This window comes from Streptomyces sp. NPDC001443 (genome assembly GCF_053597355.1).
Map to the genome: position 1 here is coordinate 1 of NZ_JBSFIA010000047.1, position 54508 is coordinate 54508.

Here is a 54508-nt window from a genome sequence, read left to right on the forward strand (position 1 = left end):
CTACGAATACGCAGGCATCGACACAGCGGCGGATGGCTGACGCACGCTCCGCCTCCACCGGGGCACCCCAACAGCTTGACCAAAGAGATAGGGGCCCCCGAGCGCGACGCAAAAGTCCTGAGGCAGTTCGCCTACCGCGTCAGTTTCTGCGACCACTCGCAGCTCGCCGCGCTGGAGGCATTCGTCCGCTCGCTGCCCCGCGCCGCCGCTCCACAGCCCTTCGTGCAGCCGCCGTGGCCAGGCCTTCGTCCCGCCGAGACGAGGTTCGCCACCGTGCTCGGCGAGCTGATCCGCAACCGCGGCTTCGGAATCCGTGAACTGCCCTTCACGGAACTGTCCCTCAGTACGCTGTACAAGATGGCGCGGCGCTGGGACCCGAGTCCGCACCGTCGGCACCAGCCATGTGCCTCAGCGGGTCCGCTGGGCTGGACCCTGCCCGATCTCTTCGCAGTCGCCGATGAGCCGTACTCGGAGGAACTCCGCCCGATCCTGCGCTGTCACCACCTGGGGCGGGTCTTCACGGCGGCCGTCCCCTTGACCACAGCCCAGCTGATCGAGAGCGCGCAGGAAGCGGACCGACTGAGCATGCGTGAGAACCACGGCGCATGGCAGCCCGTCCCGCAGGGCTCTGCCGCGGAGTGCCCAGACCTCTCCTGACAGCGCCGACATCGCAACAGTCCGGCCAGGTATGAGAGTTGACTCTCAGGCATTGTGAGAGAACACTCTCAGACCATGGGGCTTGATAATCGTCTGGGCGATATTGCGATCACCGATCCGAAGGCCATGCGGGCGCTGGCGCATCCCGTCCGGCTTGCGATCCTCGAACACCTGCAGCGGCACGGGCCTGCGACGGCGACGCAGCTGTCACCCGATGTCGGGGCCACCCCGTCCGTGACCAGCTGGCATCTGCGCCACCTGGCGGGCTTCGGACTGGTCCACGACGCCGAGCCCGGCACCGATCGCAGGGAACGCAGGTGGCAGGCCGCGGCACGGGGGTTCCGGTTCGAGGTGCCGGAGGACGAGGAGGGCCGGTCCGCAGCACGGGTACTGTCCCAGGAGATGTTCGTGCGCTCCGCCGACCTGCCGCACCGGTGGATGACGGAGACCGAACCTCGACTCGAGCCGGTATGGCTCAGGTTGGCGGGTCTGGCCAACACCCGCGTCGTGGTGTCCGCCGAGGAACTCGCGGTGATCGAGGACGCGATCGAAGGCGTCCTCGCCCCCTACGTGACACGCGATCCGGCACAGCGGCCGAGCGGTGCCCGTGGCGTCCGTCTGCTGCGCTACATGCTCCCGGAGGGCGCCGACGGCGAGCAGCCGGGCGACAGCGCATGAACTCCCTGCCGACATCACTGTGGCGAGACCGGCGGTTCGTCCGCTTCTGGACCGGGCAGTCGGTGTCGCAGTTCGGAGACCGCGTCTCCGAACTCGCGCTGCCCCTGATCGCCGTCACGGCACTGCACGCCTCGGCCAACCAGGTCGCGTGGCTGACCGCCCTCGTCTGGGCCCCGAATCTCCTCGCCGTCGTGCTGGGCGCCTGGGTCGACCACCAGGCCCAAAAGCGCCGCCTGATGATTGGCGCCGATCTGGCGCGGGCGTGCGTGCTGCTCACCCTGCCCGCCGCATACCTCGCAGACGCCGTGACGCTCGGCCAGTTGTACGCGGTGGCACTGCTGACCGGTGCCGCGGCGGTGCTGTTCAACACCGCCTATCCGCCTTTCTTCGCCCACCTCGTGCCGCGCTCGTCCTACATCGATGCGAACAGCAAGCTCAGCGCCAGTCGGTCCGCCTCCTACATCGCGGGCCCCGCCATCGGCGGTGCACTCGTCCAGGCCCTGTCCGCGCCCGTCGCCGTGATCGCCGACGCACTGTCCTTCCTGGCCTCCGCCGCCCTGCTCGGACCGATCCGGGTCGACGAACCAGTCATCGCTCCCGGAAAGGCGGACCAGTCCTCACTCCTGCGCCGTTCTCGAGAGGGGCTGGCCTTCGTGGTTCGTCACCCGGTCCTGCGGGCGAGCCTCGGCTGCGCGACGACCGTCAACTTCTTCACGTTCGTCGCGGGCACCGGTCTGATCGTGCTGTTCGCCGACCGGGTCCTCGCCCTGTCCGCGGGGACCATCGGGCTGGCGCTCGGCGTCGGGGCGTCCGGCGCACTTCTGGGCGCGGTGACGGCCCCGAGGATCTCGCAATGGATGGGCGTGGGACGAAGTATCGCGGTCGGCGCAGTCCTGTTCCCGGCCTCCACCGCCATCGCCGCCACGGCGAACGGCCCGACTTGGGCCCGCGCGGGGGCCCTGGGCGCCACGGAGTTCTTCGCCGGACTCGGTGTGATGCTGTTCGACGTCAACCTCAACTCCCTGCAGACCGCCGTGATTCCGGACGGCATGCGCAGTCGCGTGGCCGGCGCCTTCAGCACCGTCAACTACGGCGTCCGCCCCATCGGCGCCGTCGCCGGAGGCGCGCTGGCCACCTGCATGGGACTCAGGGCAACCCTGATCACCGCCGCCGCCGGAGGATCCCTGTCACTGCTCTGGCTGCTCCCCTCCCCCATACCGGGCATTCGCTCCCTGGCTGCCGACGCCCGACTCACCGTCGACGACGGCGCCGAGACGGACAGCCGACCGGCGCCTCGATGAGACATCAGTGACACGTCAGGGCCGGCCGCGCAGCATATTCGCGGTGTGGGCGATGTTCTCCAGACGCTGGCCCCCGTCCCGGACCTGCTTGCGGAAGGCGGTCGCGTCGCTCTCGACGCTGTCCCTGGTGGGCAGGCACAACAGGCTGAAGAACCAGACCAGCCCCGACTGGTCCTTCTGGCTCAGTGTGCCCCACTCACCCCGGATCCCGCCGCAGGCTTCGGCGAGCGCGTTCACGCAGAAGGCCAGAGCGAGGTTCTGGTCACCGCCCCACTGGTCGCGCAGCCACTGCTGGAAGTTGGTCTGGACTGCCGCCACGACATCGGGGCCGGCCTGGCCGGCGAGGATCCTGGCGACCAGTGCACCCTGCTCGTTCGCTCGATTGCCGAACACGGCTGACTCCCCGTTCTCTCGGTCCTGTTGGTGCACGGAACTAGCGGGTTTCCTGTAGTTGTCGGCGTGCGTCAGCGGACCGAGGCCGTGGGCCAGTCGGTCCTCGAGTCCGGTCAGGGCCTTGCGCGCCGCCCAGTTCCGCTCGTCACGCGCGGCCTCCCGGTACCAGTGCAGCGCCTCCGGCCAGTTGCCCAGGCGGTCCTCGTACGCGAGCCCGAGGAAGTAGGCGCCGTGGGAACTGCCGAGCCGGGCCGCCCGGGTGTACCAGTGCATGGCGCCGTCGATGTCCGGAGCGGTGCCCTCGCCGGGGAGCGTGGCCCCGAGGCGCTCCTGCGTCCGCCCTTCGAGGATCATGCCCAGTCGCGTCATCGCCTCCGGATGTCCGGCCTCGGCGGCAGCCCGGTACATCGACTCGAGGCGCGGCAGGCCCGCCGCCTCGGCGTCCCAGTCGAGTTCGAGGGCGAGGGCGGCCTGAAACAGCTCCTCCACGTCCTGGCGGGTCGGGCCGGTCCCGGCGGTCTGTTCGCCGGATGTGTCGTCCTGGCGACCAGGAGAAGGCCGGCCGGCCGGCCCCCGGGCGATGACGAACCGCCCGGCGTGGTGGCGGACGGACTGGGTGGGCCGGGGCTTGCCGTCGCGGACCAGGGCCGCCGAGGCGGTCGCGAAGGCGGCTTCGAGGGAGACTCCGTGCGGGTGGGCGACGGCGCCTGTCTCGATCGCGTCGACCAGGTAGCGGGTGAAGTGGGTCTGCGGTCGGCCGCTCGTCGAGTCCGGTTCGTACCAGGCGGTGCGATAGGCGTCGGTCGCGGTCAGCGTGATGGCCCCGGAGCAGTGGGTCAGCTCGGTGATGGCGGGCGCGGACAGCGTGTGTCTGGGCAGGGTGGCCTGGCCCGAGAAGCAGCAGTCGAGGATGACCACCTTGGTGGCGGCCTCGGACTCCTCCAGGGCTTCCCGGACGTCGGAGAACCGCAGCCCGGTGGTCTTCTGGGCGGACCCGCTCAACGGGGATTCGGCGAGCGCCAGACAGAGTTCGTCCCCGTAGAGCCGGCCGTGGCCCACGAAGTAGATCAGGGCCAGGTCCTTGGCGTCCTCGAACCACCGCATGAGATCGTCGGGGAGGTTGTTGCGCCGCCGCGGATTGCGGACGACCTGGAGCCGGTCGGCCGTACCGCCCGAGGGCCGTGGCCAGCCGCAGAGCGGACCCTGGAGCAGATCGGTCATCCGGTCGAGACTGTTCCTGGTGGCCGAGGCCACGGGAGGCAGGTGCTCGTAGTCCCACACGCCGATGAGAACCGCCCGTGAGCGTGCGTAGTCGTACAACGGCTCAGGGACTGTCACGGAGCAGCCGTTCCACGAGCTCCAGTGCCCGGTCGGTGTTCTCCGACTCGACCTCGACCTGCCTGCCGTCGACGGTGATCCGCATCCTGAGGTTCGAGCGGCGCGAACGCAGGAAGTCGGGCAGGGTCTTCACGGCCGCGGCCAGCACACTGCTGCCGGCGAGCACGGCCAGCACGTCGGCGGTGCCGAGCTCGCCGGGGGCCGGCGCCGCGGGTCTGACCCGCACGCTGATCCCGTCCTGCGCGCGCAGCCAGTCGCGAAGTCCCCGGAGCTGGGTCGGATCGGAGAGCGTCAGTTCGAGCGTGCGAGGTGTGTCGCCTGTCGTCGCACTGTGCATGTGTCGCCTCCGCGCTCGGGAATCCGGACGTCGGTGCTTCCCGCAGCGTAGCGGTTCCGTCCACACAAAGGAACACGGGTGTCTGTTAGAAGTGCGAGGAGCTCGGCAGGGTCGGTCAGGGACGCCGGCCGAGCAGACCGGCGTCCCACAGCCGGCGCACGTACTCGTTCAACTCGACCGCAGCCGCGTCGAGTTGGCCTTGGTCACCGTCGGCCACCGCCGAGGTCGCCAGGGCGGTGGTGGCAGCGAGGACCATCCGGCACAGGAGCCGGCCCTCCTTGTCCTCGACCCCGAGGGTCTGCGCGACCAGGTCCACCACGGTGTCGTACAGGGGCGCGCGTACGGGAAGCACGCCCGGACCGGCCGCGAACGCCTCCACCAGACAGAGCCGGGCCGTGGGCCAGTCGGCGGCCAGGGTGCGGAGGTAGGCGTCGACCAGCCGCCCGAAACGGTGCGGCGGGCCGTCGTCCGCACCCGCGGAGGGTTCGCTCCCGGCAGCGGCAAGGCGCTCGAGCACCTGCGCCAGCAGGCTCTCCCCGGCCGCCTGGTAGGCCGCGGCGAAACAGTCGGCCTTGGAGTCGAAGTACCGGTAGAACGTCTGCCGGGACACCCCCGCCCGCCTGATGACGTCCTCGACGGTGGCGGCGGCGTACCCCCGCTCGGTCAGTACCTGCGCCAACGCCGCGTACACGCGGTCCCGTTGCAGCGACTCCACCTCGTCGACCGGCAGGGCGCTCCTGCCCCGGGGAAGCTTGCGCCGCGGTGTCGTCGTCATGGGCGCAGGTTAGCCCGCCGGACACAACCCCCTACTGCGAGGCAGGGCCGTCGTAGTCGTCGGGAGGCGGGCTGTGGCGTTCGGCGAGCGGGCCGACGCCGAGATCCTCGCGCATGAGCTTCCGCATCTTGGCGGCCGCCCTGCCGCGTGCCTCCCAACGGGCGCGATCCTCCGGACTGTTGACAGCGGTGCCGTCGGCGTAGCCGTCGCAGATGTGTCGCAGGCAGTGGAACACGCTGTTGGAGGCCTTGACGACAGGTTCGGGCGCGATGAGCCACATCCGTTCCGAGGCGGTGCCCATGCCCGAATCCCGAAAGGCCTCGCGCAACGCCAGCGCCCGTTCGCCGTCGGTCGGGTGCTCTCGCCCGGCCAGGGCCCGCAGGGTCTCACCGAGGTCTTTCACCGTGGTGGTGTACTGCGTGTAGATGTCGAGCCGCAGCCGCAGGGCTTCTTTGACGTCCTCGTGCTTCCACCGGTTCCGATCGGCGATGAGCGTGGCGCCGATGCCGATCGAGGCACCGGCCAGGGTGGAGAGCAGTGGCAACCAGTCCATGCGGGCCAGCTTGGACCAATGCGTACCACCGGTACCAGGTGAAGCTCAAGACCTTCAGACGAGGACGTGTTGATGCGCCGCGGCCAAGTCGGTCAGGTCCGGTTCGCCGAACTCCGCGCGCAGGCGTGCGAACGCGGACACCTTGTCCCTGCCGAAGCGGCCGACATACCTGGCGTACGAGTCCGCGGAAAGGAACTTCGGCGGGGCGGACTTGCTGTGGAATTTGTCGGCGTACATCACCAGTCGCTCTTCGACGGTCACGGCGACGTAGTCCGCGACCGGCAAGGGCAGACCTTGCCTTTCCACGTCGTGCTTCGTCAGTCCGACCCCGGTGTGGCACGAACAGAACCGGCGGAGGGCCTCGGAGAATCCCTCTTCGGCCAGGATTTCGTGACCGAGCAGTCCGTGGCGCAGATAGTTGGGTTCGTCGACTCTTCCGGTTTCGTCGATGAGTCGATAGACGCCGATGTCATGGAGCAGGCATCCGGCGCGTACGAGATCCGCGTCGAGGTTGTGCCCTGCCGTCGGAATGAGCTTCTCCGCGATGGACCAGACGATCTCGCAGTGCGTGAAGACCAGGTCGAACGCCTCGGTGCTCGGCGCGTACTTCTCGTGCAGCGACCGGATCTCGGCGGGGCTTGGAATCTGCATCGCTCAAGCCTAGAGGTCGCCCCCGTAGCCCGACGACCGGCCCGTGCTGTTCCGGGCCGACGCACCTGAACTCTTCGCCCTGGTGGACGAGGTGGCACAGGCCGTCGGCACGCGGAGCGTGCACGCGATCGCCGTGGACGGGAGCGTCAACGCCAGTGTCACGACGTACGGTGTGCGTGGTCGGCGGCTGCTGGTGCTGGGCATGCCGCTGTGGGAGGTCCTGACGCCCGAGGAGCGGATCGCGCTGCTCGGCCACGAGTTGGCCCACTACGCCAACGGCGACACGCGCAACGGTCTGGTGGTGGGCACGGCGACGCGCAGCCTGGCCCTCTGGTACGACACCCTGCGGCCGCATCAGCGCCCGACCGCGATCGAGATGGCCGTCGATGCCTTCTGCCTGGTGCCACGGCTGCTGGTCTGGGGAATGCTGGTGCTGCTCGTCCGGCTGACCTCCCGGGCCGGGATGCGGGCCGAGTACCTCGCCGACAGGCTTGCCGCCCGTACCGCATCCACGCGTGCGGCGGTGGGCCTCATGGACCGGTTCCTCGTCTCCGGGTCGTACGGCGTCCTGCTGCGCAGCGAGACCAACCGTGCCGCCCTGGGCGGGCCGAGGTCCACCCGGGACGCCATGGCCCGGGCCGATGAACTGTGGGCGCGGCTCTCCGCGTTCGCGGCGTCCGTCCCGGAGCACGAGTACGAACGGCAGCGGCGCGCCGGAGCCCGGCGCGGGCACCAGGTCGACACCACCCACCCGCCGACCCATCTGCGACGCGCCTGCCTCCTCGGCGGGGAACCCGTGGCGGCCGTGGTGGTGCCGCGGGCCGGCCGGAGCGAGCAGATCGACGCGGAGCTCGCCGAGGCCCGCGCCGAGGTGGCCCGTCGCCTGCTGCGCGACGGCTTCGAGGACTGAGATCCACCCGGGCCGCCCTGCCCCGGCCCGGGACGTCTCGTTCGGCCGCTTCCTCGCCTCGAAGCGCAGAGGAAAAGACTTTGAGCAAGGCGGCACCCCGCTGCTACGTTCATGGCGGACCGTGAAGTCGTCGTTTGGAGGTGAGCCCCGTGAACGCAGTTACCCGTGGGTGCTCCCTCGATCCGTCACGGTCCGGCGGCTGACGTCCGGTGTCACCAGGAGCGCCTGAGATCAAGGCACTCCTGAAGGAGACTCCGATGAACACGAAGCCCTTCCCATCCGGCCCGGGCGAGAACGCGCTGGTGATCACGCGCGTCGCGGACCGGCAATGGCACGCACTGGACGACGACCTGGTGGTCGGCCGCGGATATGCGCTGCATCGGTCCGACGGACGCCTGTTCGTCGGCATCGACGCCTGGCACGACGCCACCTTCGACCGGCTCGCCGAGACGATGGTGGCGCAACTGCCCGCGCCGCTCTACACGGTGGTCGACGAGGCCGACACCGGGCTGACGGCCGGCTGGCGGCGGGCCGGATTCACGGTCCGGCGCCGCGAGTGGGAGTACACCGTACCGACCGATCCACAGGTCACGGGGCTCGGAGCGGTCCTGCCGCCCGAGGGCGTGACGATCGTGCCCGCCGGCCGGGCGGACGAGGGGTTGCTGCGGGCGGTGGACCGGGCGATCCGTGACGAGGTCGAGGCGGGCGCCGGGTGGCAGTCGATGCCCGCGGAGGTGATCTCCCGTCCCGAAGGCGACACCGTCGTCGACCCGTCGAAGTACGCGGTGGCCGCGGCGCCGGACCGCTACCTGGGTCTGATCCGGGTGGTGACGGCGAAGCGGCCACGCATCGGGCTGCTCGCGGTCCGTGCGGGCGAACAACGCCGTGGCATCGCGCGGGCACTGCTGGCCCACGCGCTGGACACACTGCACCGCCGCGGGTCCGCCGCGGCCTGGACCGAGGTCCACGAGTCCAACCGGGCAGCCACCGCGCTGTTCGAGGACATCGGCGCCCGGCCGATCAGCAGCAACCTGGAGCTGGTGCGATGACGAAGCACAAGAACGTCATCGAAGTCGAGGGCAAGGTCGTCGAATGCCTGCGCAGCGCCATGTTCACCGTGGAGCTCGACAACGGCCACCAGGTGCTCGCGCACATCAGCGGGAAGATCCGCAAGAACTACATCAAGATCGTGCTGGAGGACCGGGTCCTGGTGGAACTCCCGCCGTACGACCTGACACGCGGCCGCATCGTGTTCCGCTACCGGAGCTAGGGCGGCACCTTGCGCGGCTGCTGATCCCGGAACCCCGGTCACGGCATCTTCCGTGACCGGGTCGGGGACGGCACGCTGTTCGCCGACGGTGACGCCCTGATCCAGTCGGCCACCGACACCTTTGTCGCGTCCGGCTTGCCAGGCATCACCCGGGCCGACCACCGACGGCTGCACCACCAGCCCATTCCCGCGTTCTGCGACGCCCTCGTAGCTGTTCGGACCCGGCTCTGCATACGTTCGACCGCATGACCGACGACTGCTTCACCCATCCACGACTCGCCGCGATCTACGATCCGCTCGACCCCGACCGCAGCGACCTCCATGCATATGTGCGGATGGCCGAGGATTTCGAGGCGCAACGCGTACTGGACATCGGTTGCGGCACGGGAGTATTCGCACTCCTCCTGGCCGACCGAGGGATCGAGGTCGTAGGCGTGGATCCCGCCCAGGCATCCATCGACGTCGCCCGGACCAAACCGGGCAGTGGACGAGTGCGCTGGATCTGCGGCGATGCGGCAGACCTTCCACCGCTGCAGGTCGACCTCGCAACGATGACGGCGAACGTCGCTCAGGCCGTCGCCGACCCGCAGACCTGGCAGAAGACCCTACGAGGAGCTCATGAAGCACTGCGGCCCGGCGGTCGCCTGATCTTCGAGACGCGCGATCCGGCAAGACGCGCCTGGGAAGAGTGGACCCGGGAGAAATCCCGTCGCGTGACCAGGATTCCGGGCGTCGGCTCCGTCGAGAGCTGGGTTCAACTGATGGAGGTGAACTTGCCCCTGGTGACGTTCCGCTGGACCTACAGGTTCGCAGCGGACGGCCAGGTGCTCACCTCGGACTCGACGCTGCGCTTTCGCGAACGGGACGAAGTCGAGAGGGACTTGGACGCCCATGGATACGTCGTGGACGCCATTCGCGACGCGCCCGACCGCCCGGGAAGGGAATTCGTCTTCCTGGCGCGACGCCCGTGACCGTCACCACATGGATGGGGTGAGGCGTTGAGACACTGGCTGGCGGGGTCTGCGCACCCCTGCTTCTGGCCCGCCTGCCCGTCCGACGCATCAGGATCGGTCACGTCGGGATCCGGAGCAGATGTCCACGCGGATGGTCTGGTGCAGCTGCTCCACGGAGGTGGCTCATGATCGGCCCGGCCGACGGGATGTGCCCGTCAGGCCCTTGACCGGGTACCGCTTCGGCGGAGGACGGGGGAAGGGAGCGGGTCTGCGTGGTGGACTGTGGACCTCCGACAACTCCGACAGCAGGGAGCGCTTCTTCCGATGACCGCACAGCCCGCACGCCCTGAGCACAGTGGCCCCGCGACCGCCTCGGTCATGGATGTCTCGCCGTTCAAACTTTCTCTCGTCAAGGCGGTGTTCAGGGACGTGACCTCGATGCACGTCTCCCGGCCGGCCGCGTGGGCCGCCGCGTCGGTGACGCGGACAGTGCTGACGGAGATCATCGCCGGGGCGAGGAGAGCAGCGGCGGCGGAGGCCCGGAAGAAGCTGATTCCCGCGGACCTTCTCGCGGCGATCGACCGGAACGTCGAGCTCGAGGTGGGGCACAAGTGGTACCGGCACAGCCCGACGTTCCGAGGCCTGACCGGTGACCTGTACGACGCCGAGGGCGTCATCGTGCCTTCTGCGAAGCGCAGCAGGTCGCGCAGACCGAGTGCCGTGGTCGGCGCCCACAGGTTCGAGGCCGGGGTCAAGAAGCTGCTGTGGAGCCAGGGGGCGACGGCCGTCCCGGCGATGGTCCGCGACCTGGACGGAATCGCGAGCGTGTTCCTGACGGACCTCGCCCGGGACGCGGCCACGGTCGTCCGCGAGAGCGGGGTCGGACGTTTCGGTACGGTCGCCCCGCTGCTGTCGGGCGAACCGGCCCCGCTCCCGTTCCTCAAGGATTCCCCCCGGGCCCTGTCCACCCGCAGGGGGGACAGGCGGACCATCGGCAGGGACGACATCCTGGCCGCCACCACGATTCAGCTGTTCGGCGGCGACCTCAGGCAGCGAGCCCTCACCGAAGCACGCGAGGCGACACAGCGCGCTGCGGCCGGCTGAGCGGGTGCGACCGGCATCGCCAGTGCTCGGCCCGGGGTCAACTCCGTCGGGCGCGGGCCAGGATGTCGAAGTTTCGCCGACGGAGCACGAGCTGCGGGAAGATCCGGCCCTCCACGTCGAACTCGAACGAAAAGGACCGGATCATCATCCGGTCCCGGTGCGCGATGCGGACGGTGACGGAAGTGTCGGGAGCGTGCCAGCCCGACCCGAAGGGGCCTATCTGATTGATCCTCGCGTGAATACGGTCGCCGTGGACCAGAGCGGCACAGCCGTGTTCGCGGGCCTTCTCATCCGGGACGCCGTCCGCCCAGCGGCTGAACTCGTCGAGATATCCGTACTCGGACAGCTCCCGCAGGGTGATCCTCTCCATCCGCACGTCCTGCGGGCCGTCGAGGAACACCATGAGCTGCGGCACCCCCTTTCGGCGCCGCCAGTGGGCGGGGAGGCCCCGCAGGACGCAGTCCAGCACGCGGAGGACGTCCGCGCGCACCGTGGGATCCATCGACTGAAGCTCGCTGAGCATGTATCCGCCGTCATCGTCCACCGCTCAAGAGTCCACGAGAGCGACGAACGTCTCAACTACACGGACGGCGCCCCGCGTTCGGCCCCGTCCGGGCAGCGCCGGCACGCATCGTGCGCCTGACCCGTACGGAGGTGTCGGCGTGGCCTGCTTGACCCGTGGGGCCGGGGGCCGCAGAGTCTGGGTGCGGCGCCCCGACCGCCGGCACCCCCGCCCGCCGGGCACGCCCGCGCGAGACGCCCGTCCGGAAGACGCCGGGTGGCCCTGACCCTGGGGAGCAGCTGTGCCGATGGCCGTCGACCTGGTCGTGATCGGTACGGCCATCACCCTCGGGCCCCTGCACAACAGCGCCTTCATCCTGCTCCTCTCCTCACACCGCGGTGTCCGCAAGGGCCTTGTCTTCCTGCTGTCCTGGCTGGCCGACCTGGTCGCCGTGATCGCCTGCGTGATGCTGCTGACCGGCGGGAAGCCGCTCGTCCACCACGGCGCGCCCTCGACCGCCGCGATCGCCGCCAAGCTCGCGATCGGCGTCGGCCTGGTCCTGTTCGGCGGCCACCGGTACCGGCAGCTCCCCCGCCCCTACCGGCCGCCGCACTGGACGGCCCGGATCGACAACGCCTCCCTCGGTACCGCGGCCGCACTCGCCTGGCTCCTCCAGTCCTGGGCCATGGTCGCCGCCGGCGCCGCCACCGTCGTCGACGCCGACCTCTCCACCCTCGCCGACTGGCTCACCCTCACCGGGTACTGCGTCCTCGCCACCCTCAGCCTCCTGGTCATGGAGCTGTACACCGTCTGGGCACCCGACGCCGCCCAAGGCCGTCTCCGCGCCCTGCGGACCTGGCTCGAACGGCACCAGGAGCAGCTGATCGTCACCCTGTCGATCGCGGCCGGACTCTGGCTCACCGGCAGCAGCATCTACGCACTCACGACCTGACGACCCGCCGCGCGCGGTGAGCAGGGACCTCTCCTGACCGCGCCGCCCTTGTCGCGTTCCCGACACTCTCCTTGCCCTTGCACCGCCCCGTGTTCTATAAAAGCTATAACAGGGCAACAGTGGGAGTGGGGCCATGATCCTCAGCCTCGACATGGACAGCGAGGTGCCGATCTACCAGCAGATCCGGGACCGTATCGTCGAGTCCATCGCCTCCGGTCGACTCGGCGAGGGCAGCTCGCTGCCCTCGACACGGCAGCTCGCGGTGGATCTGGGGATCAACTTCCACACCGTGAACAAGGCGTACGACCTGCTGCGACGCGAAGGACTGCTGCGGGTCAACCGCAAGAGCGGCGCCCTGGTGCAGCGCGACGCCCACAGCGGTCCGCCCGAACCGGGGTTCACCGCAGAGTGGGAGACCCGGTTGCGGACCCTGCTCGCCGAAGCGGTCGCCCACGGGAGCGACGACCCGGCGGTACTGGACAGCTGCCGCTCCGTCCTCGACTCGTTCACGTCCCCCGCGTCCGCCCCACGGCACGCGAACCCCGGTGCAGAGAAAGGAGATTCGGCCTCGTGAACAGTGCAGACCTGTCGGTCAACGTGTTCATGCCCGCCGTGCTTGTGGCACTGGCCTGGTGGATGCCGTCACTGACCAGTCCGACCCTGCCCTTCGGGGTGCGCAGCCCTGATGCGCGGGCGGACGCCCCGGAGATCGTCGTGCACCGCGGACGGTACCGGTGGCAGGTCGCCGCGTCCGGTGCGCTGCTGATCGCGGCCGGAGTCCTGGTGAGCTCCGTGTTCCGCGTCAACCTGCCGGGCGCCGTTCTCCTGCTGACGATCGCCGCCTGCCTGGCTGCCTACGGCCGGGCACGGACGGCGGTCCTGGCGGTCAAGCGGCGCGAGGACTGGTACGACGGACTGCGGCAGGGCGTGGTGGCGGACACGACGCTGCACACCGACCCGGAGCGCTTCCCCTGGGTGTGGGCCGTCCCCGCGTTGCTCATCTGCATCGGAACCGCGGTCCTGGGTGTGCTGCGGTATCCCTCGCTGCCGGACCGCGTTCCTGTGCACTTCGCCGCCTCCGGCAGCGCCGACCGCTTCGCCGCCCGATCGATCGGCACCGCGTTCTTCCCGGTGTTCACCCAGGCCGCGCTCACCGCGCTGATCCTGGCGCTGGCCTTCTTCTCCTTCCGGGCCCGCCCGGATCTGGACCCGGCGCGGCCGGCCGACTCGGCCCGCAGGCACCGCCGCTTCACGGTGCGTGCCGCCGTCTCCCTGCTGCTGCTGGCGGCGTTCATCGACCTTTCGTTGCTCGCCGGCGCCTGGCCGATGTGGCACGCGGACCAGCAGGCGTCCCCGGCCCTGATTCTGCTGCCCGTCCTGGCCGGGCTGGCCGTGGTGATCGGCATCGCCGTCCGCACCGGGCAGGGCGGCAGCCGACTGCCCGCGCAGGACGGCGCGGTGACGGAGCAGGGCACCGGCATGGTGCGGCGCGACGACGACCGGTACTGGCGTCTGCTCGGCTCGGTGTACGTCAACCGGGCCGATCCGGCGGTGCTGGTCCAGAAGCGGTTCGGCATCGGCTGGACCATCAACCTCGGCAACCCACGAGGTGTCGTACTGCTGCTCGGGCTCATTCTGATCCCCGCGCTGCTCGTGCCGCTCCTGGTGCGTTGAGCGCGCCACCGCCGCTCGTCCCCGTCACCCGACCGCACACCCTCTCTCGCCCGTCACTTCGGCTCATCAGGAGAACACATGCGTTTACGCACCCTCCGGCGCAGCAAGGTGATCGCCGTGCTGCTGGCCTCGGTCGCCGTCGTCACGGCCTGGCCGGTGGCAGGCACGGCCCGGGCGTCCGCGACCCCCAGTGCCTCCCTCGTACCCGCCGTGGACCGGGAGGTCCGCTTCACCGCGGACGGCACCAGCGCGTACGGCACGCTGCACATACCCGCTCACCGCGCGGACCGCAGGCTCGCCGCGGCACTGCTGCTGCCCGGCAGCGGCCCGACCGACCGCAACGGCGACGAGCCGCCCGGCTTCACTCCGCACACCCTGGCCCTCATGGCGGACATCCTCAGCAGTGACGGGGTGATGAGCCTGCGGTTCGACAAGTACGGCACCGGGCGGACGGGCCTGGGCGGCCACGGCAACGCTCCCGGCATGGCCGCCTACACCCGACAAGCCGTGGCCGCGTACGAGACCCTGCGCGCCCAGCCCGAAGCCGACCCGCACGGGCTGCTCGTGGTCGGACACAGCGAAGGCGGTCTGCAAGCCCTGCTCGTCGACCGCGCCGTACAACCGAAGCCCGCCGGGCTCGCGCTCCTCGCCCCACAGGACATGCGACTGCTTGACCTGCTCCGCCTCCAACTGGCGTACGAACTGGACCAGTTGGTCGCCGCAGGGCAACTCACCGTGCGACAGGCGCGGTCGAACCATCTGGGCGTGGCCAGGGCCATCGCGGAGTTCCGCGCCCGGCGCCCGGTCGACACCTCGGGCCTGCTGCCCGCCCTCGCCGCTCTCCTCAAAGGCATGTTCGGACCGGTCAACGAGGATTTCGTCCGCAGCGACGACGCGCTCTACCCGCCGTCCGTCGCCCGAGGCATCGCGCCCGGCACGCGTACGCTCGTCACGTGCGGCACCGAGGACACCAACGTGCCCTGCCGAACGACGCCTTCGCTGCTGTCGGCCCTCGGCGCCGCCCGCATCACCGGTCCGGGACTGCGCGTCCTCCCCGGACTCGACCACCTCCTCCACCCCGTCGGCACCCCGGTCGACGATCCGGTGATCGCCCCGGCCGCGCAGCAGAGCCTCCACGACTTCGTCCGTCCTTGGCGGCACACCGCACAGGGCTGACGCCCCCTCCACCACCCGCGGCTCGCGCTGCTGCGAGCGGCGGGACCGAAGGCGGGTGTCATGTGCGCACGACCAGCGTCGTAGCCACGCCGCTCCGCCGACCCGGTCGGGCAACCACCACGAGATGGACTCGACAGGTACGGAGCCGTCGGGCAGTGGGCCTGTCAGGGACGGGGCTCCAGTACCTCCAGGGCGCCCGTCTCCGTGTCGTAGCTGCGCAGGGTGGTGAGCCGTACCGACAGCGGCGGCGTCGGCAGCAGTTCGGGGATCCGTCGGCCGGCGAAGGCGCCGGGCCGCCGGGAACGGCCGAGGGTGACGTGCGGGCTCCAGCGCGCGGGGGCGTGCAGGGGGTTGAGGGTCTCGGGCGGACTGTCCGAGACCACCGCGTCCCACACCCGGCGGTGCAAGTCGGCCAGGGCGGCGTCGAGTCGGAGGGCCCAGGCCAGCACCGAGGTCGGCCGCTCGAAGCGGACCACGCCGGTGAACCGTACCGGCAGCGGCAGTACGGCGGCCACCTCGGCGAGCTCCCAGCGGATCGGGGCGGTCAACTCCGGGCAGGCGGCCAGGGTGAGGTGCGGGCTGTTGGTCGGTGAGCGGAGGCGCGCCTGACTGGGCAAGCCCGCGTCCGCGAGCCGTCGCCAGGCCTCCCGGACCTCGAAGTCCGCCGCCTCGTCCAACAGGACCTCGACCGTGCGCATCGGCGCAGCCTACCGCCGACGGTCCGCGGATTCCGTCCCCCGTCGCCGACCTGCCGAGCCCCCGACCAGGCCGCATCCTTGACAGCTTCGGCTCCGGGGACCACGATGACCAAATCAAACGTCGTCTTATAACGACGTTTGATAACAGGATGAGCATCCACGCCGCCCCGGGCGCGCCGCCATAGAGGCGATCATGGAACACGCCTCCCCCGCCACCGAACCGCGGCAACTCCCGGCCGTCGAGCTCGCGTCCGCGATCCGCAACCACACGCTCCCCTCGGCCGACATCGCGCAGTCCTGTCCGGACCGCATCGATGCCGTCGACCCCCGCGTCAACGCGCTCGCCGACCTCCGCCCCGAGGAGGCCCTCGAGCAGAGCGGCCCCCCCAGGGAAGCGAATCCTTGGGAAACATTGTGATACAACAGCGTTATGTAACATGGTATTCTAGGTCACCCCGCCTCTGAGCTAGGTCTCTTCCATGCCGATCGACGTCGACGAAGTCCAGCGCCGCAAGGCAATCGCCCAGGCGACCCTCGCGGTCGCCGCCCGTGACGGGGCGCACGCCATCACCATCCGCGCCGTCGCCAGGGAACTCGGCGGCTCCACGGCCATGGTCACCAACTACGTGCCCACCAGGACGGCGCTGATCACCAACGCCGTCCGCGCGGCGGAGTCCCAGTGGCGGGCCGGCCTGGAGTCCCGCGTGGGCGACCGGACGGGTGCGGACCGGCTGCGCGCCACCGTGGAGTGGCACCTCGGCACGGAGCCCGAGGACCTGCTCCTGCGCACGATGTGGGTCGAGATGCTCTCCTCGGCGCACGTCGACCCGGCCGGCGTCGACCGGCAGGAACCTCGGGAATCCCGCCGGGAGTTCCTCGACGCCGCCCTCGCCGCGGGAGTGCCCGACGCGGCCCTCGCCGCCGACGTCCTGTCGCTGCTGACCCGCGGTTACTACGTCTCCTCCATGGAGGAGCCCGGCTACTGGACGGCCGAGCGGGCGGCCCGGGTCGCCAAGGCCGTGGTGGACGCCCTCGTCGACGACTGAGGCCGGGCGCGTCCCGTCCGCGCACATGACGCGCGCCCGGAGCACCGGTCACCGGTCACCGGTCACCGGAAGAGTGGGCGGACTACAGTGGAACCGTAGGGTGAAAATCTCTGGGCCGACATCACGACACCGACCCGACACCGGTCAGTGAGGCCGATCATGAGCGATGAGTTCCCGACCCCGTCCCAGGCAGAGGGCGAACGTGACGACGCGGTGGAAGCCGACCGTCCCGACGTCCCCCAGACGACTCCCTCCCAGGCGGAGGGCGAGGACACGGAGAACGAGCCGAGCACGCAGGCCGCCGAGCCGGGCCACGAAGAGGGCCCCGGTCCGGTGCGCCGACAGGACCTCGGAGGCTGACGGCGGGCCGCGGCCTTCACCCGTGCGGACGGTTCACCGACCGACCTGCTTCCGCTGCATGTCGGCGAGTTCGTGCACGATGTCCCTCGTGGCGGGGTAGAGCGCGGTGTACGACGCGTACAGGCGGTCGTACGTCTCACGGGTGTGCGCCCGGGGCCGCACGGTCGTCGCGGTGACCGCCCAGTCCGTGTCCGGCGGTACGAGTCCGAGCCCGACCGCGCAGAGCAGGGCGTCGCCGTAGCAGGCTCCGACGGTCTGCGCCGGTACCTGCTGCTCCCGGCCGGTGACGTCGCTGACGATCTGCGTCCACAGTCCGCCCTTCGTGCCGCCCCCGACCGCGACGACGCGCCGGACCGGGTCGTCGGGGTCCTCCAGGAAGTCGAGGATCTGGCGGACGCCGAAGGCGATGCCCTCGTAGGCGGCGCGGAAGAGGTGGCCGCGCGTGTGCCGCAGCGTGAGGCCCGCCACCACGCCTCTGGCCCGCGGGTCGAAGACCGGGGTCCGCTCGCCGGCGAAGTACGGGAGCATCAGCAGGCCGTCCGAACCGGGCGGCACGGCTTCGGCCTCGGCGACCAGCGCGTCGAAGGGCTCTCCTCCGGTGACCTCCTGGAGCCACTGTGTCAGGGACCCCGAGGTGGACATGCCCGCGGCGATGGTGCGCCGGCCCGGCTCCACTCCGGCCGTGGTCCACAGCTTGGGGTGCGTCCGGTAGGCGCCCAGGATCTGGACGAAGAACAGGGTGGAGCCGTACATGAGCATGAGGTCGCCCGGGTGCCGTACGCCGGCGGAATGGGCCTCGGCCCAGGCGTCGACGGTGCCGGCCGAGACAGGTGTGCCGACCGGGATCCCGGTGGCCTCCGACGCCTCACGGGTCACCGTTCCCACTACCTCGTGGGGGTGCACGAGCCGGGGCGTCTCCAGGTGACCCGCGATGTCCGGGAGCCAGTCGTGCGCCCAGGAACCGGCGTGGATGTCGTACAGCGGGTCGCACTGGCTGGCCGTGTGATGGTCGAGCACGTAGGCCCCGGTGAGCTTGGCGGCCACATACGAGTGGGAGTTGTACCACCTGGTTCCGCGCGCCCACTCCCGTGGCTCGTTGCGCCGCATCCACAGCATCTTCGGTCCGACGGCCTGGGTGCTGAGGGCCTTGCCGCAGCGTTCGAGGACGGTGTCGGCGCCGAGCCGCTCGGTGAGGTCGTGGATCTCTCGCTCGGCCCGGCCGTCGATGCCGTAGAGGATGGCCGGCCGCACGGGCTCCCCTGCGCTGTCGCAGACCAGCAGACAGGGGCCGACGCCGCTGGCGCAGAGTCCGGCCAGGTCGTGCGCGCCCATCCGGCCCGTCAGTTCGCGGGCCACCGCGGTGAAGTCGTCCCACCAGACGACGGTGGCGTCCACTTCCGCCCAGGACGGTCTCGGCAACGACATGGAGTGATGACGTACGGCTGACGCCACCACCGTCCCGTCCAGGGTGGCGAGCACGCCCTTGGTGCCGGCGGTGCCGATGTCGATGCCCAGCACGAGTTCGCTCATGGCGAGGTGTCCGTTCCGTCGTCGGGGCCGTGCGCGGAATCCTGTGAGGACAGGATGCGGGCGTCGACGACCGACGGGCGCCCGGAACACGGGACGGCACACGCGCATGCGACGCACCGCGTCGGGCGCGGTGCGTCGCATGGGTTCCCGTCCGGCGCGGGCCGGCGGCTTCCCGGCCGAGGCCCCTGGAACACGGTCCCTAGTAGGCCGTACGCCCGCTGCGGGTGCCGCCGCCGTTCGTGGTCACGAAGTAGAAGCTGGTGCCGTCCAGCACGTCGGTCGCCACCACCTGGTAGCCGGCGCCCTGCGTGACCAGGGTCCAGTGGTCCTGGCAGTAGCCGTGCGCGGCCCAGCACACGGCCACCCACTGGTTGCCGCCGGAATCGATGCGCAGGTTGATGTCGTTGCAGCGCGAACTCGTCGTGTACGTACCGCTGTAGCCGTTCGCCGGCAGGCTGATCGCCACCGAACCGCCGTAACAGGTGACCGCCGCCTGGTCGGCCCCGTCGGTGGCGGCCGACGCGGTGGCCGGCACCAGGAAGGAGAGGAACAGCGCGCTCGTGGCCAGGATGCCCATCCGGCGTGTGCGGAGCCCTCTCAGCCGTATACGGCCCATGACATTTCCTTTCGTTTTGAAGTACCCGGCTTGATTTCCGGTCCCGGAATTCCGGTCTTTACAGAAGCCGCCCCGGTGCTGACTTTGCGGCTGGCTTGAAGGCATGTTCCCAACGCCCGACATGGACTGTCATGCTCATTCGATTCCAGTGAAGATTCGCAGGTGCATCTAGGGGGAGACAGCGGATGCTCCGCTTCCATTTCACTGCCGAGGACTTGGCGCGCACACGAGTGGCGGCCTCGCCGCATCCGCTGTGGGAGATCGCCGGCAGCCTGCACAGATTCCAGACACGCAGCGGCAGATGGAACTATGCAAATTGGTACGACCGCGCGTGCGGGCACCTTCAGGAAGCGGGTCTCGCACATCCGGTGAAAACGATGTTGCTGCCGCTCTTCCCGCGCGCCCGCTATTTCGCCGACTTTCTTACGCCGTTCGAAGGCGTCGACGGTCTGGAAGCCGCGCTGGAGGCCATACTCGCGACGCCCGACGAGCAGGTGAACGACGAGATGGCCATGGCGGCCCGGGCCAGCCGGGTGCCGTCCTGGACGTTACGCGTCGCCGAGAAGTCGCTGCGCGGCGACCTGGTGGACCTGCTGCGCGCGTATCACCGGACCGTCATCGTTCCGCACGAGGAGGACATCCAGGAGACCTTCCAGGCGGAGCGCGCCCGGCACGCCCGGAGCATGCTGACCGAGGGAACCGCCGGACTGCTGGCCGACCTCTCGCCGACGGTCCGCTGGCGGCACCCGGTGCTGGAGGTCCCTGACTACCCGGCCGAGAGCGAAGTGCATCTGGACGGCCGTGGGCTGCTGCTCATCCCGTCGTACTTCTGCTGGAAGGCGCCCATCGCCCTGGCGGACCCCCGGCTCCCGCCGGTGCTCGTCTACCCCGTCCACCATCTGCTGACCGCCGCCTCGACCCAGGACGAGGCCGCCCTGCACGCCCTCCTCGGCCGCACCCGCGCGGTCATCCTGCGGGCCGCCGCCACCGGGGTCACCACCAGTGAGGCGGCACGCCGGGCCGGGGTCTCCACCGGAACCGCCACCCACCACACCACGGCCCTTCGGGACTCCGGCCTCATCACCACCCACCGACGCGCCAACAACGCCCTGCACACCCTCACCACACTGGGAGCGGCTCTTCTGGGCGCGCGGCACAGACCCTGACGACGGGGTGGGTACCAGGGGGCTGCCCCCTGCGGCTTCCTGTCGCGACCGGTCCGGAACGCATGGACTAGGAACGGACAGGCCCCAGAGCCTCGCGGACGGCGGCGACGATGGCTTCGGTGTCGGCACCCAGCGCGCGGGCGGACGAGGTGAAGTCGCGGGCAAGGGTGGCGAGTTGTGCGGCGTTGGGGCGGGCCGGGCCGGCCGGCGGCGCCGCCACCCGGGAGCCCGCCCCGCGGCGGGTCCGGATCAGCTCGGCGGCCTCCAGCTCGCGGTAGGCGCGGGCCACGGTGCCCGGTGCGAGTCCGAGGTCCATGGCCAACTGACGTACGGTCGGCAGCCGGTCGCCCTCGGCCAGCCCTCCGGTGACGATCAGCGCGCCGAGCTGGGCGCGGATCTGCGCGTACGGCGGCACCTGGCTGGTGGTGTCGACGCGGATGGCGGGCTCATTCATGGTCGGGAGACTCCCCCGCCACGTCGTCGTTGACGGACCGCGGGACCACCAGGGTGACCAGGGACCAGACAACGGTGAACAGGTTCAGCAGGGCCAGGGGGTAGAACACCCAGAAGGTGAGCGCGCCCATCGCACCGGCACAGCCGGTCTCCGTCAGCGAGACGGAGACCATCAGCACGGCGTACAGCTGCTGACTCGTCACCAGCAGGCCCCAGGCCCCGGTCACCGCCCACGCGCGGTCGCGACGCTGCTGGGCCCCGCCCGGTCCGTGGGCGATGCGGCGCAGGGCCCACACGCAGGTGGGAGTGGCGACGGCGAGCGCGCCGAAGATCGGAAGGCTGTAGTACAGGCCGGGCCAGGGGCCCAGGGGTGCCAGCATCCCGTTGCAGGTGACCGTGACGACCTTCCCCGTGCTGAGGACGCGGCCGGAGTCGACGGAGGCCGTGGCCGCCGCGATCACCAGCAACACGGTGAGCGAGACTCCCTGAAGGGCGATCAGGGGGCCCATGCGCGGTGGTACGTGATCTCTGACCAGACGTGGGGCGAGAGTCGCGGTGCGCACCGCTTCCTGGGGGACCAGGGTCAGCGCGTCGGCGAGAAGGACGCCCGCCACCGCGCACAGGCCGAAGGCCGTGATGCAGAACACGACGCGCTGCTCGAACTCGATGTGCGTCAGCGTGGACAGCGCCTGCGCGACGACGATGCCGATGGCCAGGCCGGACCAGCGCGCGTAGTGGTCGGCGTGATCGAGGAAGCGGCGCTGGAGCGGGGCGGCGTCGAGCATGGAGATCCCCTCAGATCATCTTGTATCAAGCAGCAAGTACAAGATGCCGTAGGCGGAATCTTGTGTCAAATACCCGATACAAGATGACGAGTGGACACCAACTCCACCTGCGCCGGGGGTAGTTCCGACGAAGACCGCCCTCGCTGCGCCCTCACGGCACGTGCCGGTCGGCGCGTTCCCGGAGCCGGGCCGGTGTCGTGGGGCGCCGGGGGACGAGCGGGGGCGGGGCCGAGATTGGCGTGCCGGGGGCCGGCGGTACGGGTGTACAGCAGGACCTTGTAGCCCTTGGTGGTGTCGAAGTTCCCCCAGTCGTGGTAGCAGCGGGCGTCGACGCCGCGGCACACGCCGTAGTCGGGGTCGCCGAGTTCCTGGGCGCCCTGGCCGATGCGGCCCTGCGCCACGCTGAGGGTGCCGGTGGCCACCAGGGCGACCGTGATGCCGACCGTCGTGGCCGCCGCGGGCGGCCTGGTCGGCCCCATGCTCTACGTCGACGCCTCCCTCGGCGGAGCGCTCGGCAGCAAGGGCTTCGCCGCGGCCATGCTCGGCGGCTTCGGCTCGATCCAGGGCGCGGTGGTGGGCGGCGTCGCCATCGGCGTCCTCGACTCCTACGCGGCCGGCCACTTCCAGGGCCACTCGGTCCTGGTCACCTTCCTGGTCTTCACCGTGGCCATCATGATCCGGCCCACGGGGATCTTCGGCGAGAGGACGGTCAGCCGCGCATGAGGACCCGCATAGCCACGACAGGTGCGATCGTCGTCGCCGCCTGGCTGCTCCCCTACGGTCTGGGCAGCTACACCATCCACGTCGTGAACATCGCCCTCGTCTACGCCCTGCTGGCCGTCGGCACGGGCCTGGCGATGGGCGTCTCCGGTCAGATCAACCTCGCCCAGGTCGCGTTCTTCGGCGTCGGCGCCTACACGGTGGCGATCCTCACCACCCACTACGGGTACGGCTTCTGGGCCGCGGCCGTGCCGGCCGTCCTGGCCACCGTCGTCGTCGGTCTGTTCGTCGGCGTCCCCGCGCTACGGATGCAGTCGCACTACCTGGGCATCGTCACCCTCGGTCTCGCCCTGGGCTTCATCAACTGGATCACCAACGCCCATGTCTCCGGCGGCGCCGACGGCATCTCCGGTGTCCCCGGCCCCACCCTGCCCGGCATCGATCTCTCCAGCGAGTACCTCTACTACTACCTGGAGGCCGTCGTCTTCGGCCTCGCGCTCGTCCTCGGCCTCTTCGTCGTCCGCACCTCGCTCGGCCGACGGCTGCGCGCCATGCGGGACGACTCGCTGGCGGCCGGGGCGATGGGCGCGGAGATCCCGCTGCTGCGCATGACGGCCTTTCTGCTGGCCAGCCTCTACGGCGGCCTCGCCGGAGTCCTCTACTCGGGCCTCATCCGCTATGTCGCGCCGGAGACGTTCTCCATCGGCAACATGTTCATCCTGCTGGCGACGGTCGTCATCGGCGGCCGCCGCTCCCTGGTGGGCTGCGTGGTGGGCGCCATCGGACTGACCCTGGTACGGGAGTGGCTGTCGGACTTCTCGACGTACGCCCAACTCGGCTACGGCGTGGTCGTCGTCCTCATGGTGGTCTTCGCGCCGACCGGTCTCGCCGGCGTCCCGGCGCGGCTGCGCGGGGTGTACGAGCGGCGCCGCGGCCGGGGGACCACCCGCACCGAACTCCGGCCCTTCACGCCCTACTCCCCCGTCGAACGTCCCGACACCGCCGGGGTGTTGCTGTCGGTGGAGGGCGTCACCAAGCAGTTCCGCGGGCTGCGCGCGCTCGACGAGGTGTCCCTCGCCGTGCACGAGGGCGAGATCCGGGGCATCGTCGGTCCCAACGGGTCAGGGAAGACAACGCTGTTCAACGTCATCAGCGGCTTCTACCGGGCGACCGCGGGAACCGTCGGCTTCGCGGGCGCCGACACCACCACCGCCCGGCCCTACGTCCTGTCCCTGGCCGGACTGTCCCGCACCTTCCAGAACCTGCGGCTGTTCGGTCAGCTCACGGTCCGCGAGAACATCCTCGTCGCACTCGACCGCAGCCGCACCCGCTCCATCTGGCAGTACGCCCTGTGGCAGCCGGGCGTGTGGGCGCACGAGCGCAGGCTGCGGGCGCAGGCGGACGACGTGCTGGAGCGCTTCGGGCTCACGGACTTCGCGGACGCCGCCCCCACCGCACTGCCCTACGGCATCCAACGCCGCATCGAGATCGCCCGTGCCATGGCCGCCCGGCCGAGGCTGCTGCTCCTCGACGAACCGGCCGCCGGCCTCAACGGCGAGGAGGTGCAGCAGCTCATCCGCATCGTCCGCTCGATCAGGGACAGCGGCACCACCGTGATCCTCATCGAGCACAACATGGGCCTGGTCATGTCGCTGTGCGAGCAGGTCACCGTCCTGTCCAGCGGCACGGTCATCGCGGAGGGCACCCCTCGGCAGGTCGTGACCGCACCGGAGGTCATCGAGGCCTACCTCGGCGAGTCCGACTTGGCCGAGCTCGGCATGGACACCCCCGAGGCGGCCTGCCCGCCCGACCGTGCGAAGGAGGCGACCTCGTGAAGGCCGTCGCAGGCGACACCGCGGAGTGCCTGAGTGTGCGGGACCTGAGCGTGCACTACGGCGGGGTCCGGGCCGTCGGTTCCATCGGCTTCAGCGTGGAGCCGGGCCAGTCCGTCGGCATCATCGGGGCCAACGGCGCCGGCAAGACCTCCACCCTCAAGGCGCTCATGGGACTGGTCCCGCGCAGCGGCGGCACCATTCGTCTCGGCGACAAGGCCCTCACCCGGGTCAGGGCCCGCGACATGGTCCGCCACGGCATCGGCTACGTCCCCGAGGGCCGCCATGTCTTTCCCGGGCTGCCCGTCGAGAAGAATCTCCTCCTGGGCGCCTACTCCCGGGCCTGGGACGGCGAGACCCACCGGCAACTGGCGGAGATCTACGACCTCTTCCCCGTACTGAAGGAGATGCGCGAGCGGCTGGCCGGGGCGCTGTCCGGCGGGCAGCAGCAGATGCTCGCCATCGGCCGCGCCCTGATGACCCGGCCACGTCTGCTGGTCCTGGACGAACCGTCCATGGGCCTGTCGCCGAAGCTCGTCGGCACCATCCTCGACGTGCTGCTGCGGCTGCGCGAGGAAGGACTGAGCCTGCTCCTGGTGGAGCAGAACGCCAAGCTCACCTTCGGGGTGACCAGCCACTGCGTCGTCATGGAGAACGGCCGGGTCGCCATGCGCGGCACCTCCGAGCAGCTCAGCCACGACCCGTGGGTGCGGGAGGTGTACCTGGGCCTGTGAACACCGCTCCTGGGGGAGGCCCCCGATGCAGTGCCTGTGGCAGATGCCGAGCAGGTCCTCGTCCTCCGGCTGGCCGTCCGCGTGCGGAGCCGACCAGCGGGCGGCGGTCCATTCCGTGGGTGCGCGCGGGAAGTCGCCCCGGAGTTCGCGAGGACGTTCGTCGTCGGCCTGGCCGACCTGGCGCTGTTCGTCGCGATCATCGTCAAGTCCCCGAGCCGGCTCCGCCCCGTGCCGCCGGCCGCCGCCGGCATCGCCGTCCTCGACACCGCGATGTGCAGCCGCGCCGACTGCCGCTGCGGCCCCCGGTACACCGCGCTGCAACACCTTCGCGCACAGCGGTGTTTCCGTTCACGAGAGCGCGTCGCACCGCGCTCCTCCCCCTCCTGCGGGCGGGGCCTTCCATCGATAAGGAACCTTCATGGATCTGCAGCTTTCCGGCCGGGTCGCCGTCGTGTCCGGCGCCTCCAAGGGCATCGGACTGGCCGTCGTCAGCACGCTCCTCGAAGAGGGCGCCAAGGTCGTGGCCACGTCGCGCAAGGGCACCCCGGAACTGGATGCGCTGGCCGGCCCGGACCTCGTGCACGTCCCGGCCGACTTCATGGACGAGGACGCGCCGGCGCGGGTCGTCGCCCGCGCCGTGGAGCAGTTCGGCGGGCTCGACATCCTGGTGAACAACGCCGGCGGACCGCCGCCCGGTGTGACCCTGCCGCGCGGCTCGTTCCTGCACGCCTCCGACGACGAGTGGCGTGCCATGTTCGAGTTCAACCTGTTCTCGGCCGTGCGCGCCGTCCGTGCCGCCATCCCGCACCTGCTGGCGCGCGGCGGCGGCGCGATCGTGAACGTCTCCTCCGGCAACGCCCGGCAGCCCTCGCCGATCAACGTCGACTACGGCGCCGCGAAGGCCGCTTTGAACAACCTCACCAAGGTGCTCTCGGGCGAGTTCGGGCCGCAGGGCATCCGCGTGAACACGGTCTCCCCCGGTGTGGTGCGCACGCCGTGGTGGACGGACGAGGGCGGCGTCGCCGACATGATCGCCTCGCAGGCCGGCACCGACAGGGACAGCGTCATCGACACCGTCGTCCCGGAGATGCTGAACCTGGCCACGGGCCGCTTCGTCGAGCCGCAGGAGGTGGCCGACGCCGTGGTGCTGCTGGCGTCGCCTCGCTCCGGCAGCACCACGGGTGCCGAGTTCGTGGTGGACGGCGGGCTCCTCAAGGAGCTCTGAGCACCGCCGTGCGGGACAGCCGCGTGGTGGCGGCGGGGGACACCGAGGCCGTGGTGAGGCACACCGAGGAGTGCCGGCGGCTCGGCATCCCCTTCGCCGCCGACCGCGGCGACCGGCTGTCCCGCTTCACCGGCCGTCGGGCGCGCAGACTCGTCGACGGGGCACGTTAGCCTCTGTCGGGCGGTCATGGTCGTCCGCTCGGCGCCGGACGCTCCGGCCGTCCGCCGACGACCGCTCGCACATGTCTGCAACACCCTGCGCCCGGACGGTGTTTGTCTCAGTGATGGACGACAAGGCAGAGCAGCTGACCGAGCTCCTGGCGGCGCACCTCGAAGCCGGCTTCACCGAGCTGGTCCGAGTGCACGCCGGGGCGGTGCACGCGTTCCTGTACCGCGTCTCCGGCTCCTTCGCCGAGGCGGACGACCTGGGACAGGACACGTTCCTGCGCGCCTACACGGCCCTCCAGGACTACTCCCCGGCACGGCGTCGTGAACTGCGTCCGCGGGCGTGGCTGATGACCATCGCGGCGAACGTGTGGCGCAACCACGTCCGTACCCGGACCCGGCGCCCGGCCACGGCCGGGCTGCCCGTGGAGGAGACCATGGACCTGTGGCCGGACCACAGCCCCGGTCCGGAGGAGCGCGCGGCGACGACGGAGGACCGGTCACGCCTGGTCACGGCGCTGTCTGCCTTACCCGAGCACCATCGCATACCGGTCGTGCTCCACCATGTCATCGGAATGAGTTACTCGGAGGTCGCCGAGGTGCAGGGCTGCGCGGTCGGCACCGCCAAGGCACAGGTCTCCCGTGGGCTGGCCGGCCTGCGGCGCCTGCTCGGATCGGAGCCCACAGCGCTGAAGGAGGTGACGACGTGAACGAAAGCGAGGACGACGCGGTCGCCCGACGTCTGCCGGATCTCGCGTCGGCCGCACCGGAGGACTTCGCACTGCGCGTACTGCGCCGCGTGGGCATCTCCGAGGACCACTACGACAGCTACGTGCACCTCGACACCGCCGCCGGCGGGCTGTTCGTGGCCGCGAGCCCCCAGGCCGTGACCGGCGCGTGCCTGGACTCGGCAGGCCTGACCGCGACCGCCTTCGAGGAACTGCACCGCGCGCGCACCGGCCGCTCGGCGATCCCGGGCAGCAAGCCGTTGCCGGGGCTCGTCCCCGCACTGCGCACGGGCCGGGCGCGCCGACTGGCGATCGACCTGTCCGGGCTGCCGGAGGAGCAGCGCGCGGTCCTGCAAGCCGTACGGAACATCCCCGTGGGGCAGTTGCGGCCGCTGAGCTGGATCGCCCGCGAGGCCGGCTCCGGCACTCCGCCCTCGGCCGCCGACGTCCTGCGCGCGCTGGCGGCCAACCCCGTCGCCGTGCTCGTACCGTGCCACCGGGTCACGCACGACAACGGAGCGCCGTGCGACGCCTCGTACCTGCCGAGGACCGGCGAGGCCCTGCGCCGGGCCGAGCACATCGACATGCGCCGGGTGACGGAGCTGTCCCGGGCCGGCGCGGTCTTCCTCGGCAGCGACACCACGTTCATCTACTGCCACCCGACCTGCGCCCACGCCCGCCGCATCACTCCCGGACACCGGGTGCACTTCCGCACCGCGCACGACGCCCGCGAGGCGGGTTACCGGGCCTGCAAGAGCTGCCGGCCCCTCACCGTGTGACCCGGCACCGTCCGACACCTGCGCCGTCCGACCCGGCGCGCCCAAGAGCACCACCCAGCACCGCAGAAAGGTCCCTCCATGCGCACCCCACCCACCGCGGCACTCGCCTCGCACCCGACCCCCCGCCGGGTCCCCTGACGCTCGCGGCCACCGACGACGCGCTGGTGCTGTGCGCCTTCGACGACCGCGAGCGGGCGGTGGCCCGCCTCACCCGCGGTGGCCTCACCGCCGTGGACGCCGACGACGCCCCAGTCCAGCCCAGTCCAGCCCCGCCCCGCCCCGCCCCGCCCCGCCCCGCCCCGCCCCGCCCCGCTGCGGATCATCGAGGAGACGGCCCGCCAGGTGGACGCGTACCTCGAAGGCCGCAGCCGCGCGTTCACCGTACCCATGGACCTCCGCCTGGCCACACCGTTCAGCCGCACGACCGTGGAACGGCTGGACAGCCTCCTTCCGTGCGGGGTGACGGGCGCCTACGCCGAGCCGGCCACCGCGCTCGGGCGCCCGCGAGCCGCGCGGGCCGTGGGCACCGCGCTGGGCGCGAACCCCCTGTGCGTGGTGCTCCCCTGCCACCGGGTCGTCGGCTCGGGCGGTCGCCCGACCGGCTACGCCGGTGGCGTCACGGCCAAGCGGTTCCTGCTCGCCCTGGAGTCCGGCGGCACCCCCGCGGCCTCCCTCCGAACCGGCGGGCAGTTCCACGGTGTCGTCGGTGCCCGCGCCGGGCGCGGTGGGGGTGCGGCCCTGCTCCAGGCCCGGCAGCCGTGGGGGCAGGGGCTGATCCGACGGCCGGGCCGGTGCCTGTCCGCGGCCGCTCCCCGACCATCGTCCCCGTGGACGACGCGCCGCCGACGGCCGCCGGGTTAGCGTACGGGGGACAGGAAGATCGACCAGTGCCACGGCGACGGGGACACCCATGGACATCATCGACCTGACGGCCTACGGCGAACGCTTCACCGCAGACCCGCACCCGTTCCTCGCCGGACTGCGCGAACAGGGTCCGGTGCACAAGGTGCGTGACGCCAACGGCGCGGAGTTCTGGCTGATCGTCGGCCATGAGGAGGCGCGGGCCGCCCTCGCCGACCCACGGCTGTCCAAGGACATGCGGAAACTGGGCTGGGACGTCCACGACGCCGATCTGATCGGACGTCACATGCTGATCGCCGACCCGCCCGAGCACACCCGGCTGCGCAGGCTCGTCAGCCGCGAGTTCACCCCGCGCCGGGTCGAGGCGCTGGCACCGCGCGTCCAGGAGATCACCGACGAGCTGCTGGGCGCCATGTCGAAGCGGTCCGACGGGCGGGCCGACCTGGTGGAATCGCTGGCCTACCCGCTGCCCATCACCGTCATCTGCGAACTGCTGGGCGTGCCCGACATGGAGCGCGCGGAGTTCCGGCGCTGGTCCAACGAGGTCGTGGCGCCCACCAGTGAGGAGGCGGCCGTCCGGGCCTTCGGCGAACTGAGCTCGTTTCTGGCGTCGTTGATCGAGGACAAGCACCGCACCCCCGGCGACGACCTGATGAGCGCGCTGATCCGCACCACCGAGGAGGACGGCGACCGGCTGTCACCCGGCGAACTCGTCGGCATGGCCTTCCTGTTGCTGGTGGCCGGCCACGAGACCACGGTCAACCTGATCTCCAACGGAGTGCGCGCCCTGCTCGCGCACCCCGAACAACTGGCCGCGCTGCGGGCCGACATGAGCCTGCTCGACGGCGCCATCGAGGAAATGCTGCGCTACGACGGTCCGCTGGAGTCGGCGACCAACCGCTGCACCACCGAGCCCGTGGAGATCGGCGGCACCGTCGTCCCCGCCCTGCAGCCGGTGCTGGTCTCGCTCGCCGCCGCCCACCGCGACCCGAACCGCTACGAGGACCCCGACACCTTCGACATCCGTCGCGAGGCCCGCGGCCACCTCGGATTCGGCCACGGCATCCACTACTGCATCGGCGCGCCCCTGGCTCGCCTGGAGGGCCGGATCGCCCTGCGCTCGCTGCTGGAACGCTGTCCGGAGCTCGCTCTGGACACCCGCCCGGACGCGCTGGAGTGGCTGCCGGGACTGCTCATCCGCGGCACCCGCACCCTGCCCGTCCGCTTCGCCTGACGGCCGGGGGCCGGGGGCCGGGGGCCGTCCGGCGCGACCACCCGTTCGGCGGATCGACAAGGAGAAGACGCCGCACGCAGTTCCGGGCGGGCACACCGGCATCCGAAAGTGGGGCCGGGCCGACGGCGACCGGTGGGCGGCTGCAGGTGGCGGCGGCCGGTGGGCCGCCGCCGTCGTGCCGTCCTCGAGCACGGGCGACCCGACCGGCACTCCCGCAGTCCTCCCCCGTGGCTCCGGCGGTCGTATGGTTCATGGTGATTTATGGTGACTCAAGGAGGATGCCCCTACCGGAGGTGCAATGATGCGCGCCGCGGCAGCGATCGTCTCTCTGGCTGTCAGTGGGGCGCTCATCGTCGCGGCATCGGCTTGTGACCACGGCGGGTCGGCGTCCGCGAACGCCCACTACGGCGACTGCCAGGTATCGGGACACTACGGGGAGTTCCACCTGTCCCCCCATACGGCCGGCGCCCTCACGGTCAGGACGACCCTGCCCGCGCCCGGCTGGTGGAACGGCAACACGCCCGACTCCGTCAAGAGCGGCTACGAGTACTGCATGGCCGCCAATATCGCCTACCGGTCCGGACTCGACCGGGTGAAGGTGCTGAACACCCCCTTCCCCGACATCGTGTCCGGCAAGAGCAAGGACTTCGACCTGGCCCTGGCGCAGATCACGATCACTCCCGAGCGCAGCAAGGTCGCCGAGTTCTCCGAGCCCTACCTCTCCTCGACCTTGGGAGTGCTGATCAGGGACGGTGAGAAGATCAACCAGGACAACATCCGTGACGCCCGCATCGGAGTGGCCGAGGGCACCACGGGCGAGGAGTTCGTCAGGGACCGCATCAAGCCGACCAAGCCCGTCACCACCTTCGCCAACGACCCCGAGATGGTCACGGCGCTGGAGGAGGGCCGCATCGACGCGGTCATCCACGACACGACGATCCTGCTGGCGTATCCCCAGAAGCGGGAAGGCAGGGTGCGTCTCGTGGGCCAGTACCGGACCGACCAGGGGTACGGCGCCCTGTACCCGAAGGGGTCACCCAACAAGCACGACGTGGACCGCATCATCAGGCAGCTGATCGACGACGGCACGCTCACCAAGCTGTCGGCCGTCTATCTCGGGGCCGCCTTCGGCCAGGACCCGGCCAAGATCCCGTACTTCACGGTCGAGAACGGCTCCTGAGCGCTCCGGACCGCCGCACACCCCCGGGAGGTACGGCGGTCCGGTTCCCGTCCCGCTTCACAGGTCCGCCATCAGCAGACCGCTCAGGTCCCCGGGGGCTCCGGCGTCGAGCGCCTGCTCAGCCCAGATAATCTTGCCTCGGTCGGTGTACCGGGTCCCCCAGCGGCGGGACAGCTGCGCGACGAGGAACAGTCCACGTCCCCCCTCGTCGGTGAAGGCCGCGCGGCGCAGGTGCGGGGAGGTGCTGCTGCCGTCGGCGACCTCGCAGATCAGGCTGTCTCCGTCGCGCAGCAGTCGCAGACTGATGGGGCTGGCTCCGTACCGGACGGCGTTCGTCACCAGTTCGCTGAGGATCAGCTCGGTCGTGAAGGCGGCGTCGCCCAGCCCCCAGGCCTCCAGCCTGCGGATGGCCTCGGCGCGGACCCGGGACACGGCCGCGGGGTCGTGCGGCACCTCCCATTCCGCGACCTGGTCCGGGTCGAGCAGCCGGGTGCGGGCGACGAGCAGGGCGACATCGTCACTCGACCGGGTGCGCAGCATCGCGTCGACCACCGTCCGACACGTGTCGTCCGGGGCGTCGCCGTCCGTGCCGGCGAGCGCCTCCCGCAGCATCTCCAGCCCGATGTCGATGTCACGGCCCCGGGCCTCGACCAGGCCGTCGGTGTACAGGACCAGCCGGCTGTCGGCGACCAGCAGGAGTTCGGCCGTCTCGACCGGCAGGCCCGCGCCCGCGCCCAGTGGCGGGGCGACGGGGATGTCGGGGAAGGTGACGCGGCCGTCGGGCGAGACCAGCGCCGGGCCGGGATGCCCGGCCCGGGCGAGAACGCACCGCCCGGAGACCGGATCGTAGACCGCGTACAGACAGGTGGCACCGGTGACGGCCTCGGTGTTGCCCTCGGCTGCCGCGTCCTGGTCGATCCGGGTGATCAGGTCGTCCAGATGACCGAGAAGTTCGTCCGGAGGCAGGTCCAGGGCGGCGAAGTTGTGCACCGCGGTCCGCAGACGGCCCATCGTCGCGGCGGCGTGCAGACCGTGTCCGACGACGTCGCCGACCACCAGGGCCACCCGGGCGCCCGGCAGCGGGATGACGTCGTACCAGTCGCCGCCCACTCCCGCCTGGGCGGGCAGGTACCGGTGCCCGACCTCCAGGGCGGACAGTTCGGGCAGCGCGCCGGGCAGCAGGCTGCGCTGGAGGGTGACGGCCGTGGTGTGCTCACGCGTGTAACGGCGCGCGTTGTCGATGCACACGGCCGCCCGGGCGGCGAGTTCCTCGGCCGGGGACAGGTCGTCCGACTCGAAGGGGCCCTGCTCCGAGCGCCAGAACTCCACGACCCCCAGCAGCTGGCCCCGCGCCCGGAGCGGCACCGAGATCATGGAGTGGATGCCGTATTCGACGATCAGCCGGGCCCGCTCCGGATCCTGGTCCCGCCATCCCTCGACCGTGGCGAGGTGCGACAGCAGGACGGGCCGGCCGCTGGTCATGCCGATGGCCACGGGGTTGCCCGGCACGTACTGCATCAGCGTCCCGACGGCGTAGAGGGGCGCGTCGTGGCGGATGCCCGCGGCCGCGATGCGGCGCATCTCCATGCTCGCCCCCGTGGGCTCACTGCCGCGCAGCACGGGCTCCGACAGCTCGATCGTGGCGAAGTCGGCGAATCGTGGGACCGCCACCTCGGCCAGTTCCTCGGCGGTGCGGGTGATGTCGAGGGTGGTCCCGATCCGCGTACTGGCCTCGTAGAGCAGTTGCAGGCGCCCGCCCGCCACGTCCGCCCGGCCCGCGAGGGCGCGCAGCTCCGTGGTGTCGCGCAGGGTGGCCACACTGCCCCCCTTCAGGCCCACCGGCCGCAGGTTGACCGCGAGCAGGACGTCCCCGGCCAGGAAGACCTCGTCCGTGACCGCCCGGTCCGATCCCAGCAGTGCGACCAGGGCCGGACTCAGCCCGCTCTCGGCGACCGGCCTGCCCTCGGCGTCCGACGGCAGTGCGAGCAGCCGACGTGCCTCGTCGTTGACCAGCAGCAGCTTTCCGTCACCGTCCAGAATGATCACGCCTTCACGGACCGCGTGCAGCACCGCGTCGTGGTGCTCGTACATGCGGGTCATCTCCACCGGTCCCAGGCCCCCGGTCTGGCGCCGCAGGCGCCCGCTGACCAGTGCCGAGCCGCCCGCGGCCAGCAGCAGCGCGACACCGCCGGCGGTGAAGATCACCGGAAGTTGGTCCTGCACCACACTGGTGACCTTGTTCACGGTGACCCCCACGGTGATGAGCCCGACGGCGGTTCCCTTCTCGTCGAAGACGGCCACCGTCGAGTCGACCGCCTTGCCCAGACTGCTGTCGAACGTGGTCTGGTGGGGCTGGCCCTCGAGCGCCTGGCCGTAGGACGTGGAGACGTGCTTCCCGATCTGCTTCGGGTCCGGGTGGGTCCACCGGAAGCCGTAGGGGCTGAGCGCCACGACGTAGTCGACGCCGGTCTTCTTGCGGACCGCCTCGGCGTGCGGCTGGAGTGCCGCGGTCGGGTCGTCGCTCTTCATCGCCTCCGCGGTGCCCGGGGCGTTCGCGAACGACTCCGCGGCCACCAATGACCGTTCGCCGGCCTCCTCGATCGCGCGGTTGCGGTCCTGGAACACCAGTACGACCACAGCCGTGGCGATGAGCAGCAGGACGACCACCAGCTGCAACAGGAAGACCTGGCCGGCGACGCTGCGCGGACTCAGCCACGACCGCGCACGCCCGCCGAACGATCTGCGACGGGTCTCCGGGCCGGCCTCCGGCGGCCCGGCCTTCGGCGGCACACGGCCGTCCCGTCGGCTCGCCGGGACGGATCGCCCAAGTTTGCCCATTTTCTCAGTATCAGTGAGCGACCCGCCGGGCGCGGCTCAGGACGACCCCGGTCGGCTGTGCGCGGACTCCACTGACACAGGATGTCAGTGGAGCTGCGGACAGTGGTGCCCATGATCCTCAGTCATCACTCCCGCCGGGCGGAGCGGCTGCTCGTGCCCGCCGCCTTCGCCACCGCTCTCGGCAACAACGTCCAGCTCGTCGTCGGAGCACTGCTCCTGATCAGGGAAGAGCAGACCATGATGGCCGTCGGCTGGCTGTTCATCGCCGTCGCCGGGCCACAGGCCCTCCTCTCACCGTTCTTCGGCCACCTGGCCGACCGCTTCGACCGGCGGGCGCTGTGGATCGGCTGCGATGTCACCAGCGCGGCGCTGGCCCTCGGGCTGCCGCTGTGGCTGGTCCGCGGGGGCGCTCCGGGCTCCGGGATCTACGGCGCCAATCTGGCGCTCGCCGTGATCGGCGCGCTGTTCTTTCCCGCCAGCTCCGCACTGATCAAGGAGCGGGTTCCGGCGGAGCGGCTGCGGCGGTTCAACGCCCGCTACGAGATGGGGACCCAGGCGGGGATGCTGCTGTCGGCGACGGTGGGCGGGCTGTGTGTCCAGGCGTTCGGTGCCCTGCCGCTGCTGGTGTTCAACGCCGGGACGTTCATGGTCTCGGCGCTGTGCGTCGCCGCGGTGGGACGCCGTCCGGACCGGGTGCCCGCGGCCCCTGTCGACGGGGAGAAGACGCAGGCCCGGGCGGCTGCGCGGACGCCGCTGCGGATGCGTCGTTTCATTCTGCTCTACGCCCAGGGAAGCGTGGTCGTCACCGTCTTCAACGCGTTGCTTCCCACCGCCGTGCTCAGTGAACTCCACCTGGGAGCAGGCATGTTCGGGGTCGTGGACGCCCTCGGGAGCCTCGGTTTCCTGGCGGCCGCCGGCGCCTACCGGATCGTCAGCACACGCAGTACGGACCTTCGTATCGCCGTCGTCGGCTTTCTGCTCGTCAGTGTCGGCCTCGTGCTGCAGAGCCAGTTCGGGATCGCCGGATACCTCGTCGGGGTGCCGCTGGGTGCGCTCTTCTTCGGGCAGGCCCGGATCGCCTCCCGCACCATGCTGATGGCCTCGGCCGACGACGCCTCGGTGGGCCGGGCCTTCGGGCTGGCGAACGGTGGCGGACTGGCGGCCACGGTCGGGGTGATGTTCCTGGTCGCGACCGTCACCGACCACACCGACACGCGCTACGGGTTCGCGCTCCTCGCCGCCCTCGCACTGCTCGCGACCGTGTCCGCCGGGCTGCTGCTGAGGTCGCCGGCCCCCGCCCGGCCCGACGGGTCCGCCGGCCGGTACCGGTCGAGCACTGCCGCGGCCGTCTCCGCGACCTTGCGGCGCAGCTCCTCGGGGGCGAGCACCTCGATGTCCGGCCCCAGCGACAGCAGTGTGGGCACCGCCAGGGCGACCGACTCCAGCGGCACGGTCGCCGTCACCCAGCCGTCACCGTCCGGCGGACCCGCCGAAGCCTCGACGGCGCGGACCAGTACCGCGTCCAAGTGGTCCGGCAGTGCGGCGAGCAGTGCCGGAGCGATGCGCACGGAGGCCTGAAGCCGCAGCCTGCGGGCGTCGTAGGCGGCGAGGTAGTCCTGCCAGTGGGCCATCAGATCGAAGCCGTCGGGGCGCTCGAAGCCGTCCTCCCGGACCTCCAGGCGCAGGATCGACGACACCCGGTACGTCCGCACCGTGCCGTCCACCGCCGCGACGAGGTACCAGACGCCCGCCTTGAGGACCAGGCCGTAGGGGTCGAGTTCGCGCTCGACCTCCTGCGGCTCGGCCCAGCGGCGGTAGCGCACCCGGATCCGCCGCTGGTTCCACACGGCATCGGCGAGCGCCACGAGAACCGGCGGGGAGTCCTGATCCCGGTACCATCCGACGGCGTCGAGGTGGAAGCGCTCGCGGATCCGGCCGGCCCGGTCCCGCAGTGGCGCCGGGAGCGCCGCCGTCAGTTTCAGCTGTGCCGCCGCGAGCACCTCGCCCAGCCCCAGGTCGTCCGCCGCGCCGGGCATCCCGGCCAGGAACAGCGACTCGGCCTCGTCGGCGTGCAGTCCGGTGAGCCGGGTCCGGTAGCCGTCGAGCAGCTGGTAGCCGCCACGGTGCCCGGCGTCGCCGTAGACCGGAATGCCCGCGCTGCTCAGCGATTCGATGTCCCGGTAGACGGTCCGGGTCGAGACACCCAGCTCCCGCGCGAGCTCGTCGGCCGTCAGCCTGCCCCGGTTCTGCAACAGGAGAACGAGGGAGAGGAGCCGGGCCGCACGCATGAACCGATCATCGCAGGTCCGGGCTCCCGGTGTACGGGCCGGTCCGGCCGGGCCCCGGGGCGTCCGGGGGCGGACGGGGACGGCGGTCGCCGTGCACGGCCGGTGCCGGCCTCAGCTGCCCGTGGCGGCCCGGTCGAGCGCGGCGAGTGCGGTGGCGGCCTCGTCCTGTCGTGGGCTGCGCAGCACGGCGAGGGCGTCGTGCGCGGCGACCAGGGTCCGGCGGGCTTCGGGGTGCCCCAGCGCGCCGAGCACCCGGCCCAGATCGAGCCGGGCCTGTTCGGCCCAGGCCGGCATCTGCGCGGCCTCGAAGGAGGCGAGGGCCTGCCGCAGCGGCGGCTCGGCCTCGTGCCAGCGTTCCAGGGCCGCGAGGTCGTTGCCGATCTGCTGTCGGGCGACCGCGTGGTACAGCGCGATCAGTTCGTCCGTACGGCCCGGGACACCCGCCCGGCAGATCCGTTCGCTGCGCCGGTGGATGTCCAGGGCCTCCCCCGCCCGGCCCGTCTCGCGCAGCAGGGTGCCCAGGGTGTTGAGGATGGTCAGCTCGGCCAGCCTCGCCTGCGGGGAGTCCTGCGAGGCGAGACAGTGGGCCGCCTCGTGCAGTCGTGTGCGGGCCTCGTCCGTCCGGCCCAGTCGTTGCATGGCCCCCGCGCCGTAGCCGAGCGCCCAGCCCTCCTGGAGTCCGTCCCCGCTCTCGCGGGCGGCCACGAGGGCGGCATCGGCGGAGGTCAAGGCGGACCGGGGGTCGTGGACGCAGAGGTTGTGGGCCCAGGCGAGGTAGTTGAGGTGGACCGCCTCCTCCCGTCTGCTGCCGAGTGCGCGGGCGGCGTCGGAGGAGCGCCGGAAGACCTCCACCCACTGCTCCCAGTGCTGGTTGAGGTCGGAGAACCAGTGCATCGCCTCCGCCGTGTCGACGACCTGCCGGTGCCGGCCGGTGTCGTGGGCCCGGCGCAGCGCGGCGAGCCACTGGGCCCGCTCGGCCTCCAGCCAGGCCCGCGCCTCCTGCCGGCCGGCGGGTGCTCCGTCCGGGTCGGGGTCGCCGGAGGGCGCCGTCCGGTCGTGGTCGACGTCGAAGTGCAGCGCGGCGGCGGTGGCCCGGCACAGCATCCAGTGCGTGGTCCGGTCGAGGGCGGCGTCGCGGACCGCGAGGCCGTCCTCGGCCTCGACCTGCTCGGCGGCGTACAGCCTGAGCAGGTCGTGGAACCGGTAGCGCTCGGCGGTGGGGTCGCTCTGGAGCAGCCCGGCATCGGTCAGCTCCTCGGCGCAGGCGACCGCCTCGTCGTAGGACAGTCCGGCCAGGAGCGCGCCGGTCTCCGGACTGAAGTCCGCCCCGGCGGCGAGTGCGGCGCGACGCAGGAACGTCGCTGATTCCGGGGACAGCTGGCGGTACGAGAGGGCGAAGGCGGCGCGTATGCGCAGGCTTCCGGCCTGGAGACCGTCAAGGCGCCTGCCCTCGGCCGCCAGCCGGGCGACGAGCTTGCCCAGGCGCTCGTGCGGGCGGCTGAGGAGGCGCTGACCGGCGATCCGCACGGCGAGGGGCAGGTGCCCGCACAGATCGGCGAGGTCGCGCGCCGCCTGCGGTTCGGCCCGCACCCGTTCGGGGCCGACGATCCGGGTCAGCAGTTCCACCGCCTCCTCGCGCCGCAGCAGGGCCAGATCGCAGCGGTGGACGGACGTCAGACCCGCCAGGGCCTGGCGGCTGGTGACGAGGGTCAGGGACGGGCCGGTACCCGGCAGCAGCGGGCCGACCTGGGACTCGTCGGTGGCGTTGTCCAGCAGCAGGAGCAGTCGCCGGTCGGCGGTCAGGGAACGCCACAGGCTCGCGCGGTCGTCGGTGGCGGCCGGCAGCGCGCTGTCGGCGATTCCCATGGCGCCCAGCAGCCGGGCCAGCGCGTCCCGGGAAGTGGTCGGTTCGGCATCCATGCCGTGCAGGTCCAGGGCGAGCTGTCCGTCGGGGAAGTGCGGGGCGAGACGGTGCGCGGCGTGCACCGCGAACGCGGTCTTGCCCAGTCCCGGCTGGCCGGCGACCACGCCGACCACCGGCCGATCGGGGCCGGTGTCCTGTGCCAGGTCCAGCAGCCGGGCGAGTGCCGCGTCGCGGGCGGTGAAGTCCTGGATGTCGCGCGGCAGCGCCAGGGCGACGGGCACGACAGGGCTTTCGGCCGTCCGGGGGCGTGGCCGCCCCGGCGCGGCGGCCGCTTGCAGCCCCGACGTCTCGTCGCCGTCCAGTCCCAGAGCCTGGGCCAGCGCCTCGACCGTACGGCGTTGCGGCCCGCGGGTACGCCCGCGCTCCATGTCGGCCAGCGCCCTGACGCTCACCCCGGCGGCGTGCGACAGCGCCTCCTGGCTCAGTCCGGCGCGAGCCCGCAGGAAGCGCAGCCGCTGCCCGAAGTCCTCCGTGGTTGGCGTGCCACCGCGCACGTCGGCGCCCCCGATCATCCGGCTCGTGCGGCTCGTCCGGACGCGAGCCTTCCGGCAGAAGTATGACGGACCGTAGTTCTGCCGGTGGAACCGCCTGGGACGCGCGGGCAGTTGGTGGTCGACTGAGCACAGGCGCGGGACGCCTCCTCCCGAACGGACATTGTCCGGGCGGCCGGTCCTCCACGGACGGTGCCGCCGGACCACGGACCCTGTGCGGACCGGGAATCGGGCACCGACCACCCGTCGCCGAGCGAGCACCGAAGGCGCGCGACACACGCGCCTGTAGTCCGAAACGGGGAGACCTCTCATGAACAGCAGCCAGGAGCACTCCACCGGAATCTCCAGGCGGAGCGTTCTGGCGGCGGGCGCGCTGACCGCCGCCGCCGTGGCCTACCAGGCGGGCCGGGCCCCCGCGGCATCCGCCGCCGCCAAGCCCGCCATCTTCTACGCGCCCCACCAGGACGACGACGCGATCGGCCTGGCCGGCTCGATCCTTGAGCACAAGGCGGCCGGACGGCCCGTCTACCTCGTCCTGGTGAGCAACGGCAGGAACCCGGATCTGGCCGTGCGCATGAACGGCGACCCCTGCCCCATCACCACCTGGGCCACCCCGCATCCGTGCGCCGCGGGCGGCAGGCACGACCTGTCCTGGCCGACCGACGGAACCAGCATGATCGTCGCCGGCCGCACGGCCGAGTTCATGGCGTCCGCGAAGGCGGTGGGCGTGGACAAGGTCATCAACTTCAAGGTCGTGGACGACGGGTTCGACAGCACGTCCGCCTACAACAAGCTCGTCGACCGGATCGACGCGAAGGTCAGGGCGCTCGCCGCCCAGTACCCGGGCGCGTCGCACAAGTTCACGGCCGGCTGGCTGGAGCACACCGAGACGCACAAGGCGTGCAGCGACGTGGCCTACCGCCTGATGAACGACGGCACCATCTCCGACGTGCGCTTCAACCACGTCTACGCCTACGAACGCCCCCGGGACCAGCGCGCGAACGGCGCGGCGTACGTGCTCGACATACCCAGCGCCCACATGACCAAGAAGCGCAACGCGATGTACGCCTACAACACGTGGGACCCCAGCCGGAACCTGTACGCCCTCGGCTATCACAGCGTTCCCGAGCTGCTGGAGGCCGCGCACGCCGATCCGCGCGAGTTCGTGTACACCCTGCCGTCCGACTACCGGCCGGGCAAGGGCAACTGAGCCCGGGCGACGGCAACCGAGAAACCGCACCACTCCGTCAATCCGTCAATCCATCCGTACGACCTCGGCCGTCGGCACGAACCACGGCCTCGCACCACACACGGGGAACTCTCCATGAACATGCTGCGTCACCGCTCCATCCTGCTCGCCACCGCGGGCACGGCCCTCGCTCTGTGCCTCACCGCCTGTCAGAGCGACGACCACACCGACTCGGCCCCGGCGGCCACTTCGGCGACCGGGAAGCCGGCCGACGGCGGACAGGCCGGCACGTCCGACGCGACGGGCTCGACCGGTGCGGCGCACTCGACGGCGTCGAAGGGCTCGGCCGACCAGGCCGCCGACGGCGGCTCCGCGGGCTCGACCGGCGAACAGGCGTCCGCCACCACCCGGGTCTGCACCGCGCGGGACGTCACCGTCACCGCCGCCACCCAGGACGGCCCTCCCTACACCCACATCGTCCTCACGGCGAAGAACACCTCCGGTCGCTCCTGCCGACTGGCGGGCGCGCCGCACATCCAGTTCCTGGAGAGCCACAAGCAGGACGTCCCGGCCGTCGCCAAGAGCAAGCCCGCCGCACCGGTCGTGCTCACGGCGGGATCACCCGCCTATGCCGTGGTGAAGCTGTCGGACGGCGGGGTGGACGAGGACAGCGAGCCCGTGTCGGCGTTCTCCGTCGTCCTGGAGGGCGACTCCACGGTCATCGCCGTCACCGCGCCGGGCAGCGACGGCATCGCCGTCGACCCGGCGAAGGCCCTCACCGGCTACTGGACCCCCGAACTCCGCAACGGCGCGGACGACTTCTGAGTCATGCCGGGGGCATGACGCCAGGGCGGAGCCGCCCCGGCAGTCGCGGTCACCTCGTCCGGGCTCGGGCCTCGGCGAGGTGACCCCTGGCGTTCGGCGGTGGTGCCCCTGGCCGACGCCCGGCTCACTCGGGATAGGGCAGGTAGCAGTCCAGGGCCGGGTGGTAGAGCACCTGCCAGGTGCGGTCCTCGATGACGCCGCTCTGCGGCAGGCCGTGGCAGACCTGGATCCATTGGATCTTCTTCAGCATGACGGTGCCGTAGACCCCGTCGAGGGCGAGCTTGGGCGGCTCGCCGCCCCACATGTTGCTGAGGCACTGCGCCTGTCTGACCGCCGCGCCCGTGTCTCCGTAGATGAGTGTGGGACGCAGGTCCGACGGCACACGGGAACAAGCGGTGGAACCGGGATCGGCCGCGACGGCCTGCGGCGCCGTGAAGCCGAGTACCGAGGTCGCGCACACTGCCGCGACCGCGGCGAGCAGTCGGTTTCGTCGCATGCCCACTCCTTCGAAGGCGATATCCGGCCATGATCTCGCATCTGCTGCCAAACCCGCTAGTTCTTGGCCACATGTCCCGAGAACAGGACGAGGCGGAATGAGGCAGGACGGGGCGTGACGAGGCGTGACGAGGCGGACGGCCCGTGACAGCGCCCCTCTCCCCACCTCGCCGTCACGGTCCACCCTCAGACGGACGCCCCGCCGCCGACGCCCGCGCCGTGCTCGACGTGTTCGCGCACGGCGATCCGGGCCGGCTTCGTCAGCATCATGCCGTTGCGGACCTTGACGACGTAGTCCACGGGCAGTCCGTGCATCCGGATGCCGGGACCCCGCAGGGGGTGCCAGTCGAGGGTGAAGAGGGTGTGCTCGCCCCAGGGAAGCAACCGCATGGCGATACGGGCCGCGCCGAAGGGATCCGCCTTCGCCTCCAGTTCCAGGCGACGCAGCGGTTCGCAGATACGTACGACGCAGGTGTCGTCGAGAGTCAGCGGTCCGGCACCGACACGGACTTTCAATCGGGCGCCCACGTCCGGCCGGTGCGGGTCCGCGGCGAGGACCTGCTGCGTTCCCGTCACCCACTCCCCGTAACGGCTGCCGTCGGACAGCAGGCGCCAGACCTCGGACGGCGAGTTAAGGATCAGACGGCGGTTCCGGGCCATGATCACGCTCCTGGAGGACGGTCCGCAGGGCAGGCACCTCGGGGCCGCTCCGGCCGCTCACGGGTTCGACTTGCAGCGTCATGCCGACCGTGCCGCGCGCGCGGTCCGACAGGTCCGGACGGGTGAGTCACCCTCCGCCTCGGGCGTCCGCCCCCGGACGGCCCGCTGCCCGATTCAGCCTCGCTCGGACTCCACAGGGAGCCACAGCTCGGCGTCAGCCTCGGTCCGGTCCGGCGACAGACGCATGCGCAGGATCTCGGGGCCGGGTCGGCTGCGGTACGGGTTGGACGGGAACCACTGCGTGAACACGTCCCGCCACAGCTCCTGGATGGCCTGCGGCGCCGGCCCGGAAGTGGTGAAGACCGCCCAGGTACCGGCCGGAACACCCAACACGGCCGATCCCGCGGGTGCGGCCGCAGAGGTGATCACGCCCTGGTAGTAGTCGAGTTCGGTTCCCTCGGCACGACCGGGATCCAGGTCGTCGCAGACCGCGACGATGCCGCGCGGCTCCTGGTCCGACAACTCCTCCAGACGCTCCAGGAGTTGCGGATCGATCCCGCGGACAAAGTCCATGATCGCCTGATTGGGTCCCGAATGCACCAGCGGCACCCGGGCTTTGAGACCGACGACGGTGAAGTCCGCCTTGTCCACGACGCGGTATCGCATACTGCCGTTCCCTTCGACGGTGAGGCGGAAGGCCATCCGGGACTGGGAGCTGAGCGCGGCGCCGATGCGGCGGGCCTCGCCCGGTCCGATGCCGTGCATGGCACGAAACGCCCGCGCGAACGCCTCACCGGAGCCGTAGCCGTAGCGCACCGCGATCTCCAGCAACGTCTCGCGCCCCGCGAGCACTTCGGCGCCCGCAAGGGTCAGCCGGCGGCGCCGGACGTACTCCGACAGCGGCATGCCCGCGAGCGCGGAGAACATCCGGCGAAGGTGGTACTCCGAGGTGGCCGCGATGCGCGCCAGCTCGTCCACCTCGACGACCTGGTCGAGATGGCTCTCGATGTGCTCCATGGCCTGGTTCAGCCGCTCCAGCATGCACGGTTCCTTCCTTGACGATCACCACGCTAGGCAGCGCCCACCGTGCCGGACCCGACATTCTGTGCCCGATCAAGTCGGGTCCCTGAAGATGATCCGCACAGCAGCGCGAGCCGCGCTCACCCGCTCGGATGGATTCGTACGTCCGGTGAGTGCAACGCCGCTCGTGGTGACCGTCTGCGCGTGCTGACGCCGTAAGGCTGTCGCCCATGTTCACCCCACATGCACGACCGGCGCGGCAGCGGCACAGCGGCCGCCGCCGCTCCCTCCCGGCCCGGGCCGGGACCGTCGTGGCGAGCGTCCTGGCACTGGTGCTGGCCCTCCCCGGGGCCGCGGTCGCGGCCCCGGGCGGCCTGGACTCCTCCTTCAGCGGTGACGGCAAGGTACTCACCGACATCGCCGACGACGATCACGCCGCGGACGTGGCGGTACAGCCCGACGGAAAGATCGTCTCCGTCGGCTCCTCCGTCGACGAAGCGGTGACGGAGAGCCGCTTCGCACTGACCCGGCACAACCCCGACGGCACGCCGGACACCGGCTTCGGCACCGGCGGCACGGTGACGACCGCCATCGACAACATGGGCCCGAACCTGCAATGGGGCGAGGCGCACGCCGTGGCGTTGCAGGCCGACGGCAAGATCGTCGTGGTGGGCAGCAGCTGGCGGGAGTACGACGACTGCTGCTGGTTCATCGTCGCCCGCTACAACGCCGACGGAACCCTGGACAACACCTTCAGCGGCGACGGCCGGGTCTTCGCCGACTTCGGCAGCCCCACCGAGGCCCAGGACGTGGCCGTCGACTCGAGCGGCAGGATCGTCGCGGCCGGCTACTACGGCGGGGACGTGGCGGTGCTGCGCCTCAGGAGCGACGGCACCCCGGACACCACGTTCGGGGGCGACGGCACGGTGACCGCCGATCCGGCGGGGCCGGTCCCGCAGGAGGGCGGTCACGGTCGTGCCCTGGCACTGCAACCCGACGGCAAGATCCTGGTCGGCGGCGAGGTGGGCACGACCCGCTTCGACTTCGCGCTGCTGCGCTTCAACACCGACGGCAGCCTCGACACGAGCTTCGACGGCGACGGCATCGTCCGCACCGACCTGGGCGACTACGACTCCGTGGAAGGTCTCGCGGTTCAGCCGGACGGAAAGATCGTCGCCGCCGGCTGCAGCGGCTCCCGGTTCGGGCTGGCCCGTTACCTCCCCAACGGCGCCTTGGACACGAGCTTCAACCGGACCGGCACGGTGCTCACCCCAGGCGGCGCCGCGGCCGACGTCAAGGTGCAGCAGGGAGACGGCCGGATCGTCGTCGCCGGAAGCACCGGGCCCGGCGGCGACTTCGCCGTCCGGCGCTACAACCCCGACGGCAGCCAGGACACCGGCTTCGGCGCCGGGGGCCTCGCGACGGCGGACTTCGGCGGCAGCGACGCCGCCGACGGCGTGGCCCTGCAGCCGGACGGAAAGATCGTCGCCGCCGGCGGGGGCGGGCCCGAAGGCGACTTCGCCCTGGCACGCTTCGAGGGTGGCAGCACCACCCCGCCGCCGTCCGGCGTGGATCTGGCGGTGACGAAGTCCGGTCCCACCACGGTCGGCATCGGTGACCGGCCCACCTACACCGTGCGGGTGACCAACAACAGCGCCACGGCCTCCGCCACCGACGTCTCCCTGTCGGACGCCCTCAGCGGCGTCGCCGTCTCGGTCGTCTCCGCGACCACCAGTGCGGGCACCTGCACCACCACCGCCACCTCCGCGAACTGCTCCCTCGGCACTCTCGCCCCGGGAGCGGTCGCCACGGTGACCGTCGCCGCCGAGCCGCGGACCACCGGCACACTCACGAACCGGGCCACCGTCCTCGCCGCTCAGAGCGACCCGAACTCCGGCAACAACACCGCCACGGCGACGACCACGGTCAACAACGCCCGCGGTTGCACCCGCGTCGGCACCAGCGGCAACGACACCATCACCGGCACCAGTGGCAACGACGTGATCTGTGCCCTCGGCGGCGACGACACCGTCAGCGCCGGCAGCGGCAACGACACCGTGTACGGCGGTTACGGCAACGACCGCATCGACGGCGGCGCCGGCAACGACAACCTCACCGCAGGCCCCGGCAACGACACCCTGATCGGCAACACCGGCACCGACAACCTCGACACCGTCGACAACGTCGCCGGCAACGACACCGCCAACGGCGGCCTCAACACGGACACCTGCACCACGGACGCGGGTGACATCCGCATCAGCTGCCCCTGAGCCATGCCGAAACCGCACGAGCGTGGGCCCCGTACGACGCGTACGGGGCCCACGCGGCGTACGCGATCCATCCGATGACCGCGGCGTCCGGAGCGGCCCGGACCACAAGTCGCGCACCGACACCCGTCCCCATCGCCCGCCGCAGACAAAAAAGAGACCCCGTCCCGAAACCCGGGACGGGGTCCTCACAGAGCGCCGGGCAGGCCTTGCACCTGCATCTCCCCACAGGAAGCGGGGCATCTTTCCTTGGACGACCAACGCATCGCAGTCCGGTGCGACCTCCACCGACCCGCTCAAGATCAACCATAGCAGAAACGTTACGCCGCCTCCAAGGACGCCCCTTCTCGACAAGCTGCCCCGCGATCCGCCCGCGAGCCGATCAGCGCGTCGCCGCAGGCAAAGGCCTCAAAAGCGCTTCATGTCCGGCGAGGCAGAGCCTGAGACGGCACTGGTCCTCGGCCTCGACGACCACCTGCCGGCCCCAGTAGGCGGTGAGCCGGTGCGCCACATCGACCAACCGACGGCGGTCTTCCGGCGTGTACGCCGGGAAGCGCACCCATCCCTGGTCGGCGATCTCGTTGCCGAGTTCACTGAACAGCAGAGCCCGCAGGCGCTGCTCTTCCTCGTCGGTCAGTGGTGTGGTCGCATCCTCCGCGGGCCGCACCCGGACGTTGTACAAGTCTCGTATCACGGTGCGGCTCGCAATCTCGTTAGGACCTGGTCCGTCACGAACCAGCGGTGCGGAAGGTGTTCCGTGAGGTTACGCGACACCGCGGGGCGACGGCCTCCGCACTGCTCGTCTGCCTGGCCGGCAAACAGGCCGGACCTGTAGCGGCCGGCCACCCGGCACTCCCGCCGTCGGTCGTCGTGGAACTGCTCACCGACGCGGACCGGCAGGTGGCGGAAGCCGCAGCGGCCAACCCGTCTCTTCCGCCCGCCGTGATGCTGGAGTCGGTGGGCCGGCGGTAGACACCCCGCCCGTCGGCAGGCCGGGGCGAGGGCGGTACCGGGCCCCCGCCGGCGGGGCTTCCCGCGCCTCTCCGGTTGTTAGGGTGTGCGCATGTCAGATTTGGGGCCCGTCGACTGGCCGCCCGAGCCGATCGAGACCAAAAGGCTCGTGCTCCGTGAGCCCGAGGCCCGGGACCGTGCCGCGTTCGTCGAGCTGTTGGCTTCGCCTGAGGTGCACACCTACCTCGGCGGTCCGCGTCCGCGTGCCGAGCTGGAGCGCGAGCTGCCCGGGGTGCCCGAGCGGTGGCCGGGGAGTTTCGTCGTCGAACTCGACGGGCTGATGATCGGTCAGATCCTGCTCAGGAGGGCGACGGGGCATCGTCGCCCGGCTGCCGCGGGGAAGGCCGATCTCGGTTACCTCTTCCTGCCGCGGGCGTGGGGATTCGGGTACGCCGCCGAAGCGTGCGCGGCGGCGCTCGGCTGGTTCGACGGCGTCCTTCCCGGCGAGCCGGTGGTGCTCACCACCCAGAGCGCCAACATCGGCTCGATGCGCCTCGCGGCGAAGCTGGGATTCACCGAGGTGGAGCGGTTCCGGGCCTGGGACGCCGAGCAGTGGCTCGGGCTGCGCTCCCCGGTCACGCCGTCCGCTTGAGCCCGAGGCCGCCGGGTCGGGTACCCCCTGGGGTGAGGACCCTCGGTTCGACCGGCCCGACCTGCGGCGCCCCGCCGCCGGAGGTTCCGGCGACGGGGCGCTGACGGGGCTGATGACGTCGGATCAGAAGGCGCAGATGGCGTACACGCTGATGCCGACGCTGCTGTAGGCCTTCTGCCTGCCGAGACCGATCCAGCCGGATCCGTCCGGGGTGGGGAAGCTGCCGACGAGCATCGCGTCGGCGCCCTGGGCCTCGGCTCCGCCACCGACGACGTGCTTGCCGGCCGGACAGAAGACGGTACGACGCTGGAAGTTCGGCACGTTCGCGTTGGGGAGCGTGACGATCTGGTAGCCGTCGATGGCACGGGAATGTACGGGCTTGGCAGCGGGTGTGTGCTCGGGGGCTGCCTGGGCGGCCCAGCCGGCTCCGGCGGCGAGGGTGAGCGCCAGGGCGCCGGCGGTGAGGGCCGTCTTTGCTCGCATGTGTCTCCTCCATGTCGTGCGGGACGCCTGTGGGCGGCGTCCCTTCACCGGCGCAACCTTGCCGGACGCCGGAGGCGCAGAACGGGCTTTTACAGGTCAAACGCCCTGATAGGAGGATGTGGGGGTACGGAGGCGCGAGGGGCGCGGGAACCGGGCGCGGGGTGCGGAGAACGGCCGGTACAGCACGGAACGCGGACCTCTCCCGGCAGCGGTCGACGGCAGTTCGGCGCCGCCGCTCGTAGACGCCGGGGGAGGGCGACACGACCGCCTCGGGCCAGGTCGTCCGGACGTGCTCGGGCCGGCACCGCTGCGCCGATGTCAGCCGAAGAACGCGCCGGGATCACCGGTGTACCAGGTGTTGTCGATGCGCAGTCGGCGGATGACCCAGCGGTCGCCGTCGCGGACCAGGTCGACGTCATAGGGATTCTTCAGGAGCGCGTGGGTGGTGCGGTCGGTGACGAGCAGGTGCTGGGCCTCGACCAGGGCGGTGAGCCGGGCGGTGTCACCGTCCACGACGATCCGCGTGTTCGTGATCTGGTGAGTGGTGTCCACCCGGTCGGCGAACATGGCCAGGATGGTGGTGACGATGCTCTCCCGCCCGGTCATCAACGGCGGCTCGGCCCCCCAACGCGCGGCGGCCGGGCGGAAGTCCAGCTCGGCGTCGGCGGCGAAGGCCGAGGCGAACAGCTCCCGGTCCTTGAGGTCCTGTCCCAGACCGAAGCGGTGGAGCGCATCGGTGATTTCCGCCCGGTCCCGGAGTTCCGCGACGGCCGCGGCCCTATCGTGGGCGGGAGCGGTCAGGGCGCGGTCGAGGGTGACGTACATGATGCTCTCCTGTGCAGTTCGGGGGCTTTCCGCGCCTCTGATCCTGCTGTGGGCCCGGAAGGACATCAATGCGCTTCCGCGCAAAGGTCGTTGAGCCTCGGTTGACGATGGAGGGTGACGGGGGATGCTGGAGCGGCACGAGTTGGAGGCGTTCCTGACGCTCGCCGAGGAGCTGCACTTCGGCCGCACGGCCGAGCGGCTGCACGTCTCCACCGCACGGGTCAGCCGGACCATCGCCAAACTGGAGCGCCGCATCGGCGTCCCCCTGTTCGAACGCACCAGTCGCCGGGTGGAACTCACCCTGGTGGGAAGGCAGTTGCAGGAGGAGCTGGGTCCCGCCTGGGCCCGGATCACCGACGCGTTCGAGCGGGCGGTCGACGCCGGACGCGGCATGACCGGGCTGCTGCGGGTGGCGTACGACGGGCCGGCAGCGGGCCAGTTGCTGGTCGGGGCCGCCCGGAGATTCCGCGCCCGGCATCCCGACTGCGAGGTCCACATCAAGGAAGCGCATCTGCCGCAGGTACTGCCGTGGCTGCGCGACGGCACGGCGGATCTCGCGCTGACCTGCCACCCGGTGCACGAGGAGGGCATCGTCACCGGGCCGGTCCTGGTGCGTGAGGCCCGTATGCTCGCGGTCCCGGCCGGGCACCCCTTCACCCGGCGCGCGGCCGTCTCCGTCGAGGACCTGGCCCGCGTGCCCGTGGTACAACTGCCCAGGACACCGCCGAAGTCACCGCGTCAGGACCGCACGCCGCCGCGCACACCCGCCGGCCGGCGCATCGTTCCCGGCCCGTCGGCCGTGACCTTCAACGAGATGCTGACGCTCGTCGGCGCCGGGGAGGGCGTCTTCGTCGTGGGCGCCCACGCCCGGCGTTACTTCGCCCGACCGGACGTCGCCTATGTCCCCTTCGAGGACGCCGCGCCGGTGGAATGGGGTCTCGTCTGGCCGGCCGACGGCGCGACATCCCGTGTGCGCGCCTTCAGCGAGGCGGCACTCGGTCTGGTCCGGGAATCCGCGTCGGCGCCCTGACGCTCTCGGCGGCCGACGGGTCGGGGGTCATTCGGGGCGGCTGAAGCGGCGGGCCGCCCAGAGCAGGGCCGCGACTCCGCCCGCCAGGAGGACCGCGCCCTCCAGGAGCAGGGGAGGTTGCCGGCCGGACCATTCGATGCCCACGGCGGTCGCCTGGCCGGGTACGCGCAGCGCGATGGCGCGGCGGAGCAGGTCCACCCCGTAGGCGAGCGGGTTGGCGGCGGCCAGCGGGTGGGCCCAGCCCGGCAGGTTGCCCAGGGGGAAGAAGCCGCCGGAGAGGAACAGCAGCGGCATCATCACCAGGCCGAGCAGCATGTGGAAGATCTCGGGCCGGTCGAGGCTCACGGCCAGCAGCAGGGACAGGGCCGTGATGGTGAAGGAGGACAGGATCATCACGGCGAGGAGCAGCGCCAGGAGCAGGGGGTCGTAGGGCAGGCCGACGGCGCCGGCCAGGCCGAGCAGCACGGCGCCCTGGACCGTGGAGACGAGGGTGCCGCCGGCGCAGCTCCCGAGCAGCAGGGTGGGCCGGCTGACCGGGGCCATCAGCAGTTCGCGCAGGTAGCCGCTCTGCCGGTCGGTGATCATACGGACGCCGACGATGATGGCCGGCGACTGCACGGTCATCATCAGCATGCCCGGGAAGAGGTACGTCTGGTACCCGACACCCAGTGAGGAGTCCGGGATCAGGGCGGCCAGACCTCCGCCGAGGACGAAGAGGTAGAGCACCGGCTGGATCAGCATCAGGGCGCTGTGCGTGGGCTGGCTCGCCAGGCGCAGCAGATCGCGGTGGACCAGGGCGTGGACCGCGCGCAGTTCGTGGCGCAGCGGCGGCCCGGGCTCGCGGCCGTCGCTGTGGCCGGCGCCGGGGTCGGCGGGGGTGCCGGAGGCGTCCGAGGCCGGGAGAGCGGGGGCGGTCATGGGGTCTCCTCGGTCGCTGCGGTGGTGGCGCCCGGCGCCGGGTCGGCCGGTGTCCGGTGCGGCCGGGGGGTGTGGATGCTGCGCCCGGTGTGGTGGAAGAAGACGTCGTCGAGCGTCGGTGGGGTCGCGGACGCGGCGTGCACGGCGATGCCGTGGGCTTCGAGTGCCGCGCACAGGCGGGGAATCCAGGCGCTGCCGTTGGGCACCCGCAGGGACACCCCCTCGGCGTCCAGGGTGACGGCCCGGCCCGAGGGAGCGGTCCGGCCCACGATCTGGCGTGCCGCCGCGTCGTCGCCGGTACGCAGCAGTACCCGGTCCGCCCCGATCGCGGCCTTCAGCGCCCGGGGCGTGCCCTGGGCCACGAGTCGGCCGTGGTCGAGGATGCCGAGCCGGTCGCAGTGCTCCGCCTCCTCCAGGTAGTGGGTGGTGACGAAGAGGGTGCTGCCGTGCCGTTCGCGCAGTGCGCGCAGGTACTCCCAGACCTGGGCGCGGGCGTGCGGGTCGAGTCCGGTGGTCGGCTCGTCGAGGAACAGCACCTCGGGCGCGTGCAACAGGCCGCGGGCGAGTTCCAGGCGGCGGCGCATGCCTCCGGACAGGGTGCGGACCGGGAAACGCCGGCGGTCGTCCAGTCCGACCGCTTCGAGCATCTCGGTGACGCGGACGCGGGCGTGGCGGCGGCGCAGTCCGTACAGGCGTGCGTGGATGTGCAGGTTCTGTTCGGCCGTCAGGTCCGGGTCCAGGGCGCTGTGCTGGAAGAGCATCCCGACCAGTCGTCTCACCTGGTCCGGTCGGCCGAGCACGTCGGCGCCGGCCACCGTGGCCTGTCCTGCGGTGGGGCGGGCCAGGGCGCACAGCAGGGCGAGGGTGGTGGACTTTCCCGCGCCGTTGGGGCCGAGGAAGGCGTAGGTCTCGCCCTGGAGGACGTCGAGGTCGAGGCCGCGTACGGCGTGGGTGGTGCTTCCGTCCGGGCCCGCGTAGCTCTTGACCAGGCCGCGCGTGCTGATGGCGTACACCGGTGGGGCGGCGGCCTGCGTACCGTCCGGGCCGGTGCGGGCGGCGGTCGGGGGCGTTGCTCGGGTGTGAGCGTCGTCACCGGCATGTGGCTTCATGGTCGGCTCCTCGTCCACGGGGGTGTCTTCCGCGCGGCCTGCGGGCCGCGGCGGAATCGGCTCCGGCCGGTGGCCGCCCGAGGGCGGCCACCGGCCGGAGGATTTCGACTAGGCGCAGCTGACGCCGATGCAGACGGTGTTCAGCAGCGTCAGCAGGCCGACGCACGCACAGGTGCCGCTGAACTGCGCGCCGTCGACACCGACCGGGTCGGTCTCCGGAAGGGCGTGCAGGTGGGCCAGCAGCTCGAGCGCCTGGTTCTCCATGACAATCTCCTTCTGTGAGCGGTTACGACAGGAGGATTTACCTGTCGTTCAGCCCGGCACCTGAGCCATCCAGTGCCGGGAGTCTGTGTGGCGCGTCCTCAGGAGGAACGCGAGGATGCCTGCGGATCCGTCGCTCCAGCTCGTCGAGACGTCCCCGTACTCGTTGGGGAAGACGACGTGGCTGTCGCGGTGGGCCCGTTCGCAGACGATGAGGCGGGCCAGGTCCTCGGCCATCGCCCGGTAGGCGGGGTCCCCGGTGGCCTCGGCCATGTCGAGGAGGAAGTCGCCGTTGCCGGCCAGTCCGTGGCACTGGGCGACGGCGGCGCGCGAGGCGCGTTCCACGACGGCGTGGGCGGCGCCGTGGGCGAGGTCGAGGAAGCGTTTGTCCCCGGTCTGCTGCCAGAGCCGGACCAGGAAGGAGCCGATGCCCGCCGAGCCGTGACACCAGTAGGGGGCGGTGGGCACGTCCGTGGCCTGGGCCGGCCACTGGGCCGTCTGGCCGACCATCACGGCGTTGGCCACCAGGTGCTCCCCCGCCGCCACGGCCAGCTCCATGTGTTCCACGCGGTGGGAGACGGAGGCGGCGGCGAGGAGGAAGCAGCCGATGCCGGCTGTTCCGTGCGCGAAGCCGAGGTAGCGTTTGCCGGCCTCCTTGGACACGGCTTCCGCGGGGACGGGCCAGCTCACTCCGGCCGGTTCGGTCCGTGCGGCGGCGGCCAGCCGGTCGGCCGCGTCGACGACCAGCTCGGCCAGGCGTGGGTCACCGCTGCGGTGCCACAGGTGGGCGGCGGCCATGCCGCTGCCGGCGCAGCCGTGGGTGATGTCGTAGCTGGGTGTCCGCTCCAGCGGGGCCAGCGCCAGGGCCAGCGCGTGGTCGGTGAGCGCGCGGTCGTCGACGGCACGTCCGGCGTCGTACAGGGCCCAGGCGATTCCGCGGCCGCCGAAGTGCAGTCCCGGCCGGATGGAGCGGGTGTCGGTGCGGGCGACGATCCAGTTGCCCGCGGTTCGGAGCAGTTCCGGCAGGCGCGGGTCGCCGGTGAGCTCGAAGTACCGGGTCAGGACCGCCAGTACACCGGCCGCACCCTGCTGCACGGTGCAGGGGTCCGTCTCACCGGCCAGGGTGGACACGGGCCACAGCCGCCCCTGGTCGGCCGGGGTCATCGACTCGACGAGGTGGTTCACCATCCCGGTGACCGCGACCTGTGTCACGTCATCGGACTCGGCTGTGCGTGCCGGTGCGACGGTGGGGCGCGCGGTCCATGACGGGTCCGCCGCACGCAGCGCCGTACGCGCCCTGTCCGGGTCCCAGCGCTCGCCGGGAGCGTCCTTCATCAGCCCGAGGATCATCTCCCGCAGGCCCTCCGGCAGGCCCAGCGTTCCCGCGCAGGCGTCCAGCCAGTCGGCGAACCGCTCCTGTTCCGGCCGGCCGGCCGGCTCCTCGGGCAGCAGGTCGGGCACCTTCCCGGCGAGCACGAAGCACACGGTGGCGCCGAGACTGTAGTAGTCGGCCGTCGGGGAGACGGGAGCGTCCGCCAGGCGTTCGGGAGCGCTGAAGCCGGGGGTCCCCACCTGGGTCGGGAGCGCGATGTCGTCCTCCAGGACGGCGAGCTCCAGGTCGATCAAGCGCAGTTCCCCGTCGGGGCGGACCATGACGTTGGCCGGGGTGAAGTCCCTCAGTACGCAGCCGCAGGCGTGGGCCGCCGCGACCAGGTCCACCAGAAGTGCGACCTGTTCGAGTGCTTCGGCCCGGTAGCGTTCGCTGCCGATGTCGCGGAAGCGTTCGGCGACCCAGTTGCGCAGGGGCACGCCCGGTACTTCCTCCAGGGCGAGGAACAGGTGCCCGCCCGTCTCGAACGTCGCGAGCAACTCCGGTGCCAGTCCTGTGTGTTTGAGCTTCTCCAGCGTCCTGGCCTCGGTCCGCAGCCAGTCGCGGACGTCGGAGCCGGACCTGTCGCCCTCGACGTGCGGCCGGGCCTCCTTGATCACCACGGGTGCGCCGGTGGTGACGTCGGTGCCCCGGTAGACGCCGCCCTTGTTGGTGTGCCGGATCGCTTCCCGTACCGAGAACCGGCCGCCGAGCAGCACGGGCTTGCTCGCCGCCTTCTCCTGTTGCGGTGGAAGCGGTACGGAGGCGGGAAAGGGGCTGACCGCCCAAGGGGGTGGCGCGTACTGCCCGGTGCGCTTGTCCTCCACGGGATTGCCGTCGGGGTCCTCGATGAACCACACCAGCAGACCCTCGTCCGAAAGCCGCCGCCGGCCGACGAAGGCGCCGTAGCGGTAGTGCACCAGACTGCGCGGGGCGTACGGCTGGTCGGACAGGATCCGGGGGCCGGCCAGTCCTGCCGTCGCCCTGTGCAGCTCCATCGCTATTCGGGCCGCGGCGGCGTCGGAGGGCGGGTATACGGTGATGAATTTGCCGGAGCTGCCTCGCGGTGTGGCACGGGAGTTGAGCGCGCTCACCTGTTCGAGCGATCGCACGAACTTGAATGCCGCGTCTTCACGCAGCAGCACGTCCATGGCCCTCACAAGGACTTCCGGGGCAGAGGCGGCCGTCGCGGAAACATGCAGTTTCCAGCCTTGCCGGCGTTGAATTCCGGACAGGCAGGTGAGGCGGCACCACATCTCGTCCGCGTCGGTCGTCCAACGCGCCTCCGTACCGGTGGCCTGCAATGCCCGGCGGAGCAGACTTTCGAGGTCGACTTCGGTTGCGTGGCTCGTCATGCGTCCCTCCCATCGGCGAGAACCGCTGAGAGAAATGTGCCTCCAGCCGGAAGAAATGCACAACACCCGCCTGCCGCATTCACTCGGTCCAGCGAGCGCAGGGTGTTATCGCCGTTATGAAAGGCACAGTCCGGCGCGAATTATCGGCGCACGAGCGCCCCCCGGAGCGGAAATACTCCACCCGTTCGACGACTTCGCCGTCTGCACCGGGAAAGCACAAACG

Annotated in this window: 56 protein-coding genes and 2 pseudogenes; 33 read left to right on the forward strand and 25 right to left on the reverse strand. The window is 71.3% G+C overall.

Going from position 1 to position 54508, the window contains the following annotated elements:
* The first annotated feature begins 75 nt into the window (after positions 1 to 75).
* The 3 genes from ACWC24_RS35350 (at position 76) to ACWC24_RS35360 (ending at position 2636) form a co-directional block, all read left to right on the forward strand.
* Entirely contained in the window at positions 76 to 657 is a 582-nt protein-coding gene (locus ACWC24_RS35350) for a hypothetical protein (protein WP_450666995.1), read from the forward strand.
* Positions 658 to 732: 75 nt separating this feature from the next.
* On the forward strand, positions 733 to 1335 hold the full coding sequence (locus tag ACWC24_RS35355; protein ID WP_450666996.1) for an ArsR/SmtB family transcription factor: 603 nt from the start codon (positions 733 to 735) through the stop codon (positions 1333 to 1335).
* Positions 1332 to 2636: an MFS transporter gene (locus ACWC24_RS35360; protein ID WP_450666997.1), complete on the forward strand. Its 1305-nt coding sequence runs from the start codon at positions 1332 to 1334 to the stop codon at positions 2634 to 2636. The genes ACWC24_RS35355 and ACWC24_RS35360 overlap by 4 nt, the downstream gene beginning before the upstream one ends.
* 15 nt (positions 2637 to 2651) lie before the next feature.
* Here the strand turns inward: ACWC24_RS35360 and ACWC24_RS35365 are convergent, their stop codons facing one another.
* From ACWC24_RS35365 to ACWC24_RS35385, 5 genes are all read right to left on the reverse strand, one after another.
* Positions 2652 to 4367 carry a caspase, EACC1-associated type gene (locus ACWC24_RS35365; RefSeq protein ID WP_450666998.1) on the reverse strand — a complete coding sequence of 572 codons (1716 nt, stop codon included), beginning with the start codon at positions 4365 to 4367 and terminating at the stop codon, positions 2652 to 2654.
* Complete coding sequence (locus tag ACWC24_RS35370; protein WP_450666999.1) at positions 4354 to 4704, reverse strand: effector-associated constant component EACC1; 351 nt, start codon at positions 4702 to 4704, stop codon at positions 4354 to 4356. Before ACWC24_RS35370 ends, ACWC24_RS35365 begins: the two co-directional genes overlap by 14 nt.
* A 115-nt stretch (positions 4705 to 4819) precedes the next feature.
* Entirely contained in the window at positions 4820 to 5479 is a 660-nt protein-coding gene (locus ACWC24_RS35375; protein ID WP_450667000.1) for a TetR/AcrR family transcriptional regulator, read from the reverse strand.
* A gap of 31 nt (positions 5480 to 5510) precedes the next feature.
* A complete protein-coding gene (locus tag ACWC24_RS35380; protein WP_450667001.1) occupies positions 5511 to 6032 on the reverse strand; it encodes a hypothetical protein in 522 nt (173 codons plus the stop codon).
* 54 nt (positions 6033 to 6086) lie between these two features.
* Complete coding sequence (locus ACWC24_RS35385; RefSeq protein WP_450667002.1) at positions 6087 to 6683, reverse strand: HD domain-containing protein; 597 nt, start codon at positions 6681 to 6683, stop codon at positions 6087 to 6089.
* A gap of 43 nt (positions 6684 to 6726) precedes the next feature.
* On the opposite strand from ACWC24_RS35385, the gene ACWC24_RS35390 reads away from it, so the two are divergent.
* The 5 genes from ACWC24_RS35390 (at position 6727) to ACWC24_RS35410 (ending at position 10920) form a co-directional block, all read left to right on the forward strand.
* The gene (locus ACWC24_RS35390) at positions 6727 to 7593 is read left to right on the forward strand and encodes a M48 family metallopeptidase (protein ID WP_450667003.1); all 867 of its coding nucleotides are present in this window, start codon (positions 6727 to 6729) and stop codon (positions 7591 to 7593) included.
* A gap of 257 nt (positions 7594 to 7850) precedes the next feature.
* Positions 7851 to 8642 (forward strand): GNAT family N-acetyltransferase, encoded by a 792-nt coding sequence (locus tag ACWC24_RS35395; RefSeq protein WP_450667004.1) that lies wholly within the window; start codon positions 7851 to 7853, stop codon positions 8640 to 8642.
* Positions 8639 to 8863: a translation initiation factor IF-1 gene (infA, locus tag ACWC24_RS35400; protein WP_351601918.1), complete on the forward strand. Its 225-nt coding sequence runs from the start codon at positions 8639 to 8641 to the stop codon at positions 8861 to 8863. Before ACWC24_RS35395 ends, infA begins: the two co-directional genes overlap by 4 nt.
* A 245-nt stretch (positions 8864 to 9108) precedes the next feature.
* Entirely contained in the window at positions 9109 to 9834 is a 726-nt protein-coding gene (locus ACWC24_RS35405) for a class I SAM-dependent methyltransferase (RefSeq protein WP_450667005.1), read from the forward strand.
* Positions 9835 to 10140: 306 nt separating this feature from the next.
* Positions 10141 to 10920: a hypothetical protein gene (locus ACWC24_RS35410; RefSeq protein WP_450667006.1), complete on the forward strand. Its 780-nt coding sequence runs from the start codon at positions 10141 to 10143 to the stop codon at positions 10918 to 10920.
* Positions 10921 to 10957: 37 nt separating this feature from the next.
* Here the strand turns inward: ACWC24_RS35410 and ACWC24_RS35415 are convergent, their stop codons facing one another.
* Positions 10958 to 11464, reverse strand: a complete 507-nt coding sequence (locus ACWC24_RS35415; RefSeq protein WP_450667007.1) for a hypothetical protein — start codon at positions 11462 to 11464, stop codon at positions 10958 to 10960.
* 265 nt (positions 11465 to 11729) lie between these two features.
* Here ACWC24_RS35415 and ACWC24_RS35420 point away from each other — a divergent pair, with 265 nt between their 5' ends.
* The 4 genes from ACWC24_RS35420 (at position 11730) to ACWC24_RS35435 (ending at position 15224) form a co-directional block, all read left to right on the forward strand.
* Entirely contained in the window at positions 11730 to 12374 is a 645-nt protein-coding gene (locus ACWC24_RS35420; RefSeq protein WP_450667008.1) for a GAP family protein, read from the forward strand.
* A 133-nt stretch (positions 12375 to 12507) separates the two neighbouring features.
* Positions 12508 to 12948, forward strand: a complete 441-nt coding sequence (locus ACWC24_RS35425; protein WP_450667009.1) for a GntR family transcriptional regulator — start codon at positions 12508 to 12510, stop codon at positions 12946 to 12948.
* A complete protein-coding gene (locus ACWC24_RS35430; protein WP_450667010.1) occupies positions 12945 to 14048 on the forward strand; it encodes a DUF1648 domain-containing protein in 1104 nt (367 codons plus the stop codon). Before ACWC24_RS35425 ends, ACWC24_RS35430 begins: the two co-directional genes overlap by 4 nt.
* Positions 14049 to 14126: 78 nt before the next feature.
* A complete protein-coding gene (locus ACWC24_RS35435) occupies positions 14127 to 15224 on the forward strand; it encodes an alpha/beta hydrolase (protein ID WP_450667011.1) in 1098 nt (365 codons plus the stop codon).
* Between the two features lie 164 nt (positions 15225 to 15388).
* Here ACWC24_RS35435 and ACWC24_RS35440 read toward each other — a convergent pair whose 3' ends face one another.
* Positions 15389 to 15922, reverse strand: a complete 534-nt coding sequence (locus ACWC24_RS35440; RefSeq protein ID WP_450667012.1) for a 2'-5' RNA ligase family protein — start codon at positions 15920 to 15922, stop codon at positions 15389 to 15391.
* A 193-nt stretch (positions 15923 to 16115) separates the two neighbouring features.
* Here ACWC24_RS35440 and ACWC24_RS35445 point away from each other — a divergent pair, with 193 nt between their 5' ends.
* The 3 genes from ACWC24_RS35445 to ACWC24_RS35455 all read left to right on the forward strand — a co-directional run bounded on the left by ACWC24_RS35445 (position 16116) and on the right by ACWC24_RS35455 (position 17328).
* Positions 16116 to 16340: a hypothetical protein gene (locus ACWC24_RS35445; protein ID WP_450667013.1), complete on the forward strand. Its 225-nt coding sequence runs from the start codon at positions 16116 to 16118 to the stop codon at positions 16338 to 16340.
* Between the two features lie 61 nt (positions 16341 to 16401).
* Positions 16402 to 16968 carry a TetR/AcrR family transcriptional regulator gene (locus tag ACWC24_RS35450; protein WP_450667014.1) on the forward strand — a complete coding sequence of 189 codons (567 nt, stop codon included), beginning with the start codon at positions 16402 to 16404 and terminating at the stop codon, positions 16966 to 16968.
* 159 nt (positions 16969 to 17127) lie between these two features.
* Positions 17128 to 17328 carry a hypothetical protein gene (locus ACWC24_RS35455; protein WP_450667066.1) on the forward strand — a complete coding sequence of 67 codons (201 nt, stop codon included), beginning with the start codon at positions 17128 to 17130 and terminating at the stop codon, positions 17326 to 17328.
* Positions 17329 to 17361: 33 nt separating this feature from the next.
* Here the strand turns inward: ACWC24_RS35455 and ACWC24_RS35460 are convergent, their stop codons facing one another.
* Positions 17362 to 18858 carry an FGGY-family carbohydrate kinase gene (locus ACWC24_RS35460; RefSeq protein WP_450667015.1) on the reverse strand — a complete coding sequence of 499 codons (1497 nt, stop codon included), beginning with the start codon at positions 18856 to 18858 and terminating at the stop codon, positions 17362 to 17364.
* 199 nt (positions 18859 to 19057) lie between these two features.
* Positions 19058 to 19474 (reverse strand): hypothetical protein, encoded by a 417-nt coding sequence (locus ACWC24_RS35465; RefSeq protein ID WP_450667016.1) that lies wholly within the window; start codon positions 19472 to 19474, stop codon positions 19058 to 19060.
* A gap of 377 nt (positions 19475 to 19851) precedes the next feature.
* Between ACWC24_RS35465 and ACWC24_RS35470 the strand changes: the two genes are divergently transcribed.
* The gene (locus tag ACWC24_RS35470; RefSeq protein ID WP_450667017.1) at positions 19852 to 20640 is read left to right on the forward strand and encodes an ArsR family transcriptional regulator; all 789 of its coding nucleotides are present in this window, start codon (positions 19852 to 19854) and stop codon (positions 20638 to 20640) included.
* A gap of 67 nt (positions 20641 to 20707) precedes the next feature.
* Here the strand turns inward: ACWC24_RS35470 and ACWC24_RS35475 are convergent, their stop codons facing one another.
* From ACWC24_RS35475 to ACWC24_RS35485, 3 genes are all read right to left on the reverse strand, one after another.
* Positions 20708 to 21094: a GntR family transcriptional regulator gene (locus ACWC24_RS35475; protein ID WP_450667018.1), complete on the reverse strand. Its 387-nt coding sequence runs from the start codon at positions 21092 to 21094 to the stop codon at positions 20708 to 20710.
* Entirely contained in the window at positions 21087 to 21878 is a 792-nt protein-coding gene (locus ACWC24_RS35480; RefSeq protein ID WP_450667019.1) for a hypothetical protein, read from the reverse strand. The genes ACWC24_RS35475 and ACWC24_RS35480 overlap by 8 nt, the downstream gene beginning before the upstream one ends.
* A gap of 65 nt (positions 21879 to 21943) precedes the next feature.
* A complete protein-coding gene (locus ACWC24_RS35485) occupies positions 21944 to 22300 on the reverse strand; it encodes a hypothetical protein (protein WP_450667020.1) in 357 nt (118 codons plus the stop codon).
* On the opposite strand from ACWC24_RS35485, the gene ACWC24_RS35490 reads away from it, so the two are divergent.
* The 10 genes from ACWC24_RS35490 (at position 22293) to ACWC24_RS35535 (ending at position 31335) form a co-directional block, all read left to right on the forward strand.
* Entirely contained in the window at positions 22293 to 22601 is a 309-nt protein-coding gene (locus ACWC24_RS35490; RefSeq protein WP_450667021.1) for a hypothetical protein, read from the forward strand. The two genes, ACWC24_RS35485 and ACWC24_RS35490, sit on opposite strands and share 8 nt — an antisense overlap.
* Positions 22598 to 24433, forward strand: a complete 1836-nt coding sequence (locus ACWC24_RS35495) for a branched-chain amino acid ABC transporter ATP-binding protein/permease (RefSeq protein ID WP_450667022.1) — start codon at positions 22598 to 22600, stop codon at positions 24431 to 24433. Before ACWC24_RS35490 ends, ACWC24_RS35495 begins: the two co-directional genes overlap by 4 nt.
* On the forward strand, positions 24430 to 25164 hold the full coding sequence (locus ACWC24_RS35500) for an ABC transporter ATP-binding protein (RefSeq protein ID WP_450667023.1): 735 nt from the start codon (positions 24430 to 24432) through the stop codon (positions 25162 to 25164). The genes ACWC24_RS35495 and ACWC24_RS35500 overlap by 4 nt, the downstream gene beginning before the upstream one ends.
* Positions 25165 to 25582: 418 nt before the next feature.
* Positions 25583 to 26389, forward strand: coding sequence for an SDR family NAD(P)-dependent oxidoreductase (locus ACWC24_RS35505; protein ID WP_450667024.1), 807 nt, complete (start codon positions 25583 to 25585; stop codon positions 26387 to 26389).
* 8 nt (positions 26390 to 26397) lie between these two features.
* Positions 26398 to 26559 carry a hypothetical protein gene (locus tag ACWC24_RS35510; RefSeq protein WP_450667025.1) on the forward strand — a complete coding sequence of 54 codons (162 nt, stop codon included), beginning with the start codon at positions 26398 to 26400 and terminating at the stop codon, positions 26557 to 26559.
* 113 nt (positions 26560 to 26672) lie between these two features.
* Entirely contained in the window at positions 26673 to 27263 is a 591-nt protein-coding gene (locus tag ACWC24_RS35515) for an RNA polymerase sigma factor (RefSeq protein WP_450667026.1), read from the forward strand.
* Positions 27260 to 28060 (forward strand): MGMT family protein, encoded by an 801-nt coding sequence (locus tag ACWC24_RS35520; protein ID WP_450667027.1) that lies wholly within the window; start codon positions 27260 to 27262, stop codon positions 28058 to 28060. Before ACWC24_RS35515 ends, ACWC24_RS35520 begins: the two co-directional genes overlap by 4 nt.
* 216 nt (positions 28061 to 28276) lie before the next feature.
* Positions 28277 to 28921: a methylated-DNA--[protein]-cysteine S-methyltransferase gene (locus tag ACWC24_RS35525; protein ID WP_450667028.1), complete on the forward strand. Its 645-nt coding sequence runs from the start codon at positions 28277 to 28279 to the stop codon at positions 28919 to 28921.
* 49 nt (positions 28922 to 28970) lie between these two features.
* Positions 28971 to 30155 carry a cytochrome P450 family protein gene (locus ACWC24_RS35530; protein ID WP_450667029.1) on the forward strand — a complete coding sequence of 395 codons (1185 nt, stop codon included), beginning with the start codon at positions 28971 to 28973 and terminating at the stop codon, positions 30153 to 30155.
* 301 nt (positions 30156 to 30456) lie between these two features.
* A complete protein-coding gene (locus ACWC24_RS35535; protein ID WP_450667030.1) occupies positions 30457 to 31335 on the forward strand; it encodes an ABC transporter substrate-binding protein in 879 nt (292 codons plus the stop codon).
* Between the two features lie 57 nt (positions 31336 to 31392).
* On the opposite strand, the gene ACWC24_RS35540 is transcribed toward ACWC24_RS35535, so the two are convergent.
* Complete coding sequence (locus ACWC24_RS35540; protein WP_450667031.1) at positions 31393 to 34173, reverse strand: SpoIIE family protein phosphatase; 2781 nt, start codon at positions 34171 to 34173, stop codon at positions 31393 to 31395.
* A gap of 111 nt (positions 34174 to 34284) precedes the next feature.
* On the opposite strand from ACWC24_RS35540, the pseudogene ACWC24_RS35545 reads away from it, so the two are divergent.
* Positions 34285 to 35307: pseudogene (locus ACWC24_RS35545) on the forward strand (MFS transporter); the annotation flags it as partial.
* 83 nt (positions 35308 to 35390) lie between these two features.
* On the opposite strand, the gene ACWC24_RS35550 reads toward ACWC24_RS35545, so the two are convergent.
* Both ACWC24_RS35550 and ACWC24_RS35555 read right to left on the reverse strand, forming a co-directional pair.
* Positions 35391 to 36461, reverse strand: a complete 1071-nt coding sequence (locus ACWC24_RS35550; RefSeq protein ID WP_450667032.1) for a helix-turn-helix transcriptional regulator — start codon at positions 36459 to 36461, stop codon at positions 35391 to 35393.
* A 111-nt stretch (positions 36462 to 36572) separates the two neighbouring features.
* The gene (locus ACWC24_RS35555) at positions 36573 to 38897 is read right to left on the reverse strand and encodes a helix-turn-helix domain-containing protein (protein ID WP_450667033.1); all 2325 of its coding nucleotides are present in this window, start codon (positions 38895 to 38897) and stop codon (positions 36573 to 36575) included.
* Positions 38898 to 39186: 289 nt separating this feature from the next.
* Between ACWC24_RS35555 and ACWC24_RS35560 the strand changes: the two genes are divergently transcribed.
* Positions 39187 to 40086 (forward strand): PIG-L deacetylase family protein, encoded by a 900-nt coding sequence (locus ACWC24_RS35560; RefSeq protein WP_450667034.1) that lies wholly within the window; start codon positions 39187 to 39189, stop codon positions 40084 to 40086.
* 114 nt (positions 40087 to 40200) lie between these two features.
* Entirely contained in the window at positions 40201 to 40890 is a 690-nt protein-coding gene (locus ACWC24_RS35565; protein ID WP_450667035.1) for a DUF4232 domain-containing protein, read from the forward strand.
* 124 nt (positions 40891 to 41014) lie between these two features.
* On the opposite strand, the gene ACWC24_RS35570 is transcribed toward ACWC24_RS35565, so the two are convergent.
* From ACWC24_RS35570 to ACWC24_RS35580, 3 genes are all read right to left on the reverse strand, one after another.
* The gene (locus tag ACWC24_RS35570; protein ID WP_450667036.1) at positions 41015 to 41386 is read right to left on the reverse strand and encodes a peptidoglycan-binding domain-containing protein; all 372 of its coding nucleotides are present in this window, start codon (positions 41384 to 41386) and stop codon (positions 41015 to 41017) included.
* Between the two features lie 185 nt (positions 41387 to 41571).
* Entirely contained in the window at positions 41572 to 42045 is a 474-nt protein-coding gene (locus ACWC24_RS35575; RefSeq protein WP_450667037.1) for an SRPBCC family protein, read from the reverse strand.
* Positions 42046 to 42219: 174 nt separating this feature from the next.
* Positions 42220 to 43086, reverse strand: a complete 867-nt coding sequence (locus ACWC24_RS35580) for an AraC family transcriptional regulator (protein WP_450667038.1) — start codon at positions 43084 to 43086, stop codon at positions 42220 to 42222.
* A 209-nt stretch (positions 43087 to 43295) separates the two neighbouring features.
* Here ACWC24_RS35580 and ACWC24_RS35585 point away from each other — a divergent pair, with 209 nt between their 5' ends.
* On the forward strand, positions 43296 to 45335 hold the full coding sequence (locus ACWC24_RS35585; RefSeq protein WP_450667039.1) for a calcium-binding protein: 2040 nt from the start codon (positions 43296 to 43298) through the stop codon (positions 45333 to 45335).
* A gap of 379 nt (positions 45336 to 45714) precedes the next feature.
* Here the strand turns inward: ACWC24_RS35585 and ACWC24_RS35590 are convergent, their stop codons facing one another.
* The gene (locus ACWC24_RS35590; protein WP_450667040.1) at positions 45715 to 46014 is read right to left on the reverse strand and encodes a hypothetical protein; all 300 of its coding nucleotides are present in this window, start codon (positions 46012 to 46014) and stop codon (positions 45715 to 45717) included.
* Between the two features lie 35 nt (positions 46015 to 46049).
* On the opposite strand from ACWC24_RS35590, the pseudogene ACWC24_RS35595 reads away from it, so the two are divergent.
* Positions 46050 to 46304 (forward strand): annotated as a pseudogene (locus ACWC24_RS35595) (hypothetical protein); the annotation flags it as partial.
* 91 nt (positions 46305 to 46395) lie between these two features.
* Entirely contained in the window at positions 46396 to 46935 is a 540-nt protein-coding gene (locus tag ACWC24_RS35600) for a GNAT family N-acetyltransferase (RefSeq protein ID WP_450667041.1), read from the forward strand.
* A 123-nt stretch (positions 46936 to 47058) separates the two neighbouring features.
* Here the strand turns inward: ACWC24_RS35600 and ACWC24_RS35605 are convergent, their stop codons facing one another.
* Together ACWC24_RS35605 and ACWC24_RS35610 are read right to left on the reverse strand one after the other, a co-directional pair.
* Entirely contained in the window at positions 47059 to 47418 is a 360-nt protein-coding gene (locus ACWC24_RS35605) for a hypothetical protein (RefSeq protein WP_450667042.1), read from the reverse strand.
* A gap of 318 nt (positions 47419 to 47736) precedes the next feature.
* Positions 47737 to 48243 (reverse strand): nuclear transport factor 2 family protein, encoded by a 507-nt coding sequence (locus ACWC24_RS35610; RefSeq protein WP_450667043.1) that lies wholly within the window; start codon positions 48241 to 48243, stop codon positions 47737 to 47739.
* 124 nt (positions 48244 to 48367) lie between these two features.
* On the opposite strand from ACWC24_RS35610, the gene ACWC24_RS35615 reads away from it, so the two are divergent.
* Positions 48368 to 49273 carry a LysR family transcriptional regulator gene (locus ACWC24_RS35615; RefSeq protein WP_450667044.1) on the forward strand — a complete coding sequence of 302 codons (906 nt, stop codon included), beginning with the start codon at positions 48368 to 48370 and terminating at the stop codon, positions 49271 to 49273.
* 27 nt (positions 49274 to 49300) lie between these two features.
* Here ACWC24_RS35615 and ACWC24_RS35620 read toward each other — a convergent pair whose 3' ends face one another.
* From ACWC24_RS35620 to lanL, 4 genes are all read right to left on the reverse strand, one after another.
* The gene (locus ACWC24_RS35620; protein WP_450667045.1) at positions 49301 to 50191 is read right to left on the reverse strand and encodes an ABC transporter permease; all 891 of its coding nucleotides are present in this window, start codon (positions 50189 to 50191) and stop codon (positions 49301 to 49303) included.
* Positions 50188 to 51300, reverse strand: a complete 1113-nt coding sequence (locus ACWC24_RS35625; protein WP_450667046.1) for an ATP-binding cassette domain-containing protein — start codon at positions 51298 to 51300, stop codon at positions 50188 to 50190. Before ACWC24_RS35625 ends, ACWC24_RS35620 begins: the two co-directional genes overlap by 4 nt.
* A 108-nt stretch (positions 51301 to 51408) precedes the next feature.
* On the reverse strand, positions 51409 to 51564 hold the full coding sequence (locus ACWC24_RS35630; protein ID WP_202919550.1) for a VenA family class IV lanthipeptide: 156 nt from the start codon (positions 51562 to 51564) through the stop codon (positions 51409 to 51411).
* Between the two features lie 48 nt (positions 51565 to 51612).
* Positions 51613 to 54285 (reverse strand): class IV lanthionine synthetase LanL, encoded by a 2673-nt coding sequence (gene lanL / locus ACWC24_RS35635; protein ID WP_450667047.1) that lies wholly within the window; start codon positions 54283 to 54285, stop codon positions 51613 to 51615.
* Positions 54286 to 54508: the final 223 nt, after the last annotated feature.

Bases quoted from the DNA above. Each gene is read 5' to 3' on its own strand.
- ACWC24_RS35375 (WP_450667000.1), bottom strand. From the start codon at position 5,479: ATGACGACGACACCGCGGCGCAAGCTTCCCCGGGGCAGGAGCGCCCTG.
- infA (WP_351601918.1), top strand. From the start codon at position 8,639: ATGACGAAGCACAAGAACGTCATCGAAGTCGAGGGCAAGGTCGTCGAA.
- ACWC24_RS35355 (WP_450666996.1), top strand. From the start codon at position 733: ATGGGGCTTGATAATCGTCTGGGCGATATTGCGATCACCGATCCGAAG.
- ACWC24_RS35435 (WP_450667011.1), top strand. From the start codon at position 14,127: ATGCGTTTACGCACCCTCCGGCGCAGCAAGGTGATCGCCGTGCTGCTG.
- ACWC24_RS35620 (WP_450667045.1), bottom strand. From the start codon at position 50,191: ATGACCGCCCCCGCTCTCCCGGCCTCGGACGCCTCCGGCACCCCCGCC.
- ACWC24_RS35515 (WP_450667026.1), top strand. From the start codon at position 26,673: ATGGACGACAAGGCAGAGCAGCTGACCGAGCTCCTGGCGGCGCACCTC.
- ACWC24_RS35615 (WP_450667044.1), top strand. From the start codon at position 48,368: ATGCTGGAGCGGCACGAGTTGGAGGCGTTCCTGACGCTCGCCGAGGAG.
- ACWC24_RS35565 (WP_450667035.1), top strand. From the start codon at position 40,201: ATGAACATGCTGCGTCACCGCTCCATCCTGCTCGCCACCGCGGGCACG.
- ACWC24_RS35550 (WP_450667032.1), bottom strand. From the start codon at position 36,461: ATGCGTGCGGCCCGGCTCCTCTCCCTCGTTCTCCTGTTGCAGAACCGG.
- lanL (WP_450667047.1), bottom strand. From the start codon at position 54,285: ATGACGAGCCACGCAACCGAAGTCGACCTCGAAAGTCTGCTCCGCCGG.
- ACWC24_RS35470 (WP_450667017.1), top strand. From the start codon at position 19,852: ATGTTGCTGCCGCTCTTCCCGCGCGCCCGCTATTTCGCCGACTTTCTT.
- ACWC24_RS35360 (WP_450666997.1), top strand. From the start codon at position 1,332: ATGAACTCCCTGCCGACATCACTGTGGCGAGACCGGCGGTTCGTCCGC.
- ACWC24_RS35480 (WP_450667019.1), bottom strand. From the start codon at position 21,878: ATGCTCGACGCCGCCCCGCTCCAGCGCCGCTTCCTCGATCACGCCGAC.
- ACWC24_RS35580 (WP_450667038.1), bottom strand. From the start codon at position 43,086: ATGCTGGAGCGGCTGAACCAGGCCATGGAGCACATCGAGAGCCATCTC.
- ACWC24_RS35455 (WP_450667066.1), top strand. From the start codon at position 17,128: ATGAGCGATGAGTTCCCGACCCCGTCCCAGGCAGAGGGCGAACGTGAC.
- ACWC24_RS35420 (WP_450667008.1), top strand. From the start codon at position 11,730: ATGGCCGTCGACCTGGTCGTGATCGGTACGGCCATCACCCTCGGGCCC.
- ACWC24_RS35475 (WP_450667018.1), bottom strand. From the start codon at position 21,094: ATGAATGAGCCCGCCATCCGCGTCGACACCACCAGCCAGGTGCCGCCG.
- ACWC24_RS35555 (WP_450667033.1), bottom strand. From the start codon at position 38,897: ATGATCGGGGGCGCCGACGTGCGCGGTGGCACGCCAACCACGGAGGAC.
- ACWC24_RS35505 (WP_450667024.1), top strand. From the start codon at position 25,583: ATGGATCTGCAGCTTTCCGGCCGGGTCGCCGTCGTGTCCGGCGCCTCC.
- ACWC24_RS35570 (WP_450667036.1), bottom strand. From the start codon at position 41,386: ATGCGACGAAACCGACTGCTCGCCGCGGTCGCGGCAGTGTGCGCGACC.
- ACWC24_RS35370 (WP_450666999.1), bottom strand. From the start codon at position 4,704: ATGCACAGTGCGACGACAGGCGACACACCTCGCACGCTCGAACTGACG.
- ACWC24_RS35585 (WP_450667039.1), top strand. From the start codon at position 43,296: ATGTTCACCCCACATGCACGACCGGCGCGGCAGCGGCACAGCGGCCGC.
- ACWC24_RS35530 (WP_450667029.1), top strand. From the start codon at position 28,971: ATGGACATCATCGACCTGACGGCCTACGGCGAACGCTTCACCGCAGAC.
- ACWC24_RS35630 (WP_202919550.1), bottom strand. From the start codon at position 51,564: ATGGAGAACCAGGCGCTCGAGCTGCTGGCCCACCTGCACGCCCTTCCG.
- ACWC24_RS35395 (WP_450667004.1), top strand. From the start codon at position 7,851: ATGAACACGAAGCCCTTCCCATCCGGCCCGGGCGAGAACGCGCTGGTG.
- ACWC24_RS35410 (WP_450667006.1), top strand. From the start codon at position 10,141: ATGACCGCACAGCCCGCACGCCCTGAGCACAGTGGCCCCGCGACCGCC.
- ACWC24_RS35605 (WP_450667042.1), bottom strand. From the start codon at position 47,418: ATGCGAGCAAAGACGGCCCTCACCGCCGGCGCCCTGGCGCTCACCCTC.
- ACWC24_RS35425 (WP_450667009.1), top strand. From the start codon at position 12,508: ATGATCCTCAGCCTCGACATGGACAGCGAGGTGCCGATCTACCAGCAG.
- ACWC24_RS35440 (WP_450667012.1), bottom strand. From the start codon at position 15,922: ATGCGCACGGTCGAGGTCCTGTTGGACGAGGCGGCGGACTTCGAGGTC.
- ACWC24_RS35610 (WP_450667043.1), bottom strand. From the start codon at position 48,243: ATGTACGTCACCCTCGACCGCGCCCTGACCGCTCCCGCCCACGATAGG.
- ACWC24_RS35560 (WP_450667034.1), top strand. From the start codon at position 39,187: ATGAACAGCAGCCAGGAGCACTCCACCGGAATCTCCAGGCGGAGCGTT.
- ACWC24_RS35465 (WP_450667016.1), bottom strand. From the start codon at position 19,474: ATGGGCCGTATACGGCTGAGAGGGCTCCGCACACGCCGGATGGGCATC.
- ACWC24_RS35540 (WP_450667031.1), bottom strand. From the start codon at position 34,173: ATGGGCAAACTTGGGCGATCCGTCCCGGCGAGCCGACGGGACGGCCGT.
- ACWC24_RS35575 (WP_450667037.1), bottom strand. From the start codon at position 42,045: ATGGCCCGGAACCGCCGTCTGATCCTTAACTCGCCGTCCGAGGTCTGG.
- ACWC24_RS35495 (WP_450667022.1), top strand. From the start codon at position 22,598: ATGAGGACCCGCATAGCCACGACAGGTGCGATCGTCGTCGCCGCCTGG.
- ACWC24_RS35450 (WP_450667014.1), top strand. From the start codon at position 16,402: ATGCCGATCGACGTCGACGAAGTCCAGCGCCGCAAGGCAATCGCCCAG.
- ACWC24_RS35460 (WP_450667015.1), bottom strand. From the start codon at position 18,858: ATGAGCGAACTCGTGCTGGGCATCGACATCGGCACCGCCGGCACCAAG.
- ACWC24_RS35380 (WP_450667001.1), bottom strand. From the start codon at position 6,032: ATGGACTGGTTGCCACTGCTCTCCACCCTGGCCGGTGCCTCGATCGGC.
- ACWC24_RS35625 (WP_450667046.1), bottom strand. From the start codon at position 51,300: ATGAAGCCACATGCCGGTGACGACGCTCACACCCGAGCAACGCCCCCG.
- ACWC24_RS35535 (WP_450667030.1), top strand. From the start codon at position 30,457: ATGCGCGCCGCGGCAGCGATCGTCTCTCTGGCTGTCAGTGGGGCGCTC.
- ACWC24_RS35445 (WP_450667013.1), top strand. From the start codon at position 16,116: ATGGAACACGCCTCCCCCGCCACCGAACCGCGGCAACTCCCGGCCGTC.
- ACWC24_RS35385 (WP_450667002.1), bottom strand. From the start codon at position 6,683: ATGCAGATTCCAAGCCCCGCCGAGATCCGGTCGCTGCACGAGAAGTAC.
- ACWC24_RS35405 (WP_450667005.1), top strand. From the start codon at position 9,109: ATGACCGACGACTGCTTCACCCATCCACGACTCGCCGCGATCTACGAT.
- ACWC24_RS35600 (WP_450667041.1), top strand. From the start codon at position 46,396: ATGTCAGATTTGGGGCCCGTCGACTGGCCGCCCGAGCCGATCGAGACC.